General features: G+C 69.2%; 55 protein-coding genes and 1 pseudogene. 27 read left to right on the top strand and 29 right to left on the bottom strand.

Going from position 1 to position 56,261, the window contains the following annotated elements; all coding sequences use genetic code 11:
- Nucleotides 1-870: an AraC family transcriptional regulator gene (locus tag HH310_RS29280; RefSeq protein ID WP_169178913.1), complete on the bottom strand. Its 870-nt coding sequence runs from the start codon at nt 868-870 to the stop codon at nt 1-3.
- A 145-nt stretch (nt 871-1,015) separates the two neighbouring features.
- Here HH310_RS29280 and HH310_RS29275 point away from each other — a divergent pair, with 145 nt between their 5' ends.
- Complete coding sequence (locus tag HH310_RS29275) at nt 1,016-1,393, top strand: nuclear transport factor 2 family protein (protein WP_169178912.1); 378 nt, start codon at nt 1,016-1,018, stop codon at nt 1,391-1,393.
- Between the two features lie 909 nt (nt 1,394-2,302).
- Here the strand turns inward: HH310_RS29275 and HH310_RS29270 are convergent.
- The 3 genes and pseudogenes from HH310_RS29270 to HH310_RS29260 form a co-directional block, all read right to left on the bottom strand.
- Nucleotides 2,303-2,735 (bottom strand): annotated as a pseudogene (locus tag HH310_RS29270) (DUF4265 domain-containing protein).
- A gap of 1,626 nt (nt 2,736-4,361) precedes the next feature.
- Entirely contained in the window at nt 4,362-5,225 is an 864-nt protein-coding gene (locus HH310_RS29265; protein WP_169178911.1) for a HEAT repeat domain-containing protein, read from the bottom strand.
- The gene (locus HH310_RS29260) at nt 5,167-5,493 is read right to left on the bottom strand and encodes a hypothetical protein (protein WP_169178910.1); all 327 of its coding nucleotides are present in this window, start codon (nt 5,491-5,493) and stop codon (nt 5,167-5,169) included. The genes HH310_RS29265 and HH310_RS29260 overlap by 59 nt, the downstream gene beginning before the upstream one ends.
- 342 nt (nt 5,494-5,835) lie before the next feature.
- Between HH310_RS29260 and HH310_RS29255 the strand changes: the two genes are divergently transcribed.
- The gene (locus tag HH310_RS29255) at nt 5,836-6,519 is read left to right on the top strand and encodes a TetR/AcrR family transcriptional regulator (RefSeq protein WP_312034395.1); all 684 of its coding nucleotides are present in this window, start codon (nt 5,836-5,838) and stop codon (nt 6,517-6,519) included.
- A complete protein-coding gene (locus HH310_RS29250) occupies nt 6,482-7,705 on the top strand; it encodes a CapA family protein (protein ID WP_248294529.1) in 1,224 nt (407 codons plus the stop codon). The genes HH310_RS29255 and HH310_RS29250 overlap by 38 nt, the downstream gene beginning before the upstream one ends.
- A gap of 6 nt (nt 7,706-7,711) precedes the next feature.
- Here the strand turns inward: HH310_RS29250 and HH310_RS29245 are convergent, their stop codons facing one another.
- The 7 genes from HH310_RS29245 to HH310_RS29215 all read right to left on the bottom strand — a co-directional run bounded on the left by HH310_RS29245 (nt 7,712) and on the right by HH310_RS29215 (nt 11,340).
- A complete protein-coding gene (locus tag HH310_RS29245) occupies nt 7,712-8,026 on the bottom strand; it encodes a hypothetical protein (protein WP_169178909.1) in 315 nt (104 codons plus the stop codon).
- 90 nt (nt 8,027-8,116) lie between these two features.
- Nucleotides 8,117-8,524 carry a hypothetical protein gene (locus HH310_RS29240; RefSeq protein ID WP_169178908.1) on the bottom strand — a complete coding sequence of 136 codons (408 nt, stop codon included), beginning with the start codon at nt 8,522-8,524 and terminating at the stop codon, nt 8,117-8,119.
- A 52-nt stretch (nt 8,525-8,576) separates the two neighbouring features.
- On the bottom strand, nt 8,577-8,906 hold the full coding sequence (trxA, locus tag HH310_RS29235) for a thioredoxin (RefSeq protein ID WP_169178907.1): 330 nt from the start codon (nt 8,904-8,906) through the stop codon (nt 8,577-8,579).
- A 138-nt stretch (nt 8,907-9,044) separates the two neighbouring features.
- Nucleotides 9,045-9,302: a DUF6510 family protein gene (locus tag HH310_RS29230; protein ID WP_248294528.1), complete on the bottom strand. Its 258-nt coding sequence runs from the start codon at nt 9,300-9,302 to the stop codon at nt 9,045-9,047.
- A 5-nt stretch (nt 9,303-9,307) separates the two neighbouring features.
- Entirely contained in the window at nt 9,308-10,060 is a 753-nt protein-coding gene (locus HH310_RS29225; protein WP_169178906.1) for a ferredoxin reductase, read from the bottom strand.
- 133 nt (nt 10,061-10,193) lie between these two features.
- Entirely contained in the window at nt 10,194-10,886 is a 693-nt protein-coding gene (locus HH310_RS44205; protein WP_248294527.1) for a nuclear transport factor 2 family protein, read from the bottom strand.
- Nucleotides 10,887-11,163: 277 nt separating this feature from the next.
- Nucleotides 11,164-11,340 (bottom strand): hypothetical protein, encoded by a 177-nt coding sequence (locus tag HH310_RS29215; protein WP_169178905.1) that lies wholly within the window; start codon nt 11,338-11,340, stop codon nt 11,164-11,166.
- Between the two features lie 88 nt (nt 11,341-11,428).
- Here HH310_RS29215 and HH310_RS29210 point away from each other — a divergent pair, with 88 nt between their 5' ends.
- The 5 genes from HH310_RS29210 (at nt 11,429) to HH310_RS29190 (ending at nt 15,642) form a co-directional block, all read left to right on the top strand.
- Entirely contained in the window at nt 11,429-11,875 is a 447-nt protein-coding gene (locus tag HH310_RS29210) for an OsmC family protein (protein WP_248294526.1), read from the top strand.
- A gap of 124 nt (nt 11,876-11,999) precedes the next feature.
- Nucleotides 12,000-12,914, top strand: coding sequence for an NADP-dependent oxidoreductase (locus HH310_RS29205; protein ID WP_169178904.1), 915 nt, complete (start codon nt 12,000-12,002; stop codon nt 12,912-12,914).
- A 43-nt stretch (nt 12,915-12,957) separates the two neighbouring features.
- Nucleotides 12,958-13,377: a GNAT family N-acetyltransferase gene (locus tag HH310_RS29200; protein WP_169178903.1), complete on the top strand. Its 420-nt coding sequence runs from the start codon at nt 12,958-12,960 to the stop codon at nt 13,375-13,377.
- Nucleotides 13,374-13,976, top strand: a complete 603-nt coding sequence (locus HH310_RS29195; protein WP_169178902.1) for a uracil-DNA glycosylase family protein — start codon at nt 13,374-13,376, stop codon at nt 13,974-13,976. The genes HH310_RS29200 and HH310_RS29195 overlap by 4 nt, the downstream gene beginning before the upstream one ends.
- 265 nt (nt 13,977-14,241) lie before the next feature.
- Nucleotides 14,242-15,642: an FAD-binding oxidoreductase gene (locus HH310_RS29190; RefSeq protein WP_169178901.1), complete on the top strand. Its 1,401-nt coding sequence runs from the start codon at nt 14,242-14,244 to the stop codon at nt 15,640-15,642.
- A gap of 59 nt (nt 15,643-15,701) precedes the next feature.
- Here the strand turns inward: HH310_RS29190 and HH310_RS29185 are convergent, their stop codons facing one another.
- Entirely contained in the window at nt 15,702-16,031 is a 330-nt protein-coding gene (locus HH310_RS29185; protein WP_248294525.1) for a hypothetical protein, read from the bottom strand.
- Nucleotides 16,032-16,218: 187 nt separating this feature from the next.
- Here HH310_RS29185 and HH310_RS29180 point away from each other — a divergent pair, with 187 nt between their 5' ends.
- The 3 genes from HH310_RS29180 to HH310_RS29170 all read left to right on the top strand — a co-directional run bounded on the left by HH310_RS29180 (nt 16,219) and on the right by HH310_RS29170 (nt 19,010).
- The gene (locus HH310_RS29180; RefSeq protein ID WP_169178900.1) at nt 16,219-16,611 is read left to right on the top strand and encodes a hypothetical protein; all 393 of its coding nucleotides are present in this window, start codon (nt 16,219-16,221) and stop codon (nt 16,609-16,611) included.
- A gap of 185 nt (nt 16,612-16,796) precedes the next feature.
- Nucleotides 16,797-17,717 (top strand): ferritin-like domain-containing protein, encoded by a 921-nt coding sequence (locus HH310_RS29175; protein ID WP_248294524.1) that lies wholly within the window; start codon nt 16,797-16,799, stop codon nt 17,715-17,717.
- A 57-nt stretch (nt 17,718-17,774) separates the two neighbouring features.
- Complete coding sequence (locus HH310_RS29170) at nt 17,775-19,010, top strand: Nramp family divalent metal transporter (RefSeq protein WP_312034394.1); 1,236 nt, start codon at nt 17,775-17,777, stop codon at nt 19,008-19,010.
- A gap of 6 nt (nt 19,011-19,016) precedes the next feature.
- Here HH310_RS29170 and HH310_RS29165 read toward each other — a convergent pair whose 3' ends face one another.
- A complete protein-coding gene (locus HH310_RS29165; protein ID WP_169178898.1) occupies nt 19,017-19,454 on the bottom strand; it encodes an OsmC family protein in 438 nt (145 codons plus the stop codon).
- Nucleotides 19,455-19,582: 128 nt separating this feature from the next.
- On the opposite strand from HH310_RS29165, the gene HH310_RS29160 reads away from it, so the two are divergent.
- Nucleotides 19,583-19,933, top strand: coding sequence for a DoxX family protein (locus tag HH310_RS29160; RefSeq protein ID WP_169178897.1), 351 nt, complete (start codon nt 19,583-19,585; stop codon nt 19,931-19,933).
- Here the strand turns inward: HH310_RS29160 and HH310_RS29155 are convergent.
- Nucleotides 19,911-20,660: a ParA family protein gene (locus HH310_RS29155; RefSeq protein ID WP_169178896.1), complete on the bottom strand. Its 750-nt coding sequence runs from the start codon at nt 20,658-20,660 to the stop codon at nt 19,911-19,913. The genes HH310_RS29160 and HH310_RS29155 overlap by 23 nt on opposite strands.
- Nucleotides 20,657-22,147 carry a CHAD domain-containing protein gene (locus tag HH310_RS29150; protein WP_169178895.1) on the bottom strand — a complete coding sequence of 497 codons (1,491 nt, stop codon included), beginning with the start codon at nt 22,145-22,147 and terminating at the stop codon, nt 20,657-20,659. The genes HH310_RS29155 and HH310_RS29150 overlap by 4 nt, the downstream gene beginning before the upstream one ends.
- Before the next feature lie 222 nt (nt 22,148-22,369).
- Between HH310_RS29150 and HH310_RS29145 the strand changes: the two genes are divergently transcribed.
- Nucleotides 22,370-23,413: an aldo/keto reductase gene (locus HH310_RS29145; protein WP_169178894.1), complete on the top strand. Its 1,044-nt coding sequence runs from the start codon at nt 22,370-22,372 to the stop codon at nt 23,411-23,413.
- 104 nt (nt 23,414-23,517) lie between these two features.
- A complete protein-coding gene (locus HH310_RS29140; RefSeq protein WP_169178893.1) occupies nt 23,518-24,195 on the top strand; it encodes a GntR family transcriptional regulator in 678 nt (225 codons plus the stop codon).
- 16 nt (nt 24,196-24,211) lie between these two features.
- Here the strand turns inward: HH310_RS29140 and HH310_RS29135 are convergent, their stop codons facing one another.
- The 7 genes from HH310_RS29135 to HH310_RS45540 all read right to left on the bottom strand — a co-directional run bounded on the left by HH310_RS29135 (nt 24,212) and on the right by HH310_RS45540 (nt 32,645).
- Nucleotides 24,212-25,999, bottom strand: coding sequence for a gamma-glutamyltransferase family protein (locus tag HH310_RS29135; RefSeq protein ID WP_169178892.1), 1,788 nt, complete (start codon nt 25,997-25,999; stop codon nt 24,212-24,214).
- Nucleotides 25,996-26,946 carry an ABC transporter ATP-binding protein gene (locus HH310_RS29130; protein ID WP_211192766.1) on the bottom strand — a complete coding sequence of 317 codons (951 nt, stop codon included), beginning with the start codon at nt 26,944-26,946 and terminating at the stop codon, nt 25,996-25,998. The genes HH310_RS29135 and HH310_RS29130 overlap by 4 nt, the downstream gene beginning before the upstream one ends.
- A gap of 29 nt (nt 26,947-26,975) precedes the next feature.
- Nucleotides 26,976-27,959, bottom strand: a complete 984-nt coding sequence (locus HH310_RS29125; RefSeq protein WP_169178890.1) for an ABC transporter ATP-binding protein — start codon at nt 27,957-27,959, stop codon at nt 26,976-26,978.
- Complete coding sequence (locus HH310_RS29120) at nt 27,956-28,840, bottom strand: ABC transporter permease (protein ID WP_169178889.1); 885 nt, start codon at nt 28,838-28,840, stop codon at nt 27,956-27,958. Before HH310_RS29120 ends, HH310_RS29125 begins: the two co-directional genes overlap by 4 nt.
- Nucleotides 28,837-29,793, bottom strand: a complete 957-nt coding sequence (locus tag HH310_RS29115; protein WP_169178888.1) for an ABC transporter permease — start codon at nt 29,791-29,793, stop codon at nt 28,837-28,839. The genes HH310_RS29120 and HH310_RS29115 overlap by 4 nt, the downstream gene beginning before the upstream one ends.
- A 5-nt stretch (nt 29,794-29,798) precedes the next feature.
- The gene (locus HH310_RS29110) at nt 29,799-31,442 is read right to left on the bottom strand and encodes an ABC transporter substrate-binding protein (protein ID WP_169178887.1); all 1,644 of its coding nucleotides are present in this window, start codon (nt 31,440-31,442) and stop codon (nt 29,799-29,801) included.
- A gap of 84 nt (nt 31,443-31,526) precedes the next feature.
- Complete coding sequence (locus HH310_RS45540) at nt 31,527-32,645, bottom strand: GGDEF domain-containing protein (RefSeq protein WP_169178886.1); 1,119 nt, start codon at nt 32,643-32,645, stop codon at nt 31,527-31,529.
- 138 nt (nt 32,646-32,783) lie between these two features.
- Between HH310_RS45540 and HH310_RS29100 the strand changes: the two genes are divergently transcribed.
- On the top strand, nt 32,784-35,021 hold the full coding sequence (locus tag HH310_RS29100) for an EAL domain-containing protein (protein ID WP_169178885.1): 2,238 nt from the start codon (nt 32,784-32,786) through the stop codon (nt 35,019-35,021).
- A gap of 74 nt (nt 35,022-35,095) precedes the next feature.
- Here HH310_RS29100 and HH310_RS29095 read toward each other — a convergent pair whose 3' ends face one another.
- Complete coding sequence (locus HH310_RS29095) at nt 35,096-36,334, bottom strand: styrene monooxygenase/indole monooxygenase family protein (protein ID WP_169178884.1); 1,239 nt, start codon at nt 36,332-36,334, stop codon at nt 35,096-35,098.
- Nucleotides 36,335-36,461: 127 nt separating this feature from the next.
- On the opposite strand from HH310_RS29095, the gene HH310_RS29090 reads away from it, so the two are divergent.
- The 5 genes from HH310_RS29090 to ppk2 (HH310_RS29075) all read left to right on the top strand — a co-directional run bounded on the left by HH310_RS29090 (nt 36,462) and on the right by ppk2 (HH310_RS29075) (nt 42,080).
- Nucleotides 36,462-37,451, top strand: coding sequence for an AraC family transcriptional regulator (locus HH310_RS29090; protein ID WP_169178883.1), 990 nt, complete (start codon nt 36,462-36,464; stop codon nt 37,449-37,451).
- Nucleotides 37,452-37,657: 206 nt separating this feature from the next.
- Nucleotides 37,658-38,542 carry a polyphosphate kinase 2 gene (ppk2, locus tag HH310_RS29085; RefSeq protein ID WP_169178882.1) on the top strand — a complete coding sequence of 295 codons (885 nt, stop codon included), beginning with the start codon at nt 37,658-37,660 and terminating at the stop codon, nt 38,540-38,542.
- Nucleotides 38,543-38,553: 11 nt separating this feature from the next.
- Nucleotides 38,554-40,191, top strand: a complete 1,638-nt coding sequence (locus HH310_RS43300) for an HAD-IC family P-type ATPase (protein WP_211192760.1) — start codon at nt 38,554-38,556, stop codon at nt 40,189-40,191.
- Between the two features lie 3 nt (nt 40,192-40,194).
- On the top strand, nt 40,195-41,307 hold the full coding sequence (locus HH310_RS45535) for an HAD-IC family P-type ATPase (RefSeq protein WP_211192759.1): 1,113 nt from the start codon (nt 40,195-40,197) through the stop codon (nt 41,305-41,307).
- A 5-nt stretch (nt 41,308-41,312) separates the two neighbouring features.
- On the top strand, nt 41,313-42,080 hold the full coding sequence (ppk2, locus tag HH310_RS29075; RefSeq protein ID WP_169178881.1) for a polyphosphate kinase 2: 768 nt from the start codon (nt 41,313-41,315) through the stop codon (nt 42,078-42,080).
- An 80-nt stretch (nt 42,081-42,160) separates the two neighbouring features.
- Here the strand turns inward: ppk2 (HH310_RS29075) and HH310_RS29070 are convergent, their stop codons facing one another.
- Genes HH310_RS29070 through HH310_RS29060 form a run of 3 tightly spaced genes read right to left on the bottom strand, consistent with a single transcriptional unit; the run spans nt 42,161 to nt 47,102 of the window.
- Nucleotides 42,161-45,205, bottom strand: a complete 3,045-nt coding sequence (locus HH310_RS29070; RefSeq protein ID WP_169178880.1) for a methyltransferase domain-containing protein — start codon at nt 45,203-45,205, stop codon at nt 42,161-42,163.
- A complete protein-coding gene (locus HH310_RS29065) occupies nt 45,202-46,371 on the bottom strand; it encodes a class I SAM-dependent methyltransferase (protein WP_169178879.1) in 1,170 nt (389 codons plus the stop codon). The genes HH310_RS29070 and HH310_RS29065 overlap by 4 nt, the downstream gene beginning before the upstream one ends.
- A 47-nt stretch (nt 46,372-46,418) precedes the next feature.
- Nucleotides 46,419-47,102 (bottom strand): hypothetical protein, encoded by a 684-nt coding sequence (locus HH310_RS29060; RefSeq protein ID WP_169178878.1) that lies wholly within the window; start codon nt 47,100-47,102, stop codon nt 46,419-46,421.
- A gap of 146 nt (nt 47,103-47,248) precedes the next feature.
- Here HH310_RS29060 and HH310_RS29055 point away from each other — a divergent pair, with 146 nt between their 5' ends.
- Entirely contained in the window at nt 47,249-47,602 is a 354-nt protein-coding gene (locus tag HH310_RS29055; protein ID WP_169178877.1) for a nucleoside triphosphate pyrophosphohydrolase, read from the top strand.
- 4 nt (nt 47,603-47,606) lie between these two features.
- Here HH310_RS29055 and HH310_RS29050 read toward each other — a convergent pair whose 3' ends face one another.
- Entirely contained in the window at nt 47,607-48,605 is a 999-nt protein-coding gene (locus tag HH310_RS29050; protein ID WP_169178876.1) for an NAD-dependent epimerase/dehydratase family protein, read from the bottom strand.
- Complete coding sequence (locus HH310_RS29045) at nt 48,602-49,138, bottom strand: hypothetical protein (RefSeq protein WP_169178875.1); 537 nt, start codon at nt 49,136-49,138, stop codon at nt 48,602-48,604. Before HH310_RS29045 ends, HH310_RS29050 begins: the two co-directional genes overlap by 4 nt.
- A 185-nt stretch (nt 49,139-49,323) precedes the next feature.
- Here HH310_RS29045 and HH310_RS29040 point away from each other — a divergent pair, with 185 nt between their 5' ends.
- The 3 genes from HH310_RS29040 to HH310_RS29030 all read left to right on the top strand — a co-directional run bounded on the left by HH310_RS29040 (nt 49,324) and on the right by HH310_RS29030 (nt 52,504).
- Complete coding sequence (locus HH310_RS29040; protein ID WP_169178874.1) at nt 49,324-50,544, top strand: YqiA/YcfP family alpha/beta fold hydrolase; 1,221 nt, start codon at nt 49,324-49,326, stop codon at nt 50,542-50,544.
- 3 nt (nt 50,545-50,547) lie between these two features.
- Nucleotides 50,548-51,105: a hypothetical protein gene (locus HH310_RS29035; protein WP_169178873.1), complete on the top strand. Its 558-nt coding sequence runs from the start codon at nt 50,548-50,550 to the stop codon at nt 51,103-51,105.
- Nucleotides 51,106-51,754: 649 nt separating this feature from the next.
- Nucleotides 51,755-52,504, top strand: a complete 750-nt coding sequence (locus tag HH310_RS29030; RefSeq protein WP_169178872.1) for an SDR family NAD(P)-dependent oxidoreductase — start codon at nt 51,755-51,757, stop codon at nt 52,502-52,504.
- Here the strand turns inward: HH310_RS29030 and HH310_RS29025 are convergent.
- A complete protein-coding gene (locus tag HH310_RS29025; protein ID WP_169178871.1) occupies nt 52,495-53,304 on the bottom strand; it encodes a LysR family transcriptional regulator in 810 nt (269 codons plus the stop codon). The genes HH310_RS29030 and HH310_RS29025 overlap by 10 nt on opposite strands.
- 116 nt (nt 53,305-53,420) lie before the next feature.
- Here HH310_RS29025 and HH310_RS29020 point away from each other — a divergent pair, with 116 nt between their 5' ends.
- The 3 genes from HH310_RS29020 to HH310_RS29010 all read left to right on the top strand — a co-directional run bounded on the left by HH310_RS29020 (nt 53,421) and on the right by HH310_RS29010 (nt 56,236).
- Nucleotides 53,421-54,158: a ZIP family metal transporter gene (locus HH310_RS29020; protein WP_169178870.1), complete on the top strand. Its 738-nt coding sequence runs from the start codon at nt 53,421-53,423 to the stop codon at nt 54,156-54,158.
- Between the two features lie 62 nt (nt 54,159-54,220).
- The gene (locus tag HH310_RS29015; RefSeq protein WP_169178869.1) at nt 54,221-54,583 is read left to right on the top strand and encodes a carboxymuconolactone decarboxylase family protein; all 363 of its coding nucleotides are present in this window, start codon (nt 54,221-54,223) and stop codon (nt 54,581-54,583) included.
- 54 nt (nt 54,584-54,637) lie between these two features.
- A complete protein-coding gene (locus HH310_RS29010) occupies nt 54,638-56,236 on the top strand; it encodes an MFS transporter (RefSeq protein ID WP_169178868.1) in 1,599 nt (532 codons plus the stop codon).
- Nucleotides 56,237-56,261: the final 25 nt, after the last annotated feature.

Raw genomic sequence — 56,261 nt, 5'->3', positions numbered from 1 at the left:
TCACTCTCGATACTTGCGTGGCGACGCACCCATGATGCGTTTGAATGCGGCGCTGAACGCGGCCTCCGAGCCGTAACCCCATTCGGTGGCGACCGAGGAAATGGTGCGTCCGGTATTGAGCAGGATCTGTTTCGCCGAATGCATGCGCAGGTACAGCATGTAGCGCCCGGGACTTTCGCCGACCGCCGCCTTGAACTTGCCGGCGAAGGTGGAGCGCGACATGGTCGCCGCCCGGGCCAGCTCGTCGATCGACCAGGTGCGGGCGGCGTCGTCGTGGATCATCGCCAGGGCCTTCTCGATCCCGGGCTCCGCCTCCGCGCTGACTGCCGGGCGTGCCCGCAGGCCCTGCATGAGGAGAATCCGGGCGAGCTGCTCGAGCATGAGTGACTGCCCGGGTCTCGCTTGCTCCGTCTCGTACGTGAGGAGCCTGATCGTCTCGCTGAGCACGCCCGCTTCGCCGGAGTCGCTGGGCAGGTGCACGACCGGCGGAAGCGCGTTGACCAGCAGGCTGGCGTTGGGGCGGTCGAAGAACAGCCGGCCGCCGATCAGCCGGGCGTCCCGGCCGGAGCCCACGACCGCGATCGGCTCGCCCCCTGTCCAGACCAGGTCCGAGCGCACCGGCGGCAGGTTCAGGTCGCTGGCGAGCTGGTAGTCGCGGCCGCCGACGACCAGGTAGCAGTCGCCCGGGCCGAGCCGGATCGGCTCGGCGAGGTCGTCGGCGGTCAGCCAGCAGGACCCGGAGACCACCACCCCGAACTTGACGTGGCGCTGGCCGTGGAACGCGATCGCCCAGTCACCACCGGCGCGCAGCTCGGCGGACACCGCGCCCTCGATGTTCGACAGGGCGAGCAGCTGGGACAGAGGGTCCACTCGAACTCCCACTCGAATTCCGGAGGATCGCACAAGAACCGCGTAGTTTCGCGTATTCAGTCTATGCCGTCCGCCGATAGCCTTGACTCGGCCGTTGACGCCGCGTGGATGGTGGCGCGGCACACACCTCAGGAAGAGCAAAACGATGAGTGACGTACGGGAAATTGCCCAGAAGACCTACGACGCCCTGAACGAATCATTCGGGTCGGGCGTGTGGGACGGTTTCTTCGACCTTTTCGGGCCTGAGGTGGACGTGATTGTGCCGGCCCCGGGCAGCGGCCGGTTCACCGGAACCGAGGGCCGCGCGAAGCTGGTCGAGTTCTTCAGCATGTTCAAGCCGGGAATGGCCCGTTTCGACGAGGTCGAGGAGGTCGGCGTCACGGTCGGCGAGGACCGGGTCGTGTTCGAGAACTGGGCGCGCGGTGAGGTCAACGGCCAGCCGTACGAGGCCCGGCACTGCATCCACGTCATGGTGCGCGACGGGAAGGCCGTGGGCTTCCACGAGTACAACCGACCGGCCTGACCGGCCTGGCCCGTTTCCATCATGGACAGTCGCGCGGCCTCTCGCGCCGGCGCGATCGTCCCTCAGATCGGGCGCCCTGCGCCGGGATGCACCCGTCAGGTCCAGCCCCGCCGGCGGGCGTTGATCCGGTTGAATCTCACGTCGTGGACGCGCTGCCACCATGTGGTCACCAATCCCGCACAACGGAACTGTTCAGCTGTTTCTCGCGCCGCTCACGCTCCGATGAGTTGGCCTCCTTGCACGGCGGACCTGCACGGGCCGTCGCTGTGGGGAGCCGGGACCTTCCGGTCGTGGCGGCTGCCCACACGGGGGTGGGGGGTGGCTGTGGTGTGGGGAACCGCATCCTTCTCGGTGTCGCGGCTGCCCACACCGGGCGTGGGGTGGCTGCGGTGTGGGCAACCGCAACCTTCCCGGTGTCGCGGCTGCCCACACGGGGGTGGGGTTGGCTGCGGTGTGGGCAACCGCAACTTCCTCGGCGTCGCGGCTCCCCACGCCCGGGTGGGGCGGCCACTGTGGGGAGCTGGGGCCTGCCCGGGCCTGGCGGCGTCGCCTCGCACGGGGACTCCCGGCCGACGGAACCAGCTGAACAGTTACGCACAACGGACGCGGATCCCACATTCTGGCGTCGCAGCGCGGCGGTGGGTGCCGACATGGCTTCCATGACGCTTCCTGCCGGGTCGACGGTGTCACGCGACCGGCTCGGCGAAGCGCGGCAATGCCCGCCCGCGCTGTCGAACCCGGTCGCCGGCGCTACGAAACGACCTCGGCTGCCATCGGGCCGACGCCTGCCGATCTGCGGCTACTCCGGCCGGGCGCCGGCACGGGGCTTCTCGGGTCGTCGTGCAGGTAGCGTGGTTCGCCTTGCTTGGGCGTCCTCGTCGATGCGGCTTGCGGCGTCGGCCCGCCGAGCTAGGAGCTCCACCAACGGTCAGTCGCGCATCCCACCTCGAAATGCCACCAGCCCCTCGACTTGCCGTCCGCGAGCACCCGCTTGATCCCGGGAAAGTCGGCGTCAGCAGGAACGTCGAACGCGACGAGGGGCAACTCAGCGCTGAAAACCTCGCCGGCGAGGCGGAAGTCCGCGAACGCTGCGTGGACGGCTGACGCGTTCGGACCCAGCGGACCCGAAGACATCGGCAGTACGGACAACACAGTGCCCGGAAGCCTGCACCCGGCCGTTTGCCCAGCGCAGGCCCTCGGCATCGGTCATGAACCGGACCACGTCTTCTCGCGCGACGCCGTCCTGAAGGAAGGCAACGTTCTCCAGCCGAGCCGTGTCGTCGCTCAGCTGGGTCGCCCACAGCCCCTCGGTGTCATAGGGCAACCAGCCCGCACGCGGCACAAACTTGAACCAGATCTTGATCAGGTCGCCCGAGGGCCGTTCATGCGGATCAGAAACCGTCACACCAGGGCATGATCCACTACTAGGCCGACGACTGATGAAGCAGGCCGAATCCTGCAAGAGGTCGGGCGTACTCGGCTCTACATGGAAACGAATGCCTCGACACCGCCACTCGCCGGTTGAGGAAGCCGGCCGCGGCACCCATGCTCCAATGTCTCCTCACCGCCTACATGGCCGCCGTAACCTAACCCAAACGTACGGATTTGCCGAGATCAGTGCGGCGAATTGCTCGGATAGCCGTGCGTGCAACGCATGGCGACAGGCCCTGAACTGCCGGGGTGGACCGCACAGCTGTTCCGCTGAAAGGGGTGTTCGCCGTGGTCGAACGGAAACGTTGGCGCGCGGCGGTCCGCGGTCCTTTGGTCCGACATTCCGCGGCTTTAAGCGCTGATCCGGGCAGGCGGGTTGGTGGCGGGTTTTTCCGGGCCGTTGTCGTGTGCCAGTGGTATGACGGCGGGATACGGGCACGATGTGGTGGGCGGGTGTGAGTCGTCGCAGAGCCGGTGGTCTGATTGCCGTGCCCGCCGTCGGCGTCGACGTGGGTCGCCTCCCGTGCTGGTGGCCGCGACGCGCTGGTGCAAGCATGCGGCCGGCAGAGGAGGCGCTCTCGTCTGCCGGCAGCATGCCCGCCGCGGGCGGGGGCGGCCTGCTGTGCGGGTCGCCACGCTGCGCGGGTGCGATTCGACTCTCGCGCGGCGCGGCTGGGTTGCGGAGCACGGCCGGGTTGGGTGGGGCGACCGGATCGCGGGGTGCGGCCGATCGCGGGGTGCGGCCGGATTGCGGGGTGCGGCCGGACTGCGGGGTGCGGCCGGATTGCGGATGCGGGCCGGATTGCGGGGTGCGGCCGGGTTGCGGGGTGCGGCGCGGTCTACCGGCCGGGCGTGACTGGTGAGTTCGCGGTGCCGACCGGTGTCGCGGCGGGCTACGTTATCGGGGTGACCCGCCGGCGCCGCTCGTCCATCCGGGCCGGCAGGCCGGGCACGATGCGGCATGGCTTCCGGGGCCGGGGAGCCTGCCGGTACGGCACGGCTTGTGGGCACGTCGGCTCTATCCGGCTGGTTGGCTGCCGCTGGTGCCGGGCGCTGGGTCAGGGTTGCCTCGGCGGGCCAGATCAACGGCGGGACCGCCTCGGCCAGGTCATGCAGGCCGATGATCGCGCATTCGTCGGAACAGCCATGCGCCCGGCACAGTTTACGCGCGTGCCGGCGCGCTAACCCCCAAGACCGCCGCCGTGCCTGTTCACGACGAAACGCGTCCTTTCCCGGCGAATATGCTCGTGCCTTAGTGCGGTCACGCATAGCAGCCGTCACCGGCCGGGTGAACAAGGAAAGCTGCTGGTACCGCATGAATACATTTTCCCGCCCCGCAGACGGCCTCGCATCAAAACGATCGTGCCAACCTCAGAAACCATAACCGTCCACACAAGACAATTGTCGGCACGCCAATTGCGGCTATTCATCGGCTCGTCTTTACCAGCTCACGGAAGGCGACTCTCACGCCGCGATCCGTGTGCAACGTCAGGGCTGTGGGGCTTCATCGTCGTCGGGCTCGAGACAGCCGACGAATTCAGTGAGGCAGGTGCGTGGCTGCCGTTTGCCGCACGATGGCTTCGGGATCGTTGGCGAGGCGATGCAAGACGGTGCTGGCGTCGTCGGGTGCGAGGTGGTGGACGACCACCGCTACGCGCTGGCGAACTGTCGTGTCGGGGTCGTCGGCGAGGGCGATGGCCAACGCCGACCAGCGTGCGGCGGAGCCCGTCACGGTGGCGAGCCCACTGAGGGTGGCGGCTCTGACCATCGGGTTGTTGTCGCGTGTCAGGAGTATGAGTTGCGGCGCGGCGCGGGGGTCGATGTCGACGGCTTTGGCAAGCGCCTTCGCGGTTTGTGCTCGGAGCCGGCTGTCCGGGCTGGTGGCCTCGGTGAGCAGGGCGTCGATAGCGGCCGGGTCGCCGATCGAGCCGAGTGCGTCGCGGGCTTGGTCTCGGACGCGGTCGTCGGTGTCGCGGAGAAGAGTCAACAGCGTCGGTGTGGCCGATGTGCTGGCGAGGCGGCCCAGTGCGTACGCGATTCTTGCTCGTACCCGGGGTTGGGTGTCGGTCGCGGCATTCGTGAGCGCTGTTACCGCGTCGGGTCTGGCGCTGGCGGCCAGCCGGGTGATGGCCGTCATGCGTATCTGCTCGTCCGGGTCGTGCAGGGCGCTGACGACAATGCGAAATGCCCGATCGTCATGTGAGGGATCAACGATCGTTTCGATGGCGGTGAGCCGGACGTCGGGATCCGGGTGAGCTGCGGCTCGCGCCAGGATCTCGATGTCTTCGGCGTCGTCGACTGGCCCGAGGGCGAGCAGCCCTGCGCGGCGCCGTTCGGGTACGTCACTGTGAATCAGTTCGAGGATCAGCTGGCGGCAGCGCTGCCGGTCCGCGTCCAACAATTCGGCGATCTCGGCAGATCGCGGCCGGCGGCCAGCAGCAGCGTCGGTAGCGCCGCTGTCCCATGACGGCGGCCATCACGCCGGCGATCAGATCACGGCCGTAGAAGTTCTCCTGCTCGAGGAAACGATCCAAAGCGTCGTGCACCAAGTCGTCGTCGCCGGAACCGGCCAGCGCCTCGACCGTAGATGCGATCTCGTCGTAGTCGATGTCACCCTGTTGCGACGCATGGTTGATCACTAATTCCAGCAGCCCGGCGTTGCTGATCACCGCTTCACCTTGCCACACCACCCGACCTTCGAGCTGCCGCGCAACGTGCGCCGGCTTCTGGCCCGAGCCCGCCGGGCGTAACGCGAAACCGACCGGCGGACTGCACGCTCATGTCGACGACCGGATGTTGGACGAGGGGCCACCAAGGGTATTGATTGCGGGTGCGGTGCGCGGGAGACAGCCCGAGACGATAGGAGCCGCGAACCATCGCGAGGACGACCTCTCGAAAGCGCTGAACCGCTTTCTCGCGTGACTGTGTTCACGTCCCAGAACAATTCCGGCCGGCGGTCGTAACACCTACCGAACGGGACCGAGTAGCAGTACCGCGCGAGGAGACCATGGGTGGCCGGAAATGAGCAGCTCGATACGTTGCGCGGGCTCATGACCACCGCCGACGCGCTCGGTGGCAGGCGGTTGACGGCGCGTGGCGCGAGGACGAAGGCCAGGATCGTCGCCGCGGCGGCTGACCTGATGTATGTCAAAGGGGTCGGGGCTACCACGCTGGACGACGTGCTGGCGGCGAGTGGCGTCAGCAAATCGCAGCTCTATCAGCACTTCGCGGGCAAGGACCCGCTCGTGCGAGCCGTCATCGAATTCATGGGTGAGCGGGTCATCGAGCGGGAGCGCAATGCCCTCGGCCGCGTGTCGACGATGCGGGGCATGCGCCGGTGGCGGGATGCGTTGGTACAAGCCAACGCGCTGCGGCAAGGCGCCTACGGCTGTGCGCTCGGGTCACTCGCCTCCGAGGTCGCCGACCACGATGATGTCGCCCGTCTCGCCCTGTCCCGGCTTTTCGCCGAATGGCAGGAACTGCTGGCGGACGTGTTGCGGAGGCTTCAAGGCGCTGGGTCGCTTCCGCCCGACGTGTCGATCGACGACCTGGCGACCGGGCTCATGGGCGCGCTCCAGGGCGGGTACACATTGGCGCGAGTAGCGCGTGACGCTACCGCGATGGCAACGTCAATCGACATGGCGCTAGCGCATATCGATGCGGCGGTCGGAGACCCTCGAAGCAAAAAACTATGATCGCTGTCACTTCCCGGTGAAGAGCTGCCCGGTACTGAGTCTCTCGCATGGCGCAGTCGCCCATACAGCGGGGAGTACCGAGGTCATGAAGGTTTTCCGAATAGCGATTGTTCCGGCGGCGTTGATCGCTCTCGGTACCGGAACCGTTGCTTATGGCCTGCATCAGCCCGGTGTAGTGGGGGATCACCGCGCGATGAGCTCGCCGTCGGCGGCGAACACCGTCATCACGATGTCGGCGACCGGCGACATCATGATGAGCAACGCGCCAGGAAATCTGCCCCCGGAGAACGGCGCCGGGTTTTTCGACTCGGTCGCCTCGTCGCTCAAGGCGGACCTCGTCATGGGCAACCTTGAGCAACCGCTCACCGGTGACACCGGCGCCTCCAAGTGCGGATCGCCGCCCACGCCGAACTGCTTCGCGTTCCGGTCACCGCCGTCCTATGCGCGGCATCTCCACGACGCCGGGTTCGATCTGGTGAACACGGCGAACAATCACACGCTGGACTACGGGCCGGTGGGCGCGCGAAACACGCGAGCGGCGCTGAAGAGTGCGGGAGTTCTGGCAACGGGAAAGCTCGACGAGATCACGGTTACCCAGGTCAAGGGCGTCAGAATTGCGGTCGTCGGGTTCGCGCCGTATGCGGGTTTGAACAACCTCAACGACTTGCGGCATTCGCGGGAGATCGTTCTGTCCGCCAAGCGGCAGGCCGACCTGGTCGTCTTGCAGGTTCACATGGGCGCCGAGGGTATGGACCGGCAGCACGTACGGCCCGGTCATGAGATCTTCTTGGGGGAGGACCGCGGTGACCCGATCGCGTTCAGCCACGCGATGATCGATGCGGGAGCGGACCTGATCATCGGGCACAGTCCGCACGTGCTGCGCGGTATGCAGTTCTATCGCGGCCGGCTGATCGCATACAGCATGGGCAACTTCGCGGGTGGTGGAAAAGCCTTGTCGTCGCGAGGACTGCTCAAATACGGCGGGATTTTGCGTGTCAGCCTCGAGAAGGACGGCACGTACGTGTCCGGGAGTTTTCTGTCCACGCAGATGAACTCGATCGGCCTTCCGATTCGGGACAGCGCGAACGAGCGGGGCCGTCAGCTGGTAGAACAACTTTCGGCGGACGACTTCGGGGCCACCCGCCCCCGATTCGGCGCGGACGGATCGATCCGGCCACAGATCTGAGCTGTCTCAGGCCGCTGTCATTACCCGGCAACGCGGCACACCGGCCTGGTCGATGTCGCAGATGATCCGGGCGTCGGCCGACCCCGGCGGAAATCGCCACGGAAGCACGGCCTGGCCATCGAGAACTCCCTCGAGGGTCTGTATCGACGGATCTCGCGGCGTGGCGTGATGGTCGTAGCCGGCCCGCCCCAGAGCGAGCGCGATGCCGAGGACCAGAAGATGCGTCGCGTTGATGTCGGAGGGAACGGCAGACCCGTCATCCGGCTCGAGCCGGATGCCCTCACCGGGTACCTCGCAAATGGTGGCCGCATAGCCGGTCATGGGTTCTCCTCGCGTCGTGCGGATGCCGTCGTTGGTCCCGCGGATCCAGGGAAACAGCGCAGAATGATGGGCGTACGAATCGGCCGGATGTCACGGACCGGTCAGCGACTCCACGTGTCCGACGCCGAAATAGTAGACGGCGTGGCCGCCGTTGCCGGCCATCAGGCTGCTGACCCCGATCCGGCCCGGATAGGACGTCGGCACCACAACCATCGACTCACCCTTGCGCAGGCCTTCGTCGTACAACTTGATGATTTCGGACTGGTAGCCCCAGCTCTCGAAGAACTTGAGCACCCGCTGACCGATCCCGTGCGGCTCGGGGTCGAGAATGCGCACCCCGTCCGCGCCGTGCAGGATGCCGACGACGCCGGTGTCGATGCCGAGCGTCGGCAGGGTCGCCATGATGGGCACGCAGTGCCGGCCGGCCGGGACGAGTCCGGCGACCGCCTCCACCGGGCGAAGCCCGAAAATCTTGACATTCTCCCGCGGCCCGGTCACCACACACCACCACGGACAGACAGCAGCCGTACGGTGGTAGCTAAGGCGGCCGTCATCGGAGGAACTCCGCGAGCTCCGCCATGATGGCCGGCTTCGGCTGCGCCCCGATGATCGACTTGACCAGTTGGCCGCCGGAGAACACGCCCATGAACGGAATGGACTGGATCTGGTACGCGTCGGCGGTCACCGGATTCTCGTCGACGTTCAGCTTGGCCACGGTGAGTTTGCCGGCCTGCTCCTGCGCGATCTCCTCCAGCACCGGTGCGATCAGCCGGCACGGCATGCACCACGGGGCCCAGAAGTCGACGATGATCGGCCGGTCGCCCCGCAGCACCTCGTCGTGAAATGAGGCATCGGTGACTGTGACAGTGTTCCCGCTCATGACCCTCCCTTGACGCGGTGGCTTCCGGCCACGTCGTAGATCCACCCTACTGGACCAGATAGTCCAGGTTATGTCGACCCCGGTGACCGTGACAACGACGGCGGGAATAGTGCATCGCGCGCCACATCGAGAGCTCGATCAAGCGCCGGACATCGGCAGTTCCAGGCGAGCGATGCCGCGCGTGTCGAGAAATACGCGGCCGTCCGCCTTGACCAGGCAGAGCACCACCTCGGTGCACGAGGGGCAGCGGGCCACCGAGGCGGGCGTGCGGCCGAACAGTCGCAGGGTGGCCATCGCGCCGGAATGGCCGCAGGTCGCGCACACGAAGCGCGCCGTGGTCACGTCGACGGTGAAGATGTCGTCGAGGTCGCCGGCGAGGGCGTTGCCGTCGAGCATGTTCATCATTTGCCTCCGAATCGTTCCGTGCGGATCCGGCGCGCATCGTGGCCCAGCGCGATCAGGATGTCGGCGGTGGTCTCGACGAACGACGTCGGACCGCAGACGAACGTCTCCGCCATGAATTCCGGCGGCCAGCCGTAGGTGTTCAGCGTCGCCGCGTCGATGCGCTTCGGCGGCTCGGCCCAACCCTCGGGGGCTTTCCGGGTGTAGACGAATCGAACGTCCAGGCCGGCCTCATCCCGTACGCGATCTCGAAGCTCCTGGGCGTAGCAGACGTCCTCGGGCGTGCGCACCGAGTAGATCAGCCGGAACGGCTGCGTGGCTTTGGCCAGCGACCGTTGCCGGATCATCGCCATCAGCGGCACCACGCCGGAGCCGCCACCGATCAGCAGCACCGGCGGGGTCTGGGTCTCGCGCCAGACGAACCAGCCACCGACCGGGCCCCGCAGCTCGACCTGATCACCCACCTCGACGGTGTCGGTCAGGTACGGCGAGACCTCACCGTCGTCCAGGCGCTGCACGGTGAGCTCGACCGTGCCGGGCGGCGAACTCCACGCCGAGCCGATCGAGTAGCTGCGCTGCGCCTGATAGCCGTCCGGCGCGGTCAGCCGGACGTCGATGTGCTGACCGGCGAGGTGACCCGGCCAGTCGGGAACGTCGAGGACCAGTGTCCGGATCGACGGCGTCTCCGCACGGATCCCGGTGACGGTGCCGATCCGCCAGTTCAGTCGCCTTGATACCGCTGCTTGCGTCATGGGTCTCCGTACACGTGACAGGCGGGCCCGCGCCCGAGGGTCATCACCGGATACTAACCGCCGATCCGCGATATCCGTGGACTCCATAGTCCAAAAAACTGCGACCTATCTCATTGCCGCGGGCGACGGCGGGTCAGGATCCGGGGGCGATCGCGCAGGCCGCCACGCAGAGCCAGGTGCCTTCGCGTTTCTGGTAGATGTCGGTGTAGAGCGCGTCTTGACGCTCACCGGTCGCGATGATGGTGTAGGTGACCGCGCCGTGGATCAGCGCGACATCGCCGAGGATGCGGAACCGGACGTCGTCCAGCGTGATGTCCTTGATAGGGCGCGGCTTGGCGATGTATTCGAGGTATTCGTCGCGGTTGCGCGTCACGCCCGGGGTCTGCGTGAGGAAATCCTCGGCGAGGAACTCGCTGAAGCGCTTGGCGTCGCTGTTCTCGTCCGAGTGGATGTAGTCGAGGTTGAGCTGCTCGAGGATTGCCAGATCTTCGGACTGCTCGGATTGTTCGCGGTAGCGACCGATAAAGGTCATGTCGTTGCCGACGCCGTTGAATCGAAGGCCGCTGAAACGTCCGTCCTCGACCAGCCAGGTCAGTTCGTAGCGTGTTCGTTCGGTCGGCGGCCAGAAAGACCAGAACTGCCCGTCGTCGTCGACGTACCACTCGCCGTTCGTGGGTTGACCACCTTCGACGTACGTGGTGGTGCCGGACCGTGTGAAGGTCTGGGTGGCGCCGTCGTCATACCGGAATTCGCCGGCGGTCAGAGCGGCCGGGATGCGATCCGGGGTGACCGGATCACCATCGTGATGATCGATTCCGTTGGTCATTGCTGCTTCCCCTTTCCGTCATTCGGTGCCGTCCAGCGCAGTCTCGCGGAAGGCGGCGTCACGGTGCTATGAGCTTCGTCTCGGTTTCGGTGCCGAGAACAGCCCGGATACAAATGAGCGGTGCCGGATTCACCGGTTAGCGCCGCGATCCGTTCGGTTATGTCCGGCTGAGCGAGTCGCGAAGGGGGGTCGACGAGCTGCGATACCCGCAGAAACGCGGCCGCCAGCACCGGGTCTTGAAGAATTCCAGTTCGTGACGCCTCGGGCTTTTGCCCGCTCAGGAAACGGCGGTCGCTTTCGGTGGCACCCCGCGACGCGGGGCCGCCCGGTCCGGCAGCTTGTCACGGTCCAGGACGACCACCTGGTCGAAACGTCCGGCCAGGGCCGAGGCGGCGAGCAGGCCCGCGAGCGAGGCGCCGATGACGTATGCCTTTGTCATGTCCGGCTGACGCACCGGCGAGACCTTCCGTCAACGCGGATGACGAACGTCACAAACTGGACGACATGGTCCATTCTCGGGCGTCGTGTATATGCTCGCGGACATGCCAGACGACCCCCGGATGTCGGCGCCGACGGCGCGCTCCGTGACCCTTCACCGTACGAGCCTCGGCCACTACGAGGTGCGCAATGTCCGCGGCGGCACGATGACCGTCGGAAACGGCGACGGTGCCGACTTCACCCCGGTGGAGCTGCTGCTCGCGGCGCTCGGCAGCTGCACGAGCGCCGACGTCGACTACATCGTCAGCAAGCGCGCCGAGCCGGACAGCCTCTCCGCGCACGTCACCGCCGACAAGATTCGTGACGAGGCCGGCCGCAACCGGCTTGTCAACCTGGCCGTCGAGCTGGCCGCCGCCTTCCCGGAGGGCGCCGACGGCGACGCGGCCCGGGAGGTGCTGCCGCGCGCGGCCCAGCTGTCGCACGACCGGCTCTGCACCGTCTCGCGCACCATCGAACTCGGCTCTCCGATCGACACTCATACCGTGTCGTAGCCGACTCAAGTCTGGACTTCTTAGTCCATCCCACGGTTAGAATGTATCAGTGTCTCGACAGCCGGTTCGAGATCACCGCGAGCTGGACGGCGTCCGCCGCGCGATCAGACAAGGGAGGCGCCCGATGAAGGCGATCGTGGTAACGGATCAGGCCGCGGGGACGGCGGGGATGCGGCTGGTGGAGCGGCCCGAGCCGTCGGCGGCGATCAACGACGTCATCGTCGAGGTGTACGCGTCGGGATACGTTCCGACCGAGGTGGAGTGGTCTTCGACGTGGACCGATCGTGCCGGTCGCGACCGGACGCCGTCGATCATCGGGCACGAGCTGGCCGGGGTGGTCACCGCGCGCGGCTACGGCACGACGGGGCTGTCGGTGGGGCAGCGGGTGGTCGGCCTCTCCGACTGGCACCGCGACGGGACGCTGGCGGAGTACGTGGCGATCGAGTCCCGCAACCTCACCCCGCTGCCGGGCGACGTCGACTTCACGGTGGCCGCGAGCCTTCCGATCTCGGGCCTCACCGCGTGGCAGGGCCTGTTCCAGCACGGTCACCTTCAGGCGGGGCAGAGCGTTCTCGCGCATGGCGCGGCCGGTGCGGTCGGCACGATGGTGACGCAGCTAGCCCGCGAGGCCGGTGCCTACGTCATCGGTACGGGACGTGCCGCCGACCGCGAGAAGGCGCTCGCCTTCGGCTCGCACGAGTTCGTCGACCTCGACAACGACACGCTCGACGACGTCGGCGGCGTCGATCTGGTCTTCGACGTCATCGGCGGCGACATCCAGAAGCGGTCCGCGGCCCTGATCCGGGCCGGGGGAACGTTGGTGACCGTCACCGGGCCGGCCGAGGCGCGACCGAAGGACGGCATGGCTGTCGACTTCGTCGTCGAGTCCGATCGTGCCCAGCTGGGTGAGATCGTCCAGCGCGTGCGGGACGGACGGCTACGGACCAACATCGGCAACGTCGGGAGCCTCGAGGAGGCCGTCGAGGCCCTCAACCCGAGCCGGCGGCGCCAGGGCAAGACGATCATTCGCGTTCGTTAGCACGAGGAACTCCGGGACGGATGATCACACGAAGGGACACCGCATGACCGACGCGACCGGATCGAGCCGCGACGGCACCCTCAGTCCGGAACAGTCGGCCCTCATCGATGAGGTCATCGACGGTCCACATACCCCGGCATTCGACTTCGACCTCGTCAACGACGATAAAGCCGGCGTCTACGAGGCCGTCGTCGGTGACAAGGCGATCGGCGGCCTGCCCTACGACGTCGTCGCGGACGGCCGGCTCGTTCTGTTCGCCACCTCGGTGTTCCCCGAGTTCCGTAAACAGGGCGTCGCCACCGAGCTGATCCGGCGTGTCCTCGACGACGTGCGCGCGCGGGGAAGGACGGTAACCGCGGTGTGCCCGATCGTGCGCACTTTCATCGAGCACAACCCGGGGTACGCCGATCTCATCAACTCCGAGCACCCGGGGGCCGCCATGAGGTCATACCGGCGATCATGAGCTTCGAGGCGATCCGTCAAGCGATCATCGAGGACGCCGGCAACGCCGGGATGCGCGCTCAGGGGTATCTGCCGTTGTTCGCCGCGGGGCCCCGCGCCCGGATCGCGGTGATCGGGCAGGCGCCGGGCCGGAAGGCCCAGGAATCGAACACGACCTGGAACGACGCCAGTGGAATCAAGCTGTTCGAGTGGCTCGGCGTCACCGAACAGCAGTTTCGTGATCCGGACCTGTTCGCCGTGCTGCCGATGGATTTCTATTACCCGGGCAAAGGAGCGACGGGAGATCTGCCACCGCGCAAGGGCTTCGCCGGCCGGTGGCATCCGCAACTGCTCCGGCTGATGCCCGACATCCGGCTGACCGTTCTCATCGGAAGTTATGCCCAAAGTTATTACCTGGGCACACGAGCGCGGCGCAATCTGACGGAGACCGTGCGAGCATTTCGTGATTACCTCCCGGATCTGATCCCGGTGGTGCATCCTTCGCCGCTCAACTTCCGCTGGCAGGCCCGGAACCCGTGGTTCGGCGTCGAACTTCTTCCGGTGCTGCGACAAAGCGTGGCCGCTGCGATCGGGACGGACGAGAAGACGCTCGCCCGATAAGAGGGGGGCCGGACCAACGGCGTCACGTCGTCGATCCGGCCCGGGGGAGCGGAGGGGTAATGCGATCGGGGGGAAAGCCGTACCCCTCCCGCCATTGGCGCCTCGCCTGAAGGGCGCCATGGACTCCCTAGTCCAGTATAGGTCTCGGGCCGAACCTGGCCGTGTGCGCTTCATCTCTGATTGAGCCGATGACTCCCGAAAACACTGGACTGTAGAGTCCAATATAGCGTTTGCCACATGCCATGAACCTGGGGGGGATACAGCGGTGACATACACTGCTTCCGCAACCGAGATCGACGTCGCCGAACTGCGTGGCTCGGTGGCCGGACCGGTTTTACTGCCGGGCGATGCCGGCTATGCCGCCGAGGCGGTTTCGAACAATCTGAACAATCCGCTGGTGCCGGCCGTCGTGGTCGGGGTGACCAACGTGGCCGATGTGCAGACCGTGGTCCGTTTCGCCGCCCTTCACCGGCTGCACGTGGCGGTGCGCGCCACCGGGCATCAGACCGCACGCGACGCCGACGGTGCCGTAATGATCAACCTGGCCCGGCTGGACGGAATCCGCATCGACGCCGCCGCGCGCACCGCCCGGGTCGAGGCCGGTGTGCGCTGGGCGGCGGTCGTGGATGCGGCGGCCGAGCACGGCCTCGCACCGCTGAACGGGTCGGCCCCGACGGTCAGCGTCATCGGTTACACACTCGGCGGCGGGCAGAGCCCCGTCCTGGGGCGCTCCCGTGGTTACGCGGCCGACCACGTACGCAAGCTTGAGGTGGTGACCGCCGACGGCACCCTGCGCGAGGTCACCGCGGCGAGCGAGCCCGACCTGTTCTGGGCGTTGCGCGGGGGCAAGGGCAACTTCGGCGTGGTGACCGCTATCGAGTTCGACCTGTTCCCGGTCACCGAGTTCTACGGCGGCGGGGTGTTCTTCCCGGGTGACCGGATGGCCGAGGTGCTGAACGCCTGGCGGACGTGGGCACCCACGCTGCCGGAGTCGGCGACGACCTCGATCGCCGTTCAGCGGCTCCCGCCCGTGCCGGACCTGCCGGAGCCGCTGCGCGGCGCGTTCGTGGTGCACGTGCGCTTCGCGAACCTCGGCTCGGCTGCCGACGGGGAGCGGCTGTTCGCGCCGATCCGGGAGGCCGCGCCGGTGCTGATCGACGCCGTCCAGACGCTGCCGTACCGGCAGAACGCCTTGATTCACCTGGATCCGACCGAGCCGATCCCGTACTACGACCGGACGACCACGCTGCGCGAGATCACGCCCGAGGTGGTCGACGCGCTCGTCGCGTTCGCCGGGCCGGGCTCGGGCAACCCGCTGCTGAGCATCGAGATCCGGGCCCTGGGTGGCGCCTTCGACCGGGAGCCGGCGGTCCCGGACGCCGTGCCCACGCGCGGCATCCCGTACGTGGTGTTCGGCTTCGGGGTCGGCGGCCCCGACCAGGCCGACGTGCTGCGCGACTGGCTCGCCCGGCTGGTGCGCACGCTCGAGCCGTGGTCGGCCAGTGACCGGCGGATGGTGAACTTCCTGTCCAAGGACGAGGCTGTCACGCCGGCGGAGATGCGCCTCGCCTACGGCCCGGACCGCTACGACCGGCTCGTCCGGATCAAGCGTCGCTTCGACCCGGACAACATGTTCCGGAACAACCACAACATCGTGTCCGCCTAGGTGTACCCGGCTTGGGTCAGGCCGCCGGGCGGCCTGACCCAAGAATCACCGGGGCCGGCCTATTGGTAGCGCCCGGCGTACCGGTCACCCTTGTCGACCTCGACGAAGGTGAGACCGACGATCGCGGACCCCTCGACGATCCAGCTCACCGCGTACGTCGAGCGGTAGGCGGGCGGCCAGAAGGACGCGTATTTGCCGTCCTCCACCACCGACCACGTGCCCTCCTCGGTTTGCCCGTGGTCGTCATAGACGGTGCTGCCGTCCGATTTGAAGACCTGGGTCGCCCCGTCCTCGAAGACGAGAGGGGCTTTGGTCAGCGCGGCCGGCATGACCGCAGCGGGTACGGGATCGCCGTTGGTGATTTCCGAGTTGCCGTTTGGCTGGGCCATCGGTTCGGTTCTCCTATCTTGTGCGGAGCGAATTCGATGGCCAGGCTTCCAAACGTGAAACTGGTCTGTCAAGTCCAGTTCTAATGAGAGACAGATTACGTACGCCTGTAGGCCTCCAAAGTTAGACCAGGTGTCTAGACTCCGCGTGGACTAACTGGTCCAGGGTTGCCGATCGCGTGGGGAGCGGATGAGAACACACTTCGCGGAGGTTCTGGCTCGCGAGGACGCCCGATTGTCCGGAGTCGTGGACCGGGCCATGCTGGCTTGCTGGCGTCGCGACGTCGTCCAGGAACTCATGACACCGCGATCGCCGTACGCGTTGGCGCTGCGACCGGCGGCTGACATGCGTGAGCAGGCCGACTTCCTCGATCGGTGGCGCGAGCTGATTGCCGGAACGGTCGAGCGGTTGCTGCGCTCCGAGACCCAGTGCCCGTCCGTTGACGCGCACCGGACCGCCGTGCTGATACTCGCGGCGCTTCGTGGCGGACGCACCCTGGCGCAGCTCGCCGGAGACCGCCGGCCTCTCGACGCCGCGCTCGACCTCGCACTCCTGCCGTTGCTGTCGGTCGGCGCCATCTAAGGGGACTATGCGGTTCAAAATTGTTGCTTGTGCCGCGATACTTCGGATGGACGAAAATCCCTAATCGCCGATGATCTGAGATCAGGCACACGCTTGCCGGGTGATTACGCGCGAACTTAATCTGGACTAGATAGTCCCGTTATGGTGAAGGGAAACTTATGTTCGGCAAGAAACTGGTCCACGAAATGATCACGCGGAGTACCGAGAACCGGCACGACAGGCGTCGCTTCCTGACCAGCGCGGGCGCCCTGGGCCTCGGGGTGGTCGGCGCGAAGTTCCTGATGGCCTCCCCGGCCTCCGCCGCCGAAGCGGGCCGGTCCGCGACGGCAGCGGCCGCCGAGTCGGGTCCCAGCGACGGCGCGATCCTCAACTTCGCCCTCAACCTCGAATACCTCGAGGGAGAGTTCTACTCGTACGCCGTGCACGGGCACGGCCTCGCCGACAACCTGACCCACGGCAAAGGCACGCGAGGCGACGTCACCGGCGGCCGGCAGGTGCCGTTCAAGACGCCGCGGATCCGGCAGTACGCCCAGGAGATCGCCGGCGACGAACTCGGCCACGTCGGCTTCCTGCGCACGGCGCTCGGTTCGACCGCGGTCTCCCGCCCGGCGATCGACATCCGGAACAGCTTCACCGCCGCGGCCCGCGCCGCCAAGCTGGTCGGCCCGCACGACACTTTCGACCCGTACGCGAACGAGAACAACTTCCTGCTCGCCGCCTTCCTGTTCGAAGACGTCGGCGTGACGGCGTTCAAGGGGGCGGCCCCGCTGATCACCAACAAGACCTACCTGGAAGCGGCGGGTGGGATGCTCGCCGCGGAGGCATATCACGCGTCGATGATCCGGACGTCGCTGTTCGAGCGGGACATGGCACCGCTGGTCGAGAAGTTGTCCAACGCCCGGAACTCGCTCGACGGCGCCGTCGACGACGACCAGGGCATCGTCCGCAACGGCACGGCGAACATCGTGCCCACGGACGCCAACGGTGTGGTCTTCAGCCGCAGCCCCGGCGAGATCCTCAACATCGTCTACCTCACCCCGGACAAGGCCGACAAGGGCGGCTTCTACCCCGCCGGCGTCAACGGAGAGCTGCGCACGAGCGCCTGACCGACGGCCGGGACTCCCACGGTTCGCCCGGCTCGCCCGCCTTTCTGGAGGTGACTCGTGCCGCCGACAAACACGGTGGGTGTCCCGGCCCGCCCTGTCCGCGTCCCCCGTCTGATCGCCACGCTCGGCCCGGCGTTCGTGGCGGCCATCGCCTACGTCGACCCGGGGAACTTCGCGACGAACTTCACCGCCGGATCGACCTCGGGCTTCGCGCTGCTCTGGGTGGTCCTTCTCGCCAACGTCGTCGCCATGCCGATCCAGTATCTGGCCGCGAAGCTCGGCATCGTCACCGGCAAAAGCCTCCCGGCACTGTGCCGGGAAGTGTTCCCGCGGGGCGTGTCGCTGCTGATGTGGGCGCAGGCCGAGATCGTCGCGATGGCGACCGACCTGGCCGAATTCGTCGGCGCCGCTCTCGGGCTTCACCTGCTGCTGGGCGTCCGCCTCGGGCTGGCCGCGGTGGTCACCGGAGTCCTGGCGATCGGGATCATCGCGCTGCAGCGCCGCGGACCACGACCGTTCGAAGTCATGATCGGACTGCTTCTTGCCGTCATCTGCCTCGGTCTGGTGTATGTGACGGTCCGGACGCCGCACCCGGGTGCCGGCGCACTCACCGGATTACTGCCCGGTCGCCTCGACCACGAGTCGCTGCTGATCGCCGTCGGGATCGTCGGTGCCACCGTCATGCCGCACGCGATCTACCTGCACTCCGGGCTGATGACCAGCAGATCGGCCGGGCGGACCAGCGCGCAGCGACGCCGGCTGCTGCGTACCGAACGGCTCGACATCATCCTGGCGATGTCGCTCGCCGGGCTGATCAACGTGTGCATGCTCGCGGTGGCGGCGGGGTTGTTCGACGGCCGCGGACCGCTCACCCTCGACGCCGTACATCTGGGGATAGGTCAGGTGATCGGCCCGGCCGCGGCGCTCGCCTTCGCCGTCGCGTTGCTCGCCTCCGGCGTCTCCTCCGCCAGCGTCGGAACCGTAGCCGGGCAAATGGTCATGGACGGATTGATCGGCTTCCGCCTGCCGGTCACACTGCGCCGGCTGATCACGATGGTCCCGGCGGTCGCGCTGCTGTGCGCCGGCGCCGATCCCACCACCGCGCTGGTGCTGAGTCAGGTGGTCCTCTCGTTCGGCATCCCCTTCGCGCTCGTCGCGCTGCTGGTGCTGACGAGCCGGCGCTCGATCATGGGCGAGCAGGTGAACAGCCGCGCGGTCATCATCGCCATGACCGCGGTGGTCGTCCTGCTGAGCGCCCTCAACCTCGTCCTGCTCGCCGACGCCGTCCGATGAGCGCCGTCACCGCGTCGGGGCGAACGTCGTCCGGACGCTGAAGGCGAAACGGACCAGCAACGTCACCGGCGACTTCTCGGCGATCTCGTGCATCACCGCCAGATCGTCGGGGTCCGGTTCCGCGCTGAGGATGATCGTCCGCTCCAGATACGGTTCGGCGCCCTCGTGGTGTTTGATCTCCACGGTGACATCCCCCGCGTAGTCGACCTTGTAGTCGATGTACTGGCGGAGCGTTTGCGCCGTGCAGGACGCCAGGGCCATCAGCAGATACTCGGTGGGCGTCGGCCCTTCACCGGGCTTGCCGAGGTGTGGCTCGTCGGACGCGAACGTGTAGTCGCGGGTGGTGATCTCGGTGCGGCGGCGTGCCGTGTCCGGCAAGAACGCCCGCGCCTGTGCCGCCACATGGTCCTGATCCTGTCGCACCACGGCCCCCTCGGAAATCATGGACTATATAGTCCAGCCATTGAATCGGAAAACGACGCCGCCAGCAACGTGAACCCGGACGTCTCACACTTCGCGGTGCTGTGTCGTCGGCGTAGCGAGCAGCCAGGCAACCGCCCGAAGGAGAGTTCGTGTTCGCCGCCTACGTCACGGTCACCATCCTCACCGCGATCTTCACCGGCATCGCCGCCACCACGTATTTGACCGGCCATGACTACCCCAAGGCCCAGCTGGACATGAAGCGCCTGCCGCGCTCCTGGGGGCCGCGGCTGGGCATCGCGCTGGCGGCGGGCTCGCTGGGCGCCCTCGCCGGGTTCGCGGTGCCGCCGCTGGGCGTGCTCGCCGCCGCCGGCCTCGTGCTGTATTTCGTCGGCGCGCTCGTGGCTCACCTGCGGGTCGGCTCCCGTCAGCTGGCCGGATGGGCCGTCTTCTTCCTCACCGTGGTGGCCGACCTGGCGATTACCCTGCTTTACCGCCGGTGATCTCCGCCCACAACTCCTGATAGCAGCGGGACACCCGGGCCGTCGGCGCGAAGACCGGGACCGGGGCGCGGCGCTCGGCCATCTGCTCGACCAGCGTCATCGACGGGATGACGGTTTCGGCGATCCGGGCGCCGTCGTCGTGCGGGACAGAGCCGATGACCTCGCGGTGCAGGCGCTTGCGCCGGTCGGCCATCGAGAAGAACGCGATGACCGCCGGCCGGGGCCGGGGCGCGTCCGCCACGAAGCCGACGAGCTGGGTGTACGTGCGCAGCGACAACGGCGTGGGGATGAGCGGCACGAGCAGGACGTCCGCGGCGCGAAGCACGTTCTCCGACACCAGCGACACGCCGGGCGGGCAGTCCAGGAACGCGACGTCGTAGTCGCCGGCCATGCCGGACAGCAGATCGTCCAGCCGCCGCGTCCGCCGTTTCGCGTCGTCCAGATCGAGGTCCATGTTGCGGTACGAGAAATCCGCCGGCAGCAGATCCAGGTTGTCGAAGTCGGTCGCCTTCACCGCGTCGTCGACCGGCCGCCGGCCCGAGACGAGGCCGCGGCTGCCGCCGCGGACCCGTGGCTTCACCCGGAACAGGTAGGTCGCCGCGCCCTGCGGGTCGAGGTCCCAGAGCAGCGTGCGCCGGCCGGACGCGGCGGACAGGTAGGCGAGGTTGACCGCCGTGGACGTCTTCCCGACCCCGCCCTTGATGTTGTACGTCGCGTACGTCTTCACCCGGCCGCCCTTCCGTCGTCGCCGAGCAGGCGCTCCATCCGCAGCCGGCTGGCCGGCCGGACGTAGGCGGCGAACACGCCGGCGAACTCCGTACGGGCGCGCTGCTGTTCGGCATGCAGGTGCGCGGTGAGCTCGCCCATCGCGAGCAGAGCCTGGGCGGCCTCGCGATCCGCGACCATGTCGTGGGCGAACGTGCGCAGCGTGGTCCACTGCACCTCGGAGTCCTGGAACCGGCCGAGCACGTCCTGAAGGCTCTTGAGGTCCTTGATCGCGTCGCGGAGCCGGGCGGCGCCGAGCACCGGGGCGAACATCTCCATCGCGTAGCGCAGCTCCTTGCACCGCTTGCGCAGCAGATGCAGATCTTCCGGCGGTGAGGCGTCGGAGATCGCGGTGCCACCGCGCACGACCCGCCGGTGTGCCTTGGCGATGGTGGCGTGGGCCAGCGCCCCGGCCGACCACGCGCCGTCCACCGGCCGCGCGGAGCCGCCCAGCTCGGCGAGCTCGGCCGCCCAGTCGTCGAGCAGCCGCCGGAGCCGGACACCGCGCAGCGCGCGCGTCAACCGGCGCCGCTCGGCCGCCCGCCGATGGGCCAGGTGCGCCTCGAACGGCTCGAGGTCGGCGGGGTCGGCGGCGACCAGCCAGCCGGCCATCTCGGGCAGGCCGAGCTGGTACACGTCCAGGTCGCGGACCGCCGAGGTGCGGTCGCCGAGCCACTTGAACTGCGGCTCCCACACCTGCCGGAAGTGCGCCGGAAGGGCCGGGCGGCCGAGCTTGAGCAACGAGCGGGTCCGCCGGACGGCGACGCGGACGTCGTGCAGGAACTCGGTGTCGATGTCGGCGATCGTGCCCGGCAGGTTGTCGCGCAGTTCGTCGAGGAAGCCGGTCAGCTCGGCGGCCAGCAGCGTCCGCGCCGGCGCCCCTGGATCGACGGCGGATTTCGGGGCCGGCGATGCCGCGCGCGTGGCGGTGACCGGTTCGAGCAGCGTCGTGACCAGCCGCCACGCCCGGTCGGCCTCTTTCTGGTATCCGCGGAGCGGCCGGACGAGGACCAGCCCGGCGTCGTCCACGTCGAGGCGTACGACGATCTTGCCGTCCGTGTTGCGCAGCTCGGCCCGGCGCACCAGCCGTCGCTCCTCGCCGACGACGAGCAGGGCGCGGATCCCGGAGAGGGGCGCGACGTGGTCCTTCAGCGGCCCGTCCGGCAGAGCGGCCGCCATCGCCGGCCACCGCGGCCACGGGCCGGTGAGCACGTTCGCCACGACCTGGCCGCTCCGCGTCAGCTCGAGTCTCTCGGTGCCGGCCTCGGCGACCAGCTCGAGCCGCAGGTCAGCGCGGTCGAGCCGGCGGTCGAACGTGTCGAGCACGGTGTGCGCCACCACGCGTGGTTCGCCGGCCGAGACCTCGAAGGACGCGGCCAGCAGCTCGCGCAGGGCATCGGGATCGAATGTCCCGGAGCCGCGCGGGCGTGCACTTCGGACCGCGGTCATGGTCACCTGACAATAGACGTCAGAACCAGAAGAGTGTCACCACGCGCCGCACCGGTATCCATCAATATCAGCCGATGTGGATCGCCCACAGTGGAGTGATCGGCTCGGTGTGACGTCGGGCATGTGAGTGAACGACGGCCCGTCCGGTGCGTCTCTGGACGGCTGCTCTGACACCCTGTCAACCCCCGAACACGGGCAAACTGTCCGAAAGGTAGAAAATTAGTGAAATATCGCACCCTTGGGCGTACGGGACTCTGGGTTTCCGAGGTTTCTCTCGGCGCCATGACGCTGGGCGGGCGCGCCGACGACCCGATCTGGGGAGCGGTCGGCGCGTTGCACGGCGAGGAGGCGTCGCGTCTCGTGCTGGCGGCGCTCGACGCGGGGATCAACTACATCGACACCGCGGACACGTACGGGGGTGGCGAGTCCGAGGACGAGCTCGGGCGCATCCTGGCCGGCCGCCGCGACTCCGTGCTGATCGCGTCGAAGGCGGGGGGATCGCGCTCCGGGCCCGGCCCCAACGACCTCGGCGCCACCCGGGTCCACCTGACCCGCAGCATCGAGAACAGCCTGCGGAAGTTGCGTACCGACTACATCGACCTCTACGAGCTGCACATCTTCGATCACCTCACCGCGCTCGACGAAAGCCTGGCCGCGCTGGACGACGCCGTACGCCAGGGAAAGATCCGGCACATCGGCGCGTCGAACTTCGACGCGTGGCACATCGCCAAGGCGCTCGGGATCTCCGCGCTGCGCCAGATCAGCGGGTTCGTCTCGGCGCAGACGCACTACTCACTGCTGGTCCGCGACGTGGAGATGGATCTGCTCCCGCTGGCCGAGAGCGAGAACCTGGGCGTCATGGTCTGGGGTCCGCTGGCGGCCGGATATCTGACCGGGAAGTTCGATAGTGCGGGCGGCACCGGGGAGTCGTCGTCGCGGCGCGCGACCAATCCGCAGGCGAGCATCCCGCCGGTGGACCCGGTCGCGGCCGCCCCGGTTCTGGAGGTCGTGCGGGCGGTCGCCGAGCGCAACAACGCCACCAGCGCCCAGGTCGCGCTCGCCTGGATCCTCGCCCGGCCGGTCATCACCAGCGTCACCATCGGAGCCCGTACGCCGGAGCGGCTGCTCAGCAATCTGCAAGCGGTGGATCTGCAGCTGAGCGCGCAAGACCTGGCCGACCTGGACGAAGTGAGCGCGCCCGCGCCCCGGTATCCGCACTGGCTCAACCGGCTCGCCGAGCTCGGCCGGGGTCCCGTGCCGCGCTGATCCGCCGGCTCCGAGGGTCAATCACGCCCGTTCAGCGCGTCGGCCCGATGTGGATTGTCCTTCGTATACAATCACCGGCAGACTTCGTTGCGAAAGGCTGTCGGGTGGAAACGGACCTGCCGGGCAAGATCGGGGCTCAGCACCTGCCGCTGCGTGACCAGGTGCTCGCCGCCCTGCGGAAGGGGATCATCAGCGGCGACTATCCGCCGGGCGAGCGACTCACCGAGGACCGCCTGGCGGAAGACTTCGGCGTCTCCCGCAACCCGGTCCGCGAGGCCCTGCGCGTCGCGGAGGCGGAGGGGTTCGTGGTGATCCTTCCCCGCCGGGGGGCGGTCGTCGCCTCGCCGAGCAGCGCGACGATCGACGACATCTTCGCGGTGCGCGAGCGGCTGGAGACGCTCGCGGCGCGGCTCGCGGCGGTGCGGGCGACACCGGGCGACGTGGTGACCCTGCGGGCGATCCTCGACCAGGCGCGCCTCGCGACCGAGCATCAGGACCTGCGCGGCGTCGGCGAGCTGAACAGCGCCCTGCACCTGCGGATCCTGGAGATCAGCGGAAACCCGTGGCTGGCCTCGATCGCGAAGGCTCTGTATTTACACGTGCAGTGGGTTTTCCAGATGACCGCGGACGTGCGCGCGCCGCATTCCTGGGACGAGCACATCAAGCTGGTCGACGCCATCGAGTCGGGCGACGGCGACCTGGCCGAGTCGGTGGCGCTCGAGCACGTGGGCGCGGCGGCAACGGCCGCGCACGAGATCGCGGGCGCCCGTCCGGCTCGTTGAGCCCGGGCAGGGGCCTCTAGCGGCCCACCGCGTAGCCCTGCGCGCCGCGCGGGTTCGCGCCCGCCGCGAGCACGCCGGACGACGGGTCCCGGGACACCGCGCACATCCGGCCCAGACTCCACGGCCCGGCCCGCCGCACGCGGTGGCCCAGCGCTTGCAGCGAATCCAGGACGTCCGCGTCCAGGCGGTCCTCCACGACCAGCACGCCGGGCTCGGTCTCGCGCGGGTGGAACGACGCCGGGAAGCTCGTCGTGTGCCACGCCGGCGCGTCGATGGCCTCCTGCAGCGGCTGCCCGCCGGCGAGGTGGCGCAGCAGGAACAGCAACTGCCACTGGTCCTGCTGGTCGCCGCCGGGTGTGCCGCAGGCCAGGACGGGCCGGCCGTCGCGGTGCACCATGGTCGGGCTGAGCGTCGTCCGCGGCCGCCGGCCCGGCACCAGCGACGACGGCAGCCCCTCCGCCAACCAGAACATCTGCAGCCGGCTGCCGAGCGGGAATCCCAGCGCGGGGATCGTGGGGGAGCTCTGCAGCCACCCGCCACTGGGCGTAGCGGAAATCATGTTCCCCCAGCGGTCCACGACATCGACGTGGCAGGTGTCACCGCGCGTCACACCGTCGGCCCGCACGGTGGGTTCGCCGGTGGTGGGGTCGGGCCGTGCACCATCACCCGGGCCCTGCGACACGAAACGGGGCAGACGCGGCCGTAACCCGTCGGGCCGGCCGGGCCGCAAGTCGGTCGCGGCCCGCTCGCCGATCAACCCGGCCCGCGACACGGCGTAGTCCCGCGACAGCAACGCCTTGATCGGCACCTCGCCGGAATCCCCGTACCAGGCCTCACGATCGGCGAAGGCGAGCTTGAGCGCCTCGGCCCCGGCGTGGATGCCGCGCACCGTGGACGGGTCGTACGCCGACGGATCGTCCAGCGCGTCCAGGGTGGCCAGGGTCTGCAGCAGCACCGGCCCCTGCCCCCACGGCCCGGTCTTCGCCACCACGTGACCGTTCCACGCGTACGTGACCGGCTCTTCCCAGCCGGCGGAGAAACGCGCCATGTCGTCGCCGGTCACCAGACCCGCGTGCGCGCGCCCGCTGGAGTCGCGGACCGGCCGGCGGCAGAACCGGTCGATCTCCTCGGCGACGAACCCTTCGCGCCACACGCGCCGGGCCGCCTCGACCTGGGTCTGGCGATCGGCCCCCGCCGATTCTCCCGCCTTCACCAACCTTTCCAGCACATTCCCGTACGCCGGATTGGCGAAGACCCCACCCGCAACGGGCGGCTTCCCGCCCCGCAGCCAGAGCGCCGCCGACGTGGGCCAATGCTCCTCGAAGAGCGACCGCACCGTCGCCACGGTCTCCCCGACGCGCGCGATCAGCGGGTGCCCCCCGATCGCGTAGTCGATGGCGGGCGTCAGCACCTCCCGCAACGACAGCGTCCCGTGGTCGCGCAACAACAGCAGCCAAGCGTCGACCGCCCCTGGCACGGTGGCCGCCAGCAGCCCGGACCCGGGGATGAGGTCCATGCCGAGCGACCGGAAATGCCCGATCGTGGCCGCGGCCGGCGCCGGCCCCTGCCCGCAGAGGACGCGCGGCCGTGGATCCGCCGCCGTCGCCACGATGGCCGGCACCTCGCCGCCCGGCCCGTTCAGATGCGGCTCCACGACATGCAGCACGAAGCCCGCGGTGACCGCCGCGTCGAACGCGTTCCCGCCGAGCTCCAGCGTGCGCATCGCCGCCTGGCTCGCCAGCCAATGTGTCGACGACACCATCCCGAACATGCCCTGCAGGGTCGGCCTGGTCGTGAACGTCATCCGTGTGCTCCCGTACGAACGTCGGGACGTGTCCCGTCAGCCTGGACAAGATGGCAAGCCGCTTCGCCGTCGCCGATCCGCACCGGCGGCGGGACCTCGAGCGCGCACTTTTCGAAGGCGAGGGGACATCGCGTACGGAAAACGCAGCCCGAGGGTGGGTCGAGCGCCGACGGCATGTCGTCGCCCAGCAGGACTTTCTGCTGGGCGCGCTGGCGCACCGGGTCGGCGACCGGCGCGGCCGCCAGCAGTGCCTGGGTGTAGGGATGCGCGGGCCGCGCGAAGATCTGCTCCCGGGAGCCCGTCTCCATGAGCTTGCCCAGATACATGACGGCGATCTGGTCGGCGAGGTATTCCACCGCGGCCAGGTTGTGCGTGATGAACAGGCAGGCGAATCCGATGTCGCGCTGCAGGTCGGCGAGGAGGTTGAGCACCGACGCCTGCACCGACACGTCGAGCGCGCTGGTCGGTTCGTCGGCGATGAGCAGGGCGGGCGACGAGATCAGCGCCCGGGCGATGCTCACGCGTTGCCGCTGCCCGCCGGAGAGCTCGTGCGGGTAGCGGCGGGCCACCTCGTCGCGGAGCCCGACCTCGGCGAGCGCCTCGCTCACGCGCTGCTGCCGGGCGCGCCGGGAAAGCCGGGAACCACCGGCGAGGCGCAACGGCTCGGCCACCACGTCCCCGACGAGCATCCGGGGGTCCAGCGAGCCGGCCGGATCCTGGAAGACGATCGACACCTCGGCGCGGTGCGGCCGTAACTCGCGCCGGCTGAGCCGGGTGACGTCGACACCGCCGATGCGCACGACACCGCCGGTCGGTTTCAGCAGCCGCACGACGCAGCGGCCCACCGTGGACTTGCCGGAGCCGCTCTCGCCGACCAGGGCCGTGACGCCGCCGCGCGGGATCGTCAGCGACACCCCGTCGACGGCCCGCACCGGCCCGAAATGCATGCGCAGGCCGTCGAGTTCGAGCGCGTTCGTCACCGCTTCGCCTCCTGCCGGGTGGGGTGCCAGCACGCGGCGAGGTGCGCTTGGGACCCGCTCGACGCCGTCAGCGGCGGGGCCGAGCCACGGCATTTCTGGTCGGCCGCCGGGCATCGGTCGGCGAACGTGCACGCGTCCGGTTGCCTCGTCAGGACCGGGACGAGCCCGGGGATCTCCTGCAGCCGGTCGGTGCCGGCGTGCCGCCCCGGCGTCGGGGACGCCTTGAGCAGCCCGTCGGTGTAGTGGTGATGCGGATGCGCGAACAGCTCGACGACCGGCGCCTGCTCGACGACGCGCCCGGCGTACATGACGACCACGCGGTCCGCGATGTCGGCGATGACGCCCAGATCGTGGGTGATGATGAGGACGCTGGTGCCGAGCCGGTCCCGCAGGTTGCGTAACACGTCGAGGATGCCCGCCTGCGCGGTGACGTCGAGCGCGGTCGTCGGCTCGTCGGCGACCAGCACCGTCGGGTTGCAGGCCACCGCCATCGCGATCATCACGCGCTGGCGCATGCCGCCGGAGAGCTGGTGCGGGTAGTTGTCCACCCGATTGGCCGGCGACGGGATGCCGACCAGCGACAACAGCTCGACCGCCCGCTGGCGGACCTGTTTGCGGCTGAGCCGCTCGTGCTCCTGGAGAACCTCGCCGATCTGCCGCCCGACGGTGAGCACCGGGTTCAGCGATGTCATCGGTTCCTGGAAGATGTACGCGATCTCCTTGCCCCGCACCCGCCGCAGCTCGGGTTCGCGCGCGCCGATGAGCTCGGTGCCGCGCAGGCGCACCGAGCCGGAGACGCGGGCGCTGCGGGGTAACAGGCCGGCGAGGCTCATCGCGGTGACGCTCTTGCCGCAACCGGACTCGCCGACGACCCCGACGATCTCCCCGGCATCCAGGTCGAGGTTCACACCGTCGACCGCCGACACGTCCCCGCTCTCGGTCACGAACGAGACCGTGAGATCGGCAACCTCGAGAATCATCGGTCCCCCTTCGGGTCGAGGGCATCCCGGAGAGCGTCGCCGAAGACGTTGAACGTCAGCGCCAGCACCATGATCGCGAGGCCCGGGAACGTGGCGGCCCACGGCGCCTGGGTGGCGAATTGCTGGGCGGTAGCCAACATCGTACCGAGGCTGGGGTCCGGTGGTTGAATGCCGAGACCGAGGAACGACAGCACCGCCTCGGCCAGGATCGCGGCCGGCAGCGCCACGGTGGCCTGGACCAGGATCACCGAGGTCGCGTTGGGCAGGATGTGCCGGACGAGAACCCACAGGTCGCTCGCGCCGTCCACCACCGCGGCGGCGACGAAGTCCAGCGATTTGAGCCGCAGCGTGTCCGACCGGATGACCCGGATCACCCCCGGGATCTGCGCGATGCCGATCGCCACGGCGGCGTTGCCGAGGCTCGCGCCCCGGATGGCGGCCAGCCCCACCGCGAGGATGAGGAACGGGAACGCCAGCAGCAGATCGGTGAAACGTCCGATGACCGCGTCCAGCTTGCCGAAGTAGCCGGCGGCGAGGCCGAGCGGCACGCCGACGACGAGCGAGGTGAGGACGGCGAGGAAGCCCACCTCGAGCGACGCGCGGGCGCCCAGCATGATGCGGGAGAGCACGTCGCGGCCCAGGTCGTCGGTCCCGAGCAGGTGTCCGGGCGTACCGGGGGGCGAGAAGATGTTGGTGAAGTCGGTCTGTTCGACGGAGTAGGGCGCGATCCATGGCGCGAGCACCGCGATCAGGACGGCGATCGCGAGCACCGTGAAACTCACGACGGCGAGCGGGTTGCGCCGCAGCCGCCGCAGCACGCGGGTGCGCCGGGTGAGGCCGGCCGGGCTGGTCCCCGCGTCCGGGACGCTCACGACGGTCATGCCGCCTCACCCGCCACCCGGATACGCGGATCGATGACCGAGTACAGCAGATCGACCAGGAAATTGATGACGATGTACGCCGTGGCGGTCAGCAGAATCACGGCCTGGATGACCGGGTAGTCCCGTTGGAACACCGCGTCGATGGTCATCTTTCCGAAGCCGGGCAGTCCGAAGATGGACTCGGTCACCACCGCGCCGGAGATGAGGCCGCCGAGCTGCAGGCCGACGATCGTCACCACCACGATCAGGCTGTTGCGCAGCGCGTGCCGGCCGATCACGGCGCGCGGCGACAGGCCCTTGGCCTTAGCGGTGCGCACGTAGTCGGCGGACAGCGAGTCGAGCATCGCCGACCGGGTCTGCCGCATGATGATCGCCGCCAGGCCGGTTCCGAGGATCACCGCGGGCAGGATGATGTGGTGCAGGTTGCCGATCGGGTCCTCGGTGAACGGGACGAACCCGGAAGCCGGGAACAGCCCCGTCGCCACCGAGAGATACAGGATCGCGAGCAGCCCGAGCCAGAAATGCGGGACCGACAGCCCGATCAGCGCCAGACCGTTGGCCACCCACTCGGCGGGCCGGCCGCGGCGCACCGCCGCGACCACCCCCGCGCCGACCCCCAGCACCGTGGCGATGAGGATGGCGAGCGCGGAGAGCTCGATGGTGACCGGCAACGCGGTCCGGATCATGTCGGAGACCGGCAGGCCGGTGCGGATCGAGGTGCCGAAGTCGCCGTGCAGGGCGCGTTCCACGTACCGTCCGAACTGGACGATCATGGGTTGGTCCAGCCCGTACTCGGCGCGGATGGCGGCGAGGGCCTCGGGCGAACGGTCCTCGCCGGCCAGCGAGAGCGCGGGGTCCCCCGGAAGCGCGCGGATTCCGAGGAACACCACGATCGTCGCCAGCACCAGCGTCAGCGCCGAGTGCCACGCCCGGGTCAGGAGATACCTGGGCACGCGACCTACTTGGCGAAGCCGGCGAAGGCCGCGCGGATGACGCCGTCGGGATAGACCTGCACACCCTTGACCTTGTTCGAGAACGCCGTCAGGTTGGCCTGCCGATAGAGGTAGATGATCGGGTTGTCCTGCTGCAGCAGGCCGACCGCCTGACCGTACAGCTGCTTGCGCTCGTCGGTGGTGGTCGCCTGACGTGCCTTGTCCAGCACGCCGTCCAGCTGCGGGTTGCTGCTGCCGGAGACGTTCTGGCTGCCGCCGGTGCCGACGAAGTTGGTGATGTTCGCGTCCGGGTCGATGCGGCCGCTCCAGCCGAGCTGGAGGATCTCGAAGTTGCCGCGGTCCTGCTCGTCGAGCAGCGACGAGTACTCGATCGGTTTGATCGCGATGGTGAAGCCGGCATCCTTGACCATCGCCTGCAGAGCCTGGGCCAGGCGCAGGCTGTCCGGTGTGTTCGACGACAGCATGTTCACCGTGTACGGGGTGGTCACCCCGGCTTCCTGCAGCAGCTGCTTGGCCTTGGCCGGATCGTGCTCGCGGCACTTCTGGGCGTCCGGCGAGGAGAACGGGCTCGCCGGGGCGATCGGGCCGCAGGCCGGGGTGAAGATCCCGTTGAAGACCGCGTCCACCAGCGCCTTGCGGTCGATGGCGTACTCGAAGGCCTGCCGCACCTTGGCGTCCTTCGCGATCGGCCGGTCGATCGGTTTCGGCGGGGTGCCGAGGCCGTCCACGTTCCCGACGTTGATCGTGATGCCCTGGTAGCCCAGCGTCTGGGACTGCAGCACGGTGATCGACGACTCCTTGCGGAGACTGTCGACGTCCTGCGTGGAGACGGTGTCCGCGACCTCGGCGTCGCCGGAGCGCAGGTTGGCCGAGCGGATGCTGGCGTCGGTCAGGATGCGCCACGAGATCGCGTCGAGATGGACCTTGGCGGCGTCGTAGTAGTTCGGGTCCTTGACGACGTCGATCGAGCTCTGCGGCACCCGCTTGCTGAACTTGAACGGGCCCACGCAGACCGGCGCCGAGGCGAAGTTGGTGCCCAGCTTCTGCAGCGCCGCCGGGCTCATGATCATACCGGCGCGGTCGGCCAGCGCGCCCAGCAGCGGCGCGAACGGCGTCTTCAGGTGGACGACGACGGTTTGCGGATCGGGCGTGTCGATCGTGCCGATGGGCCCGATCTCGCTCTTGCGGGCCGACTCCGGCAGCGTCAGGTTACGCTCCAGAGTGGTCTTGACGGCCGCCGAGTCGAACGGCGTCCCGTCCGCGAACTTGACGCCCGAGCGCAGCGGGATCGTGACGCTCTTGCCGTCCGGGGCGATCGTCGGCAGCGCCGTGGCCAGCTGCGGCACCACGTCTGCCTTCGCGTCCACGTCGTACAACTTCTCGCACATCGCCTGGAACACGTAGCGCGAATAGAGGCTCCGCGACAGCGAGGGGTCGAGCCGATCGGGTTCCGCGGACAGGGCGATCGTCAGTTTGCCGCCCTCCTTGACCTCGTCCGCATTGGCCGGTGTGCCGAAGGAATCCTGGGTCTGGGACGGCTTCGCCTCGGGTCCGTCCTCTCGGGACACCGGGGAGCAGGCCGTGAGCGTAAGGATGAGCGCCAGGGCCCCGATGGCGGCCCGGCCGTTAGTGCGCGAGAGGTTCGTCATGACGGGCTCCTATATTGACGATCATCGGAGCGTATGTTGTATACGATGATCCCGCAAGGCCGGAGATCTTCCACCCGCGACGGCTCAGGCGTCGCTCGAATGTAGCGTCCAGACGCCCTTGGACCCGCGCTTCGACGAGTAGAGCGCATCGTCGGCGAAGGACAACAGCTCGTCGATGTCCCGGCCGTGCTCGGGCGCGAGGGCGATCCCGACGCTGAGTCCGACGCGCACCATCGCGGTGCCGCCCACGTCGTGCGGTTCACGGCAGGACGCGATCAGCCGCTCGGCGATGTGGACGGCGTCGGCCCGCCCGGCCTCCGGCAGCAGGACCACGAATTCGTCGCCGCCGGTGCGACAGACCAGATCGATCTCCCGTACGGCCGTGCGCAGCCGGGCGGCGACACTGCGTAGGAGCCAGTCACCACCGGCGTGCCCGTAACGGTCGTTCACCGGTTTGAACCCGTCGAGATCCAGACAGAGCACGGCAACTCCGCCCGTACGCCCGTGCTGGTCCTTGAGCAGCGCCGCCAGCCGTTCCCGCAGCAGCAGCCGGTTGGGCAGGCCGGTCAGCGGATCGTGCATGGACAGGTGCAGGTTCTCCTCGCGGGCGGTGATCGCCTCCATCAGGATCATGTAGTTCTGCCGCAGCAGCAACTGGTAGGCGACCGGGGCGCCGGGCGTCAGGATCGCCATCACCCCCAGGTCCGGCGAGAACAGGAAACCCGCGGTGGCGGCGGCACCGAGCAGATACAGCAGGCCGGCCCCGAGGCGGGGGAACGCGGCGTACCGGGACGCGACGACGCCCATCCACCCGACCGCCAGCATGGTGCCCAGCACCAGCATGCCGGGATCGCCGAGCCGCAGCAGCGCGGTGATCGCGACGGCGGTCACCAGGAACCACACGATGTTGACCGTCGCCATCGCCTGATACAGCTGTGGTGTCTGTTGCGCGTGGCCACGGTGGTGCCGCGTCTTGAGGACCACGCGTGCGGCCTCGAGGGCGGCGTCGGCGACGATCCACAGCACCGCCCAGCGGCGGCCGGTCAGGGCCAGCACGTACCAGCCGCCCGCCTGGCTCCAGAAGATGGTCGCCACCATCAGCAGCCAGGTGTCCGGCAGGGTCCGCAGGCGCGCCTCGCGGAGCTCCGCCGACTCCCCGGCGCCGCGGCCGACGACCAGCGCGAACAGCCGTCGAACGGTCACATCATGCTTGTCGGCAGAAGCTCCGGCGCTTTGAGCGTGGCCGTTGTTAACCGGGTCCCGGCGGCGGCCGATAGGGCAGGTGTGACCACTTCCGGTCCGGGGCGCGCGTTCCGGGGACGCGGCGGGCGCTGGGCTGCGGTGCGCCGCTCCCGTGCCGGGGCGTTGCTGTCCCTGCTCACGCTGGGGGCGCTGGCGACGGTCGCCGCCGGGCTGACGCTGTCCTTCAAGCACGCGGGTGAGCGGGCGATCGAGGGCCGGCTCGCGCTGCGCGGGATGGTCGCCGAGCTACGGCTGCAGGACGGGCTGGAGTGGCGGGCGATCAGCGGGCGGGTGGCCGCCGGCACGGTCGCTCCCGAGCTGCTGGAGTCGGCCGGCCGGGCTCGCGCGCTGGGTGCCGACGCCGTCCGCTACGGGCTGCCGGCCGGTCGGGGCGTGCGGCTGGCGAGCTTGCACGAGGCGTACCTGGGCGCCCTGACGGAAGAATTGGCGCTGCTGACGGCGGGCGACGACGCCGAGGCTGAGGAGATCGACGAGACCGAGGTCGATCCGCGGTTCGACGCGGTGATCGACGAGCTCGACGAGCAGACGCAGTGGCTGCGCCGGCGCGCGGCGGAGGCGCAGCGGGCCGGCGACGCGGGCGTGCTCGCGACCGTGATCGCGTCGCTCGGCGCGGCCGCGCTCATCCAGCGCCGCCGGGTCCGCGCCGACATCCAGCGGCGCGAGGAACAGCGGCTCGGCGCGCGCTACCGGGCGCTGGTGGACCGCTCGGCCGATCTGGTGATGGTGCTGGGCGCCGACCGGCGGATGCGCTACCTGAGTCCGGCCGCGGAGCGGTTCATCCGCGACGACCTGGCGCTGGACCCGCTCGGGGCCGACCTGAGCGACCTGGTGCACCCGGACGACCGCGACGCCGTGCTGGCCGCCCTGCCGCAGCCCGACGCGACCGCGCCGGCCCGCCTCGGCCGGGAAGGCCGCTGGCGCCACTTCGAACTCTCGATCCAGGACCTGACCCAGGAGCCCTCGGTCGGCGGGACGGTGCTGACGGCGCACGACGTGACCGAGCGCCAGGCCCTGCAGAAGGAGATGCTGCACCAGGCGACCCACGACGCCCTGACCGGACTGCCGAACCGGGCGCTGCTGGGCACCCGCCTCGACCACTGCCTGCGCGCGGAGCACGGCGGTCCGGCGACCGGGCTGCTGCTGATCGACCTGGACCGGTTCAAGGAGATCAACGACACGCTCGGGCACCACGTCGGCGACGAGGTGCTCCACCAGGTCGGCCCGCGCCTGACCGGGGCGCTGCGGGAGACGGACACGGTCGCCCGGCTCGGCGGCGACGAGTTCGCCGTGCTGCTGCCCGGCGCCGGCACCGTCCGCGACGCCGTCGCGGTGGCCGAGTCGCTGCGCGCCACCCTGAAGGCCCCGTTCCAGCTGGACCAGCTCACCCTGCACGTCGAGGCGAGCGTCGGCGTGGCGGTGTCCGGGGTGCACGGGCGGGACACGCCCACCCTGTTCCGGCGCGCCGACGTCGCCATGTACCACGCCAAGCAGACCGGGCAGGGCGTCAGCGTCTACGACCCGGCGGTGGACGGGAACAGCCCGCAACGGCTGGCGCTGCTCGCCGACCTGCGCCGCGGGCTGGACGACGACGAGCTGGTGCTGCACTACCAGCCGCAGGCGGCGCTCGCCGACGGCACGATCCGCGGGGCCGAGGCGCTGGTGCGGTGGCAGCACCCAACCCGGGGCCTGCTCGCGCCGGACGCGTTCATCCCGGCGGCCGAGCACAGCGGGCTGATCGGCCCGCTGACCACCCGGGTCCTGAACCTCGCCCTGGCCCGGGCGCGGCGCTGGCTGACCGACGGGCATCCGCTGCAGATCTCGGTCAACCTGTCGGCGCGCAGCCTGCTCGACGACAACCTCGACCGCGAGGTCGCCGAACTGCTCGACGCTCATCAGGTGCCCGCCGAGCTGCTCACCCTGGAGATCACCGAATCCGCGGTGATGGTCGAACCGGCCTTTGCCGCGCAGATCCTGCATCGCCTGCGCGGCCGCGGAATCCAGATATCCATCGACGACTTCGGTGCCGGCTACACCAGCCTCGCGCACCTCAAGGACCTGCCGGTCGACGAACTCAAGATCGACCGCTCGTTCGTGATGGCCATGGCCGACGACCGCAGCAGCCGGCTCATCGTGCACAGCGTCGTCGACCTCGGCCACAACCTGGGCCTTCGTACGGTCGCCGAGGGTGTCGAAACCGCCGAGGCCCTGAGCACGCTGGCCGGGTACGGGTGCGACATCGCGCAGGGCTACCACCTGTCCCGGCCGATCCCCGGCGACGAGTTCGACCGATGGCGGGCCACCCCCGCGTTGCGGTGACGGCTCGCTACCGATCCTCTCGGCAGTCGTGGCGCGGTCGCGCGCCTGGTGCGAGCACGCCGGCCGCCCGCGGCTCACCCCCGAGCGCGGGCCCTGGCCTCCTCGAGATACCGCATCGCCGCGGTCCCGTCGGTGGCCCACTCCGTGTACGTCGCCGGGTTCTCGAAGACGCCCACGAACCGGCGCGCGACCTCGGGCACGACCTGCGCGGTCTGGAACAGCGCCGGCATGTGCGCGGCCGGCGGGGCCAGCAGGTCGTTGCTGAACCGCGTCGCGTACCGGCCCACCGTCCAGAAACGGGCGAACGAGGCCCGCATGAACCCCTCGTCGAACGCGCGGTCGCCCTGCTCCAGGATGACCGAGGCGTACGACCGTGCGGCGTACGCGGCCAGGTTGGCGCCCTGCCCGGCGAGCGGGTCGTTGGTCACCGCCGTGTCGCCGAGGGCGAGGACCTTCGCGCCGGACGGCAGCGTGCCGACCGGGTGCCGCACGGTCGGCGTGATGCGGCCGCGCAGGCTGGACAACGGCTCGGCCCGCTCGATGATCTCGGCACGCCAGGGGAATTGGTCGCGCAGCAATTTCCGGACGAGCTCGAAATGCTGCTCGGTATCGGAGACGCCGTCCCACACGTCCATCGGGCCGCCCGGAACGGCGAACAATCCCATGCCCAGCGCGCGCCCCTCGACGGTGAGCGCCGGAATGATGCCGACCTCGCCGGCCGGGCTCTGGGAGAATCGCAGGCTGGCCGGGATCGGATCGTCGTCGGGCACGCGCATCTGCAGGGCGGCGACAAATCGCTGGGCCTGTCGATAGGGCGACAGTGCGTCGTCGCGCGGGAAAAGCCGCTCGAATTGCGGTCCGCGTCCGGCCGCGACGACGACGAGGTCAAATTCGCGGGCGAATCCCTCGATATCGTCCAGTGTCGCTTTCTGGTAGCGGATCTCGCCGCCGCGCCGGGTGTACTCGGTCATCCAGGCCGCGACCTTGAGCCGCTGATCCACTCCCTGCGCGGGGGCGGCCAGGCCGGCCGACCACGCGATGGCCGGCTCCGGAGCGCCGGGTGCGACCGCCGCGGTGAACGAGATCTCGGTGACCGCGGCCACGTCGCCGGGCCAGAAATGCACGCCGAGCTGCCGCTCCAGCGCGATGGCCGGCCCGAACACGAGCTGACTCGACAGCAGCGGTCCCGAACGAACCTCCTCGGCCCGCTTGTCGGCCACTATTGTCACGTCGTATCCGTTTGCCCGCAGTCCCAGCCCCAGCAGCAGGCCGGACTGGCCGGCCCCGACGATGGCGATCCGTCTTGACGTCATGGGTTCAAGAAAATCCATGCCGGAGCGCCCGGACTAACCGCTGAGCGCGAACTTTCGTCCGGGAACGCGGGCCCCTGTGAGCGGGCTCATGCGGCCGCACACCGCGCTGAGCAGGCACCATGGCCCGATGGGAGCCGACCAGTTCGCCGCGCAACCCGGGCAGCGCGGCCGCCTGACGTCCCGCGACAACGCCGCCGACGTCTGCCACGGCGTCTTCTTCCCGCACACGGTCGAGCAGCTCGACCCCGGCCGCGGCTTCGACCTCGACTACCGGCTGACGCAGGTCGGCCCGCTCACCCTGGCCGAGATCACCCACCACACCGACGTACGCCTCGACTTCGCCGAACTCCGCACCGGTTACTACGTCAACGTCCCGTTGTCCGGCGCTGTCCGGTCCCGGCACCGCGGCATCGACGTCACCGCCACCACCGAGACCGCCTCGGTGTCCGGGCCGGTCGGCGAGACCGTCGTCACCCGGTGGGTGGCCGGCACCCGCAACCTCGCCCTGCGGATCGACGGCGGCGTCGTCGACCGGACGCTGGCCGAGGCGCTGCGCGGGGGTGGTGCCGGGTTCGACCCCAGCTTCGATCTTCGTACCGGCCCGGGCCGGAGCTGGCTGGGCATGCTGCGCGTGCTCCGCGATCAGCTCGACGACCCGGACAGCGTGCTGCACCGCCCGATGACCGCGATGCCGTTCGTGGAAAGCCTCGTCACCGGCTTCTGCACGGTGAGCAACCCGGCGTTCCGGCAGGCCCTCGACCGGGCCGCCGAGCCGATCCCGCCGGCCGCGGTGCGGACCGCCGTCGACATCATGCACGCCCGGCCGCAACTGCCGCTGACCACCGCGGAGCTGGCCCGTCGCTGCAACGTGAGCGTGCGCACCCTCCAAGAGGGATTCCAGCGGCACCTGGGCGTCGCGCCGATGGCCTATCTGCGGTCGGTACGCCTCGAGCGGGCGCACGCCGACCTGCGGGCCGCCGATCCGGGGCAGGACACCGTCTCGGCCATCGCGTACCGCTGGGGCTTCGGCAATTTGACGCGTTTCGCGCACCAGCACCGGATGACGTACGGCCAGTCGCCGAAGGAGACCTTGCGCGTTCGCGCCGGGCGTCACTGATCGGACGTTCGAGCAATCGTCGGCCGCCCGGCCGTGGCCGTCTGCATCCCCGACCACACCAGCGAGGGCACGTCGTCCGGCCGGAACTGATGATCATCGGGGTCGAGTCACCCCTGCCGGATGAGGCAGGCGCCGGGCACCGGCAGGACTGTCAGATATGCGCCGGGCGAGGGGTCGCCGTTCGACATGATCGTGGAGGAGGGCGGATGCCGAGCACACAGCCACCGGGGGAGCCGGCCGATCTCCTCGCCGCGTATCAGGAAGCGATGCGCGAGCTCGCCGCGTTGCGGCAGGAGCGGACCGCGCTGTCGCGCAAGCACAAGGCCGAACGCGGACTCCGCCCGTGGCAGGTCGAACTGCTCAAGCTGCAGCGTCACCTGGAACGCGAGAACTTACGCATGATCGTGCTGTTCGAGGGGCGGGACGCGGCCGGCAAGGGCGGGGCGATCCGGCGCGTCACCCGGTTCATGAACGAGAAGCACTACCGGGTGGTCGCCCTCGGCCGGCCCACCGAGGAGCAGCGGTCCCAGTGGTACTTCCAGCGCTACGTCGCGCAGTTCCCGATCGGCGGCGAGATCGTTCTCTTCGACCGCAGCTGGTACAACCGCGCGATGGTCGAGCGCGTCTTCGGCTTCTGCAGCCGCCAGGAATATCAGAACTTCCTGCGCGGCGTCACCGGCTTCGAGAAGGATCTCGTACGCCAGGGCACCGTGCTCGTCAAGCTGTACTTCAGCGTGACCCGGGAGCAGCAGGCCCGCCGTTTCGAGCGCCGGCTCACCGATCCGCTGCGGCAGTGGAAGCTCAGTGAGATCGACCTGCAGGCCCAGGACCGCTGGGACGACTTCACCAACCACAAGTACGAGATGCTCGTGCGCACCGACATCCGGGCGGCACCCTGGGTGATCGTGCGGTCCAGCGACAAGCAGAGCGCCCGGCTGAACACGATGAAGGTCATCCTGAACGCGGTCGACTACAAGGACCGCGATCCCGGCCTCGACTTCGCGCCGGACCCGCGAATCGTCGTCTCCGGCGCGGACGAGCTCGCGCTGATGCGCGCCGAGCGCCTGCGCAGCGGCAAGTTCACCGGCTGAGAGGGGTGCACGTGACCACGACCTGGTTCTCCAGCGAGGTCGCCGACGTGGTCAAGGCGATGGACAGCGACCCGGACCAGGGGCTCGGCGCGGCGGAGGCGTCCGCGCGGCTGAGCCGTTACGGCCCCAACCGCATCACCGGCGAGAAGCCGCCCTCGGTGTGGGCCGTCGCGCTCAAGCAGCTGCGCGACACCATGAACATCATGCTGCTCGCGGTGGTCGCGGTCAGCCTGGTCATCGGCGAGTTCTCGACCGCGGTGATCGTCGGTCTGCTGGTGCTGCTGAACGTCGTGCTCGGCGCCCGCCAGGAGCTGGCCGCCCGCGCCAGTGTGGACGCGCTGTCGAAGATGCAGGTGCCCGAGGCCAGAGTGGTCCGCGACGGCGCGCTCACCGCCGTACCGGCCGTCGACCTGGTGCCCGGCGACATCGTCCGGCTCGAGGCCGGTGACCTGGTCCCGGCCGACGGGCGCATCCTGCGATCGGCGACCCTCGAGGTGCAGGAGGCCGCGCTGACCGGGGAGAGCGCACCGGTCGCCAAGGACGGCAGCACCCTCGCGGCCGGCGACGTGGCGCTGGGCGACCGTACCGACATGGTCTTCCAGAACACGTCGGTGACCCGGGGGACGGCGACGGTCGTGGTCACGGCCACCGGCATGCAGACCGAGATGGGCCGCATCGCCACCATGCTGACCGAGGTGAAGCGGACCCGGTCCCCGCTGCAGCGCGAGCTCGACTCGCTGACCAAGGTGCTCGGCGTCATCGCCTGGACCGCCGTCGCGTTCATCGTGGTGGTGGGCTGGATCCGCGGCCTGGAGCTCGATCAGCTCCTGCTGCTGGGCAGCGCGATGGCGATCTCGGCCATCCCCACCGGCCTTCCGGCGTTCGTCGCCGGCCTGCTCTCCTACGGCGCGAAGAACCTGGCGGCGTCGAAGGCCATCGTCAAGAACCTCACCGACGTCGAGACGCTGGGCGCCACCAGCGCCATCAACACCGACAAGACCGGCACGCTGACCATGAACGAGATGATGGTCTCGACCCTGTACGCCGGTGGCTCCTGGTTCACCGTCGACGGCCTCGGATACCGCAAATCGGGCGCTATCACCTCGGTGGCCGGTACGCCGGTACCGGACTTCTCCCGGCTCGCTCTCGGCCTCGCCCTGGACAGCGACGCGACGGTCGGCGACGACGGCACGGTGGTCGGCGATCCCACCGAGGCGGCGCTGGTCGTGCTCGCGGCCAAACTCGGCGTCGACGCGGCGGAGACCCGGCGGGCCTACCCGCGCCTGGCCGAGGTGCCGTTCGACTCCGAGTACAAATTCATGGCCACCTTCCACCGGTACGCCTCGGACGGCCGCAAGCAGGTCATCGCCCTGGTCAAGGGCGCGCCGGACGTGGTGCTCGCACGCTGCTCGCAGGCCGGCGGCCCGTTGAGCGGCAGCCAGGTGCCGATCGGCCAGGCCGCCGCCGACATCGAGGCGGCGAACCGCCGGATGGCCGAGAAGGGCCTGCGGGTGCTGGCCTTCGCCGCCCGCATCATCGAGGCGGACGAGGGTGGCGCGCTCACCAACGACCCGATGTCGCTGACCCGCGAGCTCGGCTTCGTCGGCATGGTCGGGATCATCGACCCGCTGCGCGCGGAGGCGAAGTAGGCCGTGCGGATCGCGCTACGGGCCGGCATCGACGTCCGGATGATCACCGGCGACTACGCCGTCACCGCCAAGGCCATCGGCGCGACGCTCGGCCTCGGCGCGGGCGCGATCAGCGGCCGGGAGCTGCGCGAGCTGTCCGACGACGACCTGGCCCGCCGGCTGCCGGAACTGCACGTGTTCGGCCGGGTCTCGCCCGAGGACAAACTGCGCCTGGCCCGTTCGCTGCAGGCACAGGGCCTGATCGTCGCGATGACCGGCGACGCCGTCAACGACGCCGCGGCGCTCAAACAAGCCGACATCGGGGTGGCGATGGGCAGCGGCAGCGAGGTCACCAAGCAGGCCGCCCGGATGATCCTCACCGACGACAACTTCGGCACGCTGGTCCACGCGATCGAGATCGGCCGCCGCGTCTACGAGAAGATCGTCGCGTACGTGCGGTACCAGATGACGCAGCTGCTGGCGCTGGTGCTGCTCTTCGTGGCGGCCACCGCGTTCAACATCAACGACGGCGTGGCCCTCACCCCGTCGATGGTGCTCTACCTGTTCTTCTTCGCCACCGCCATCGGCGTCGTGATCATCGCGGTGGATCCCGGCGACCCGCAGGTGATGAACCGTCCGCCCCGCGACCCGAAGGTCCCGCTCACCAACCGCACGACGGTCCTGTACTGGCTGCTGTACGCCAGCGTGTTGTTCGTCGCCGCCCTGATCCCGCTCGTGGCCGGCCCGGACCAGCCCCGTACGGACGGACCCAGCGCGGCCATGACGATGGCGTTCGTGGTGATGGGTCTCGGCACCGTCGGCAACGCGCTGACCAACCGGCGCGACCCGGCGAGCGGACTGTTGCCGCCGATCCTCAAGGCCGTGGCGATCGGCTTGATCCCGGCCGGCTTCGTGGTCCTGGCGACCCGGCTGGACTTCCTGCAGAACAGCCTGCTGACCCAGCCGCTGACCGGCCTGCAGTGGCTGGCCTGCATCGGCCTCGCCCTGCTGCTTCCGGTCGTCGTCGAGATCACGAAGGCGATCCGCCGCGGCCGCCTCGCGCCCGCCACGCTCGACGCGCGGCAGGCGGTCGAACCCGCGCGCGCCCGGCTAGTCCTTGGAGGGGAGAGCACGTGAGCCGGATGAAGTTGAAAGAGTACCGGCGGGAGCTGCGCCCGTTGCACGGCGAGCTGGTCGCGATGCAGGAATGGGTCAAGACGTCGGGCGCGAAGATCTGCATCGTGTTCGAGGGCCGCGACACCGCCGGCAAGGGCGGCACGATCAAGGCGATCACCGAACGGGTCAGCCCCCGGGTCTTCCGGGTCATCGCGCTGCCCACCCCGACCGACCGGGAGCGGTCCCAGATGTACCTGCAGCGGTACGTCCCGCACCTGCCCGCCGCCGGTGAGGTCGTCATCTTCGACCGCAGCTGGTACAACCGCGCCGGGGTCGAGCCGGTCATGGGCTTCTGCACGAAGGAGCAGAGCCAGCAGTTCCTGGAGGCCGTCCCGCAGGTGGAACGGGCCATCGTGGACTCCGGCGTCCGGCTGCTGAAGTACTGGCTGGAGGTCAGCCCCGAGCAGCAGACCCTGCGCCTGGAAAGCCGCATCAACGACCCCCGCAAGATCTGGAAGCTCTCCGCCATGGACCTGAAGTCGTACAGCCGCTGGTACGACTACTCCCGCGCGCGCGACGAGATGTTCCGCACCACCGACACGGCGTGGGCGCCCTGGTACGTGGCCAACACCGACGACAAGAAGCGCGGCCGGCTCAACATCATCACCCATCTGCTGGCGAACGTGCCGTACAAACCGTTGCATCACCGTGACGTGACGCTGCCCAAGCGACAGAAGCCGAACGGCTACCGTGAGCCGGACCTGCCGCTGCGTCGCATCCCGACGCCTTTCTGACAAGGACCAGCGATGCTACGGGGATTCGCCAGCATGCCGTCGTGGTGCCCGGCCGGGCCTGACCGGGCGTCACCCGGGCGCTAGGGGGTGGCGACCCGGCAATACACGTCCAGCCAGGTCCACCGGGAGTGGGTCGGATACATGCTTTTCTCGTACGCCTCGACCTGGCGCGGCATGGTGAGCTCGGCCCTGAGCCCGGCGGCGGACAGCAGCGCGCCGATGCATTGCTCGGTGTGGTGGGCGTAGAAACGGCCGTCGGACGAGACCAGCGCGTTGTTGCCGACCTGGAAGCTGAAGTAGGCCACCCCGTGCGTCCGCAGCAGCTTGCGGATCCGGCCCGCCACCCGCTCGGCCTCCTCGCACGTCAGGTGCACGACCGATTCGGCGGCGACGATGAGCTCGTAGGTGCCGTCGCCGAAGTCCAGCGCCCGCAGGTCCGCCGGGCCGGGCGGCTCGACACCGAGGCGGGCGGCGGCCATCCGGAGCATGTCCGGTGACAGGTCGACGATGTCGGTGTCGAAGCCCATCCGGGACAGCAGTGCCGCGTGCCTGCCGGTCCCGGTGCCGAGGTCCAGGGCACGCCGGCCACGGTCGGGAACCGATTCCAGCATGCTCTCCAGAATCCGTTCCACCACCGGGAGATGATTCGCCGCGGACAGCGCGGCGAACCGCGACGCCGCCTCGCCCGTGTACGCCTCGAGGGTCCGGTCACCCCAGTGCTGACGCTCGCCGGTGTAGTACCCGCTTTGCAGCTGGTCGACCAGCAGGGCCACCAATGCGTCATGATCGACGTCGGTCGCCGTGGCGCCGGACAACGCGCGGATGGCCGCCACCTGCCGGTCGAGCTCGGCCTCGGTGATGCCGCCGCGGATCGTCTTGTTGGTTTCCAGGTCCAAGGCGCGCAGCAGCGCGCCGGACGGTGCCACGTCGCGCAGCGACCAGAGAATCCGGAAGAAGGACGCGGCGTGCGTGTGGTGGAACAACTCCGGCTGGGCGAGATATTGGTCGTACGTCTCGTCCAGTGCCGACCGCAGGGCCTGGCGCTTCGTCTCGAGGTCTCGGGCGTCCTCGTCGCCGGCGCCGATGAGGTCCGCTATCGCCGGCGCCTCGAGCAGGCCGGCGAGCTCCGCGCTCAGCGCCCAGTCGCGGCGTGCCCCCGGCCCGCGGTGGTAGCGGATGAGGCTGGCGGTGGGATCGACCGGGTCGAACGGCGCCTTGATCTCCTGCAGCAGCTGGCGCAGGCAGCCGGCGATCCGGGCGCCGAGGTGCTCGACGACCGGCGTCGCCAGCTTGGCGCCGCCGTCGACGAGGGCGAGCGGGAGATACATCAGCAGGCCGGACCGTTCCATTCGCCAGAAACTGTTGTACGGCCAGAAGAACGGGCGCCCGAGCTCGACCGATTCCGGGGGTTCCGGTCTCGGCCGCAGCGTGCCGTCGCTGTTCTCCGCGTGCAGGGCGGCCAGCATCTCCGGCAGGGCGGCCTCCAGCGCCGTGCGGAGTTGCTCGCGGACGGCGTCGGGCAGGCTGCTGCCCACGTCGGTGCCCAGCACGTCGATCAGTTTCGTGGTGGCCATCGCGAACCCGAACAGGTGGCTCGTGTCGTGCCGCCACAGCGGCATGTCCCGGATCAGGTCTTCGGCGAGCAGCTTGGCGGCGTCCGGCCGCCCGCCCGCGTTCAGGCTGCCCGCGCACTCGTGGAGCAGCGCCAGGACGGCCATCACGGTGTGCCGCAGGCGTACGTCGGCATGCCCCCGCCCGGATGACCTGCTGCCGACGCCGCCGCGCGGGCCGCGCCGCGCGGCGATGTTGTTGCCGGCCCGCTCGACCGCCCGATTGTCCTGGAGAAGGTCGGCGGCCTCGCGGCGATCCAGAGTCAACCGGAGGTGCTCCACCAGGTTGATCACGTTGGCGCAGAGGATGTCCGTGCCGCCGTTGTTCCGGATGTTGGTGTCCCGGGTGATCGTCCCCCGGTCGCCCTCCCACAGCGACTCCATCCAGTTGTTCACCGTGCGGCCCCAGGCGCCGTTGGGCAACTGGTCCAGCCGGAGGAACGAGTACGCGAACAGGGCCAGTGTCGTTCTGCGCCGGAGGCGGCGCTCGACGGCCCGGTCGAGTTTGAGGTCGGCGTCCCGCGACTCCAGCGAGCGGCGGAGCGCATGGGCACGGGCCAGGGCGGCCCGGCGCGCCGGCAGGGAGAGGTGAACGCTGCCCGCGGCGAACATGAACTGGGCCGCGAGTGCCACCTCGTACTCCCAGACGCCGTCCAGATCGGGCGGCGCGAACTTCGCCGCGATCGCCTGGATGCGCCGCAGCGCCGCGAGAGCCTTCTTCTCCTCCGGTTCGGCGGACTGGACGGAGCTCTCGGCGAGACGGGCGCACGCCGCGACCCGGTCGGTCTCGTCGCCGCGGTACAGCCGCAGCCAGATATCGCGTTCGAGCTTGGCGAGATCGGTGAGGTAATGGGCGGGCCGGGTGGCGGCGAAGTCCACGACGTGGGTGCGTGGCTCGCCGTCCGACACGAGGATGTTGCCGCCGTGCAGGTCGCCGTGCGCGAGGCGGGTGGCGCTCGGCCGGGTCGACCGTTCGGTGGCCTGGGCCCACCACAGCCAGAGGCGGGAGCCGTCGATGCCGAGGTCGGCGAGCCGGCGGCCGAGCTTTTCCGGCTCGGTCAGCGTGTGGCAGGCGAAGGCGTTCTTGTTCGTCGGCTGCAGCGCGAGGTCGGGCAGGCGCAGGGTGTGCAGCAGGACGTCGTCGACGACGGCCTCGACCTCCGCGAGCGTCGCGCCGGCGAACCATGTCGCGAAGGTGGCGGGGCGGTTGCCCGCGAGGGCCAGCGGGATGGCTATCTGGCCGTCGATCTCGACGTGGTCGTCCAGCATCGTTCCCGCGTCCCGGAACATCGTCCGGGCCCGCCGCAGGCCGTCGAGATCCTGCCGCAGGAGGGCGGCGGGGCCGGCCTTGACGACCAGATGGTGGGGCCGGCCCATCGTGCTCTCCGGGCGGCAGAGAAAGGTCGCCGCGCCGGACGCGCCGCTCAACCGCTCCACGATGGACAGTTCTTGATAGCCGGCGCGTTCCGCGATCGCGGTGCGCAGACCGGCGAACTCCTCGGGCCACTCGATCATCGGTCCGTTTCCCCTTCCGCCGCGCGCAGGACGAGATGGCGCCACTGTTTGACCCGGGTGTCGCCGAGGGAGCCGTGGCCGACCGAGTCGGACCACCGGTCGATCACGTGCAGGCCCAGGGATCGGCACAGGCGTACCACGTCGGATTCGTCGTGATACACGAAAGTCCGGCCCTCACGACGCAGGGTGAGTCCCCGGCCCGGCTGGAGGTTGAGGTAGAGCGTGCCGTCGCCGGCCAGCACCCGGCGGGCCTCGCGCAAGGTGCCGGGCAGTTGCGCGCGCGGCACGTGCACCAGCACCGCGCGCAGCCAGACCCCGGCGAAACGGCCGTCCCGGAACGGCAACGCCCCGACGTCACCCTGGACCAGCGCGGCGCCGCTGTGGGTGCGCGCGGCCGCGAGCATCACCGGCGACAGATCGATTCCGGTCGGCCGCAATCCGAGCTCGGCGAAGGCCGCGTGGTGCACGGCCGGCCCGCACCCGGCGTCGAGGATCTCGGCCGGGCCGGAACCTCGCAGGTGTCCGGCGAAGCGGACCGCGCCCTCTCCCGCGGATGCGGCGGACCACTCCCGCAGGAACGGCCCGGCCACCGCGGCGCTGCCCGCCTGGTTCGTCCGCCGTACGGACCGGAAGAAGTCGATCGTCCAGACGCCGGCGTCGTCGGAACCGGCGTACCGGTCCTGCCGCGGCAGCCACCCGCGGAACGTGGCGCCGGAGCCGGGCGCGGCCGCCTGGTGCGGGGCGGCGGATACGAGCCAGCCCTGCCAGCGCTCGCGCTGGGCACGCTCGGGGCTCACCGTCTCGTCGATGGTTTTGCGCTCCACGTAGGTGTATTTCCGGTCGGCGGCCGCGCGGTGCAGGTCGTAGATGCCCTCCGGCAGGGCGAGGGCGCCGGCCGGCACCGTCGCCGGCGCACCCGTCGCATCGGGCAGGCAGACCAGGCACAGTGATCCGCCGGCCGGTCCGGTCGCATCCTCGATCGACAGCTCGGCCTCGACGCCCTCGTCCCGGTGGAAGTGGCTGATGATGCCGCGCAGGAAGCGCACCCGGTCGAGATGCTCGTCCGGCAGGTCCGCCAGCCGGGCGAAGCCGCCGTGCCGCGGGCACCGCACCGAGGTGATGGCGATGGCCCCGGAATCCAGCGCCACGACGGCGAAGGGCGGCATCGCCGCGAGTATCGGCCGGGGTACACAGTCCGGGCACTGCGGCCCGGTCATGGCAACGCCACGCCGCGCACGTACCGGACGATGTCGCGCGCCCGCGGATCGTCGCGGAACAATGCGAAAAGCATCCCGGTGTCACCGGCGAGCGCGTTGACGGTGGCCAGGACGTACTCGTGGAAAACGGCTATACCGCGATCCGCGCATTCGCGAGTCGCCTGCGGAATGAGCATTCCGTTGTCGAGGATCGCGTCGAAGAATTCGCGGTCGGGTGCGAAGATCTCGCCGTGTGCGTGCAGCAGTCGTTCGACGTCGAGGGTGTCGCGCCGTTGCACGTCGCGCGCGCACTCGACCGGACCCGGTCCGCTGCCGTCCATCGAGACGTGGCATTTGCGTGCGCGCGCCGCGAGGTCCGACGCCAGCCAGATGCGAAAGGGCCGGTCACCGGACAGCCACGGGAGAAAGCGGGTGTCGAAGACGACGCCGTCGTCGTGGCGGGCCCGGTGTTCCAGCTCGGCGTCGATCTCCGCGTCGATGGTGGTGGACTGCAGCGCCGCGCCGAACTCCGCATAGCGGGTGAACCACGTCCGGGACTGATGCACGCTTTCGCGTTCCACACCCAGGCGGTCGAGCAGGATCTCCGACGCGGACACGTAGGTGAGTCCGAGGGATTCGGCGAGCAGCAGCGAATGCGTCGTTTTGCCCACCGACGTGTAGCCGGAGAAACAGACGTTCATCAACGGATCGTACATGCGACGTTGAAGGTCATCTTCGCGTCACGGGCGAAGCCGGGCCAAACACGAAGCCGTTTATGGGACGATGTGGTGCAATCCGTCGCGCCATGACTTATCCTGCGGCGAATGCAATCGGCGACGAGGAAGTCATGGCTGACAGCAAACTGGTACGTGATTTGATCCCCGAGATCATGCGGGCCGACGGCACCGAGTTCGAGACCAGGGTGGCCTGCTCGGACGAGCTGCCGCTGCTCCTCCGGGACAAGCTGGTGGAGGAGGCGCACGAGGTCGCCGACGCCCGCGACGATCGGTCGGTCGTGGAGGAGCTGGCCGACGTGCTCGAGGTGATCCACGCCTACGCGTCGTGGCTGGGCGTGGGTGTACCGGAGATTGAGCAGATGCGGCAGGCCAAGCGGGCCCAGCGGGGTGGCTTCGGCGCCGGCATCGTCCTCGTCTCGCCGCCCGGCGAGAGCGGCTGCCGGCGTGCCGGCCGATGCCGGTGAGCGGCTAACGATGCAGCGTCTTGTCGGCCGCGAGCCGCTCGAAGAAATGCTGGTGCACGCCCAGGTCGGTGCCGCGGTCGGCGAATGACCTGGCCTCCGCGATCAGCCGGCGGATCCCCTCCCGCAGGCTGATCCGCGGCGTGAAGCCGAGCACGTCGCGCTGGCGTGTCGTGTCCGCCACGAGCCGGCGGGCGTAGATCCCGCTGGGGACCTCGACGTGCAGCGGCTCGAGGGAGCTGCCGAGCTCCTCATTGATCGTGGCGATGACCTCGATGAACGAGGTCTCGATGCCGGTGCCGGCGTTGAAGCACTGGCTCGGCAGGTCGCTGCACAGAGCCAGCCACAGGGCCTCGGCCATGTCCGCGGCGTACAGATAGTCGCGGGTCTGCAGTCCGTCGCCCCACACCACCGGGCGATAGCCGTTCGTCATCGCCCAGACGAACAGCGTGACGATGTTCGCGTATCCCGCCTTGGCGCTTTCCCCGACCCCGTACACGCTGAACGGACGCAGGCCCACGGCCCGGATGCCGTACCGGTCGGAGTAGTACTGGGCGGCTTCCTCACCCCATTTCTTGGACAGCGCCTTCATGTCCAGCGGGGAGAGAGGCATTCCTTCCCGGTACGGGACGGGATTGCTCTCGTAGACGGCGCTGGTGCTGGCGTAAACGAGCTTGCCGATGCCCGCACGGCGCATTTCCTCCAGCAGGATGACGAAGGAGGCCGTGGTACCGATGGTCGCGCCCACGACGTCCTGTTCGTACATGAGAAAAGACGACGGGGCGGCGAGGTGGATCACGGCGTCGACGTCCCGCAAAGCCGCCGAGACCGTGGCCCGATCGGTGACGCTGCCCTGCCGGAATTCCAGCCCGTCGCCGGCCGGAAGCTCGTCGTATTTTCCCAGGCGCAGATCGTCCAGAACGACAACCGACTGCCCGTGCGCCAGCAACAGCCGCACGGTGTGCCGTCCGATCAGCCCGGCGCCACCGCTGACCAGAACCTTCATCGGGAAGCCTCGCGGACCCCGGCGCCGAGCAGGTCGCGGTGCGTCGCGCGGACGTTCTCCCAGCGCGGGAACAGCGCGTAGTCCCAGTCGTCGGGCTCGCCGATCAGCTCGGCGACGTGCCGGCGGAAGAACTGCGACACGCCGACGTCGGCGGCCAAGCAGGCCATTCCGCCCGGCTCCTGGTAAAGCAGATAACCCTGGTCGTCGCCGGCCGGCGTCGTCGCCGCGAAAAGGTTGTCGAGCGAGTCGAAAGAGGTCACCGGAAGCGGGAGGCGGCCGAACCCGTAGCGTCCCGGCAGCAATTGGATGTGCGGGTGCGCGACGCAGGCGGACCGGCGCTGATCGGCACGGCCGCACGAGCCGTGCTCGAAGACCGTCAGGGGCCCGTACGTGTGCTCCAGGCGCTGTTGTACCCGACGGGTGAAATCGAGAAAGGCCGGCCGCCGGCCCGGTGCCAGCCGGCGCACCGATTCGGTGTGCTCGACCGGCGAAATCAGCAGGTGACCGGGTGCGAGCGCGCCGACCGCGCTCAATGCGACACCGACGCCCTCTTCCCGAAACAACGGCCGGTCAAACCACGAAACCGAATCATCCGTACGCCCGTTCGCGGCACAAAGAAAGCAATCGTGCATGACCGGATCCCCACGTCGTCGGCACTGCAGGACATCGGCTCGTGACGATAAGGTAGCAGACCGGAGTCCCAGGGAGGTTCGCGAAAATGGATGCCCGGCTGATCTACCTGCACGGCTTCGCGTCGGGCCCTCAGTCGGCGAAAACCGCCCTGCTCGGCGCCGCCGCCGAGCGGCACGGGCTGGCTCTGTCCACGCCGGATCTGAATCTGCCGTCGTTCCCCCGATTGTCCCTGGACGCCATCACCGACATGGCGTGCGACGTGCTCGGCAGCGACCCCGGGCCGACGTTCGCGATCGGCAGCAGCCTGGGAGCGATGGTCCTGCTCCGGGCGCTGGCTCGCCGGCCCGCACCGCGCGTCGACCGGGCGGTTCTGCTGACGCCGGTGACCGACCATCGGCGAGCCCTGTTGCGGGTGGCCGGCGAGGCGGACGACCAGCGCTGGCGTACCAAAGGGGAGTGGGAGTTCGAGCATTACGCCGCCGGTGGCCGGCTGCCGCTGCGGCACGACTTCCTGGCCGGGGCCGAGCCGCTGCGTGACGACGAACTCGCCCGGATCGAGGTGCCGGTGTTGCTGCTGGCCGCCACCGGGGACGAGATCGCCCCGCCCGAGGAGGTGAGCCGGCTGGCCGGCATCCTGCCGCGCGCCCGGCTGGCCCGGGTCGACGACGGCCACCGCCTCGTCGACGGCTTCGACGCCACGTGGACGATCGTCGAGGAGTTCCTCGGGCTGACCGGCGAGGCGGCCGGCCGATGGCAGACCGGGCTGGCCGGCGTCGACGAGGTTCGCGCCGACCCGATGCTGGTCTCCGAGGCCGTCGCGACGATCGTCAAGGCGTACGGGGAACGCGGTTATCCCTCCGAAGTGCACCGGGAGCGCCTGGTCGGCGAGGGCGCCGCTCTCGCCTGGATCCGGGATCGGTCGGGCGGCGACGCGCCGATGGTCGCCGCGTCCTACGTCCGCGGCGACGGCAAGGTCGGGGCGATCGCGGTGGAGCCGCGGTACCGCGGGCGTGGGCTGTCGCTGATGATGTCGCGCGCCCTGCGGTCCGCCGTGTATCCCCAGTTCGTCGAGGTGGACTGCCGTCACGACCGGGCCCGGCGAGCGGTGCTGGCGGCGGGTTTCCGGCCGGTGTACGACGAGCGGACGGCCGCCGGTCTGCTGCTGCCGAGCGGCCACCGCATCGTCGGCGCGGGCGCGGATCGGCTGGGAGTCCGGTATCGACGGTTCCGCCGTGCCGCCGGGGATTGGGACGACATGCAGGTTTTCACGCACGGCCACTACGCCGCCGATCGCCAGGAGGTTTGATTCGTGGATCCCGCCCAGTCCGCCGGACCGGTCGCCGAGTACACATCGCTGCGGCTGGAGATCGACACCCGGGCGAAGTATCAGCAGCAGATTCTCGCCCTGCAGCTGACGCTCAGCAGCGCGGTGTTCGGTTTCGCGCTGTCCCGGCCTCAGCTGCTGGCGCTGCTCCTGGCGATTCCGATGAGTTCCTACCTGCTGTCCGGCCGGTATGCCGCCCAGCGCGAGGCGATCCGATCGATCAGCCACTACATCCGGGATTCGCTGCACCCGCGCACTCCGGGTGGTCTCGGCTGGGTGGCCTGGAGCCGGCAGAACCCGCGCCCGAACCGCCTGATCGACTGGCTGATCCCGATGCTGCTGACCTTCCCGGGCGCCGCGGTCCTGGCCCTGGGCTGGACCTTCGCGCTCGTCTTCTACCGCGACGGGGTCGGCGTGCCGGCTCGTATCGGCCTGATCGTGGTCTGGCTCGCCGGGTTGTTCGGCAGCGCGGTGAGCGCGTGGACATTCGTCCGCATCTATCGTGAGGCGCGCCCGGCCAGGTCTTCCGCGTCGCGTCCCTGACCTTGCGCGATATGGCGTTTTCGTGCACCCGTAGGCGGATCAGAGGCTGTAGGCGATCAGCGATCTGATCGCCGTCCGTCTGCCAGCCCCCGGCCACCCCTCTCGCATATCCGACATTTCCTGATATTTGTCGGATTGGCTGGGCTGCCGGACGGGCGGGCTCGCCGCGCGGCTGCGCGGCGCTTCCATTCCGTGGGACGGGTGACCGCCTGCTGAGACCTGCGCCCGCATCATGGACCCATCGTCCGCGATGTGGGACTAGCGTCCATTGTGGAGAATGTGTTTGTCACGTAACGAGGCTTTCGCCCGGCAGGTCTTTCCGGCCGAATGTGAACCTTGGAGAGTTATGGCTCGTATGTGGGCGCAACTCTCCAAGGTTCACAGAAATCCACGATGTGACCGCGGTGTCCACATAGCGGGACGGCCTGGCCGCGACGGATCGCCACAACGCCTCAGCTCTGGCACCACCGTGCCACCGGCCACACCGTAACCAGGTCACTCACCGCCTACAACCACGGTCAGGACCTACTCGTCTAGGTATCGCCGCATACCTGGACGGTCATTGATGAGCCGGGCACCGCGCTGTTTGCTGGTGTGGCTGGCGGTGTTTCGCCGCCTTCATGCACATCAAGCAGGGGAGTACAGCAGTATGGGTCAGCTTGACGGCAAGACCGCCGTGGTCACCGGAGCCAGTGTGGGCATCGGCCTGGCTGCCGTGCGGCGGTTCGCCGAGGAGGGCGCGTTCGTCTACATGATGGCGCGGCGGGCGAAAGAACTCGATGCGGCGGCGGACGAGATCGGTGCCAACGTCGCGGCGGTCGCGGGCGACGTCACCGATCTGGCGGACCTGGATCGTCTGTACGCCCGGATCGTCGCAGACGGCCGACGCGTCGACGTGCTCTTCGCCAACGCCGGGGGCGGAGGCTTCGTCCCGCTCGCCGAGATTACCGAGGAACACCTCGACCAGCTGGTCGGGCTCAACATTCGAGGAACCCTGTTCACCGTCCAGAAGGCGCTGCCCGTCCTCAACGACGGCGCGTCGGTGATTCTGGCGTCGTCGATCGCGTCCGTGCAGGGGGCGTCCGGGCTCGGGGTGTACGCCGCGTCCAAGGCGGCGGTGCGTTCGTTCGCCCGGACGTGGGCGAACGAACTGAGCGCGCGCCACATCCGGGTCAACGCGCTGGCGCCGGGAACGACCGAGACACCGGCGATCGACGCGGCAACACCGGAGGGCATGTCCGTGGCCGAGTTCCGGCAGATGATCGCGGCGCCGATACCGCTGGGCCGGATCGCGGACGCCGCCGAACAGGCCGCCGCAGCCCTGTTCCTGGCTTCGGATCAGAGCAGCTTCGTCACCGGGATCGAATTATCGGTCGACGGAGGCACGACTCACGTCTGACGGGCTGCCGGTTCGTCGGCGAGCGTCTTCGCTGCCCTGGCCAGCATGTGGAGCTCGGGCCGCCGGACAGGCGCCGGCCAGACCAGGGCGAGGTCTGAGGGCGGCAGATCGGTCACGGTCACGCCGACGACCGCGGGTGGTAGCCGGGCTGCGATGCTGTCGCCGACGACGGTGACGAGCAGCCCGGCGGCCACCCGGTCCACGATCTCGTCGAGCGAGGCCGGCGGGTATTCCTCGAAGCCGGGTTCACGCCGGAGCGCCGCGGCGGGGACGGCGGCCGCGGCGGCTAAATGGTGGTCGCGCGGCACCAGTGCCATCGAGCGTTCGCGGGTCAGGCTGATGGTCTCGAAGCCGGCGACGTCGTCGGTGCTGAGGCAGACCAGTGCGGCGTCGGCGGTCCCGTCCTGAACGGCCGCCGGCGTGTCACGCGTGAACTTGAGCGTCAGTTCCGGCATCTCGGCGGCACGAACGAGCCGGGCGAGGAACTGGGAGGCGGCACCGGGATACACCGCGAGGACCACGGGCCCGGGTTCCGCCGCCCGCCGGGCCCGGAGCACCGCGGCATCCAAGCTCTGCAGAACGCCCCGTCCCTCCTCAAGGAGGATCACGCCGGCCGGTGTGAGCTCGACCCGGCGGCTCGTGCGCTCGAGAAGCCGCACTTTCATCCGCCGCTCGATGCGCGAGATCGCCCGGGACAAGGGCGGCTGGGCGATGCCGAGCCGCTCGGCCGCCCGGCCGAAGTGCAACTCCTCACCGATCGCGACAAAGTATTCGAGGTCCCGGATTTCCAAGCGATCCACTCCCGAAGAATATCGCGGTCCCGTCGGAGCCCGGCAGGAAACGACACGTGCGATGCAGGAATCGTCCCTCGAATCGATAAATGAGAGTGTTCCGTTGGAGGCGGAAGGGACCATTCATGATCGCTCCAATTCTCTTAGGTGTGGGTTCAGGGGTGACGACAACCATCGGGGGATTCGTTGCTCTTAGAGTGACCGACCGCCGTCACCTCGTACTCGGTGCCGCCGGTGGGGTGGTGCTCGGGGTCGTTGCCTTCGATCTTCTCCCGGAAGCGTTCGATGGATCGCACGCAAAGGTGGCGGGGGTCCCGGCGACAATGCTGTTGTTCGTCGCGGGTTTTCTGACGATCCACACGGCCGAGAAGGCCTTTGAGTTACACCGCGGAAGCGTCGTGCACTACGCCCGCCCCCGTGACAACGCCCGTCGGTTCGGCCTCTTGGCCGGTGGAGCCTTGGTCGGTCACAGCTTCCTTGACGGCCTGGGCATCGGCTTGAGCTTTTCGGCCGGGTCGGCGGTCGCGACCGTCGTTGCCATCGCTGTGCTTGCTCACGACTTCGCCGACGGGTTCAACACTTTCACGCTCACCGCGATGTACGGCAACTCTCGTGGCCGGGCTCTCACGCTGCTGGTCGCCGACGCGCTGGCGCCCATCGCAGGCGCCGCGGTCGGCTCCGTCATTTTCGTATCCTCGGGTACGGTGGCCCTGCTTCTGGCGTACTTCGCCGGATTCTTGTTGTATATCGCGACCAGCAAGATCCTGCCGGAGGCGCATGCAAACCATCCCTCGTGGGGCACGCTGGCCGCCACGGTGCTGGGCGTGGTTTTCATGGGCATCGTCATTTCCGTCGTCAACTGACGTCATACGCGGCAACCGTCCATCGCACATCACGAACCAAAATGAGGACAAAAATGCCCCGGATGCCATTTCCCTCCCCGGATGAGGTCCCTGCGGAACTCACCGCCTTCCTCGCTCCTCTCCCGCAGGACCCTGTCCTCAAGGAGCTGACCCATTCCCCAGCCACGGCCAAGCCGTTCATCGTTCTGGGGACGGTGATGTACACCCGGCTGAGCCTGCCACCTCGGCTGCGCGAACTTGCGATTCTGACCGTCGCCAGCGCTTGTGGCAGCGATTACGTTTTCGCTCAGCACGAACCGATGGCGGAAGTGAATGGAGTCACCGCGGAGGAGCGGCCGGAGATCCGCAGGCCTTCGCCGGAGAGAGAAATCGAAGTGCACGGCGCCGGTGTGCTTGAGAAAATCAAATCCGTGAAGATCGACTGACGTCATGGAAGTGTTACAGGTGCTGCGGCGGTCCGGACCGGGTTCGCGGCGTCGATGAACCCACTGCGTGACCGCGTCTTCCGCTCGTTGTGGATCGCCGTGCTGGCCAGTAACGCCGGCACGTGGATGCAGACGGTCGGAGCACAGTGGCTTGTGGTGCGCGAGCCGAACGCCGCCACCTGGGTGAGCCTCGTCCAGGTTGCCACGATGACACCGGTGCTACTGCTGGCGCTGCCGTCGGGGGCACTCGCCGATGTGCTGGACCGGCGGTTACTGCTGCTCGCCGTGCAGATCGGGCTGTTCAGTACGGGCGCCGCGCTCAGCGTGCTGACCTGGCTCGGTCTGATGCCGCCGGGGCTGCTGCTGTTCTTCACGTTCCTGCTCGGCGTCGGCCAGGCGTTGACGCTTCCGACCTGGCAGGCCGTGATTCCGGAGGTGGTGCCCCGCGAGGAACTGCCGACGGCGTCGGCCCTCGGTGCGGTGAACACGAATCTGGCCCGCTCGGCCGGTCCGGCGGTGGCCGGGTTGATCGTCGCGCAGGTCGGCTCCGCCGCCGTCTTCGGTCTCAATGCGCTTTCGTACGCCGTGTTCGCCGCGGCCCTGCTGCGCTGGCACCGCCCCCGGCGGACCGGGCCGTCGCACCCGCAGCGGTTCGGTCCGGCGCTGCGGGCCGGCGAGCACTACGTCCGCTACGCACCGGTGGTCACCCGGTTGCTCGCCCGTGTGGTGTTGTTCGTGCTGCCGGGCAGCGTGGTCTGGGGTCTGCTGCCGCTGGTCGCACACCAGGAACTGGGTCTGGGGGCGACCGGCTACGGCATTCTGCTGGCCGCTCTCGGCGTCGGCGCGATCATCGGGGCGCTGCTGATGCCGCGCATCCGCCGGGGACTCTCGCCGGGCAAGCTGATCGTGCTGGCCGGTCTCGTGTACGGCGTAGCCCTGGTCGTGGTCGCGCTGGTCCCGCAGCGGGCGGCCGTCATCCCGGCCCTGATCGCAGCCGGTCTGGCCTGGATGACCTTGGTGTCGCGGATGAACGCGACGCTGCAGCTGTTCCTGCCCAACTGGGTACGCGCCCGCGGCTTCGGCATCTACCAGGTGGTCTTCGCCGGGTCGCAGGCCGTGGGTGCTCTCGTCTGGGGGCAAGTCACCGCGCTGAGCAGCCTGCGAGTGACGTTCCTCGCGGCCGCGGCGGCCATGCTGTCAGGGACCGCCACGGTCCGCCTGCTGCCCGTGTACGAGCAGGACGGCGCCGACCGCAGCCCGGCGATCTTCTGGCCCGAGCCGCACATCATGCTCCAGCCGCACTTGGACGACGGCCCGGTGCTGGTCACTGCCGTCTACCGGGTCGACGAACCACATGTGGACTCGTTCATCAAGGCCATGGAGGCCGTACGCGGGTCGCGGCTCCGGACCGGGGCGAGCCGGTGGGGTCTTTTTCGGGACGGCGCTACACCCGATAAATTTACCGAAATCTATCAGATGCCGACCTGGGACGAATACCTGCGGCAGCGTGCGGGCCGGCTCACCGGCAGCGACGAAGAGGCGGAGCGGAAGGCGACATCGCTGGCCCGCGGACCGGCAGAGGTGACCCACCTGTTTCCCGCCGACTCAGCCGAATGGCGTCAGGGGCGCTCGATCCGCATCACGCCTCCGTAACGTAGTGGTCCTCAGCGATGGCCAT

This window comes from Actinoplanes sp. TBRC 11911 (assembly GCF_012933445.1).
GTDB lineage: Bacteria > Actinomycetota > Actinomycetes > Mycobacteriales > Micromonosporaceae > Actinoplanes.
This window is presented reverse-complemented; position numbering and strand designations above follow the sequence as displayed.

Bases quoted from the DNA above. Each gene is read 5' to 3' on its own strand.
- HH310_RS29275 (WP_169178912.1), top strand. From the start codon at position 1,016: ATGAGTGACGTACGGGAAATTGCCCAGAAGACCTACGACGCCCTGAAC.
- HH310_RS29250 (WP_248294529.1), top strand. From the start codon at position 6,482: ATGCGGCGGTCGGAGACCCTCGAAGCAAAAAACTATGATCGCTGTCAC.
- HH310_RS29245 (WP_169178909.1), bottom strand. From the start codon at position 8,026: ATGACCGGCTATGCGGCCACCATTTGCGAGGTACCCGGTGAGGGCATC.
- trxA (WP_169178907.1), bottom strand. From the start codon at position 8,906: ATGAGCGGGAACACTGTCACAGTCACCGATGCCTCATTTCACGACGAG.
- HH310_RS29230 (WP_248294528.1), bottom strand. From the start codon at position 9,302: ATGCTCGACGGCAACGCCCTCGCCGGCGACCTCGACGACATCTTCACC.
- HH310_RS29225 (WP_169178906.1), bottom strand. From the start codon at position 10,060: ATGACGCAAGCAGCGGTATCAAGGCGACTGAACTGGCGGATCGGCACC.
- HH310_RS44205 (WP_248294527.1), bottom strand. From the start codon at position 10,886: ATGACCAACGGAATCGATCATCACGATGGTGATCCGGTCACCCCGGAT.
- HH310_RS29210 (WP_248294526.1), top strand. From the start codon at position 11,429: ATGCCAGACGACCCCCGGATGTCGGCGCCGACGGCGCGCTCCGTGACC.
- HH310_RS29205 (WP_169178904.1), top strand. From the start codon at position 12,000: ATGAAGGCGATCGTGGTAACGGATCAGGCCGCGGGGACGGCGGGGATG.
- HH310_RS29200 (WP_169178903.1), top strand. From the start codon at position 12,958: ATGACCGACGCGACCGGATCGAGCCGCGACGGCACCCTCAGTCCGGAA.
- HH310_RS29195 (WP_169178902.1), top strand. From the start codon at position 13,374: ATGAGCTTCGAGGCGATCCGTCAAGCGATCATCGAGGACGCCGGCAAC.
- HH310_RS29185 (WP_248294525.1), bottom strand. From the start codon at position 16,031: ATGGCCCAGCCAAACGGCAACTCGGAAATCACCAACGGCGATCCCGTA.
- HH310_RS29180 (WP_169178900.1), top strand. From the start codon at position 16,219: ATGAGAACACACTTCGCGGAGGTTCTGGCTCGCGAGGACGCCCGATTG.
- HH310_RS29175 (WP_248294524.1), top strand. From the start codon at position 16,797: ATGATCACGCGGAGTACCGAGAACCGGCACGACAGGCGTCGCTTCCTG.
- HH310_RS29165 (WP_169178898.1), bottom strand. From the start codon at position 19,454: ATGATTTCCGAGGGGGCCGTGGTGCGACAGGATCAGGACCATGTGGCG.
- HH310_RS29150 (WP_169178895.1), bottom strand. From the start codon at position 22,147: ATGACCGCGGTCCGAAGTGCACGCCCGCGCGGCTCCGGGACATTCGAT.
- HH310_RS29135 (WP_169178892.1), bottom strand. From the start codon at position 25,999: ATGACGTTCACGACCAGGCCGACCCTGCAGGGCATGTTCGGGATGGTG.
- HH310_RS29130 (WP_211192766.1), bottom strand. From the start codon at position 26,946: ATGCATTTCGGGCCGGTGCGGGCCGTCGACGGGGTGTCGCTGACGATC.
- HH310_RS29125 (WP_169178890.1), bottom strand. From the start codon at position 27,959: ATGATTCTCGAGGTTGCCGATCTCACGGTCTCGTTCGTGACCGAGAGC.
- HH310_RS29120 (WP_169178889.1), bottom strand. From the start codon at position 28,840: ATGACCGTCGTGAGCGTCCCGGACGCGGGGACCAGCCCGGCCGGCCTC.
- HH310_RS29110 (WP_169178887.1), bottom strand. From the start codon at position 31,442: ATGACGAACCTCTCGCGCACTAACGGCCGGGCCGCCATCGGGGCCCTG.
- HH310_RS29095 (WP_169178884.1), bottom strand. From the start codon at position 36,334: ATGACGTCAAGACGGATCGCCATCGTCGGGGCCGGCCAGTCCGGCCTG.
- HH310_RS29090 (WP_169178883.1), top strand. From the start codon at position 36,462: ATGGGAGCCGACCAGTTCGCCGCGCAACCCGGGCAGCGCGGCCGCCTG.
- ppk2 (WP_169178882.1), top strand. From the start codon at position 37,658: ATGCCGAGCACACAGCCACCGGGGGAGCCGGCCGATCTCCTCGCCGCG.
- ppk2 (WP_169178881.1), top strand. From the start codon at position 41,313: ATGAAGTTGAAAGAGTACCGGCGGGAGCTGCGCCCGTTGCACGGCGAG.
- HH310_RS29070 (WP_169178880.1), bottom strand. From the start codon at position 45,205: ATGATCGAGTGGCCCGAGGAGTTCGCCGGTCTGCGCACCGCGATCGCG.
- HH310_RS29065 (WP_169178879.1), bottom strand. From the start codon at position 46,371: ATGCCGCCCTTCGCCGTCGTGGCGCTGGATTCCGGGGCCATCGCCATC.
- HH310_RS29060 (WP_169178878.1), bottom strand. From the start codon at position 47,102: ATGAACGTCTGTTTCTCCGGCTACACGTCGGTGGGCAAAACGACGCAT.
- HH310_RS29055 (WP_169178877.1), top strand. From the start codon at position 47,249: ATGGCTGACAGCAAACTGGTACGTGATTTGATCCCCGAGATCATGCGG.
- HH310_RS29050 (WP_169178876.1), bottom strand. From the start codon at position 48,605: ATGAAGGTTCTGGTCAGCGGTGGCGCCGGGCTGATCGGACGGCACACC.
- HH310_RS29040 (WP_169178874.1), top strand. From the start codon at position 49,324: ATGGATGCCCGGCTGATCTACCTGCACGGCTTCGCGTCGGGCCCTCAG.
- HH310_RS29030 (WP_169178872.1), top strand. From the start codon at position 51,755: ATGGGTCAGCTTGACGGCAAGACCGCCGTGGTCACCGGAGCCAGTGTG.
- HH310_RS29020 (WP_169178870.1), top strand. From the start codon at position 53,421: ATGATCGCTCCAATTCTCTTAGGTGTGGGTTCAGGGGTGACGACAACC.
- HH310_RS29015 (WP_169178869.1), top strand. From the start codon at position 54,221: ATGCCATTTCCCTCCCCGGATGAGGTCCCTGCGGAACTCACCGCCTTC.
- HH310_RS29010 (WP_169178868.1), top strand. From the start codon at position 54,638: ATGAACCCACTGCGTGACCGCGTCTTCCGCTCGTTGTGGATCGCCGTG.